The 51,904-nt window shown below is 43.1% G+C and carries 48 protein-coding genes and 1 riboswitch; of the genes, 36 read left to right on the top strand and 12 right to left on the bottom strand.

Annotated features, from left to right (window positions below; all coding sequences use genetic code 11):
- Positions 1–321 precede the first annotated feature (321 nt).
- The gene (locus tag IWT5_RS09695) at positions 322–1,623 is read left to right on the top strand and encodes a cation:dicarboxylate symporter family transporter (protein WP_089109752.1); all 1,302 of its coding nucleotides are present in this window, start codon (positions 322–324) and stop codon (positions 1,621–1,623) included.
- A gap of 719 nt (positions 1,624–2,342) precedes the next feature.
- Positions 2,343–2,508: riboswitch (M-box (ykoK) riboswitch) on the bottom strand.
- Positions 2,509–2,574: 66 nt separating this feature from the next.
- Here the strand turns inward: IWT5_RS09695 and IWT5_RS09690 are convergent.
- Complete coding sequence (locus IWT5_RS09690) at positions 2,575–3,600, bottom strand: threonine aldolase family protein (protein ID WP_089109751.1); 1,026 nt, start codon at positions 3,598–3,600, stop codon at positions 2,575–2,577.
- A gap of 207 nt (positions 3,601–3,807) precedes the next feature.
- On the opposite strand from IWT5_RS09690, the gene IWT5_RS09685 reads away from it, so the two are divergent.
- From IWT5_RS09685 to IWT5_RS09675, 3 genes are all read left to right on the top strand, one after another.
- A complete protein-coding gene (locus IWT5_RS09685) occupies positions 3,808–4,158 on the top strand; it encodes a hypothetical protein (RefSeq protein ID WP_089109750.1) in 351 nt (116 codons plus the stop codon).
- Positions 4,159–4,324: 166 nt separating this feature from the next.
- Positions 4,325–4,966, top strand: coding sequence for an SDR family oxidoreductase (locus IWT5_RS09680; protein ID WP_089109749.1), 642 nt, complete (start codon positions 4,325–4,327; stop codon positions 4,964–4,966).
- Between the two features lie 120 nt (positions 4,967–5,086).
- Positions 5,087–5,623 (top strand): VanZ family protein, encoded by a 537-nt coding sequence (locus tag IWT5_RS09675; protein ID WP_089109748.1) that lies wholly within the window; start codon positions 5,087–5,089, stop codon positions 5,621–5,623.
- A 90-nt stretch (positions 5,624–5,713) separates the two neighbouring features.
- Here the strand turns inward: IWT5_RS09675 and gnd are convergent, their stop codons facing one another.
- Positions 5,714–7,150 (bottom strand): NADP-dependent phosphogluconate dehydrogenase, encoded by a 1,437-nt coding sequence (gene gnd, locus IWT5_RS09670; protein ID WP_089109747.1) that lies wholly within the window; start codon positions 7,148–7,150, stop codon positions 5,714–5,716.
- A gap of 267 nt (positions 7,151–7,417) precedes the next feature.
- On the bottom strand, positions 7,418–8,890 hold the full coding sequence (gene zwf, locus IWT5_RS09665) for a glucose-6-phosphate dehydrogenase (protein ID WP_089109746.1): 1,473 nt from the start codon (positions 8,888–8,890) through the stop codon (positions 7,418–7,420).
- A gap of 504 nt (positions 8,891–9,394) precedes the next feature.
- On the opposite strand from zwf, the gene IWT5_RS09660 reads away from it, so the two are divergent.
- A complete protein-coding gene (locus IWT5_RS09660; protein WP_089109745.1) occupies positions 9,395–9,607 on the top strand; it encodes a helix-turn-helix domain-containing protein in 213 nt (70 codons plus the stop codon).
- 105 nt (positions 9,608–9,712) lie between these two features.
- Here IWT5_RS09660 and IWT5_RS09655 read toward each other — a convergent pair whose 3' ends face one another.
- Positions 9,713–10,216 carry a phosphatidylglycerophosphatase A gene (locus IWT5_RS09655; RefSeq protein WP_089109744.1) on the bottom strand — a complete coding sequence of 168 codons (504 nt, stop codon included), beginning with the start codon at positions 10,214–10,216 and terminating at the stop codon, positions 9,713–9,715.
- Between the two features lie 125 nt (positions 10,217–10,341).
- Here IWT5_RS09655 and folB point away from each other — a divergent pair, with 125 nt between their 5' ends.
- The 15 genes from folB (at position 10,342) to IWT5_RS09580 (ending at position 22,959) form a co-directional block, all read left to right on the top strand.
- Entirely contained in the window at positions 10,342–10,707 is a 366-nt protein-coding gene (gene folB / locus IWT5_RS09650) for a dihydroneopterin aldolase (protein WP_089109743.1), read from the top strand.
- Positions 10,670–11,206, top strand: coding sequence for a 2-amino-4-hydroxy-6-hydroxymethyldihydropteridine diphosphokinase (gene folK / locus IWT5_RS09645; protein WP_089109742.1), 537 nt, complete (start codon positions 10,670–10,672; stop codon positions 11,204–11,206). The genes folB and folK overlap by 38 nt, the downstream gene beginning before the upstream one ends.
- The gene (gene folE / locus IWT5_RS09640; protein WP_089109741.1) at positions 11,196–11,765 is read left to right on the top strand and encodes a GTP cyclohydrolase I FolE; all 570 of its coding nucleotides are present in this window, start codon (positions 11,196–11,198) and stop codon (positions 11,763–11,765) included. The genes folK and folE overlap by 11 nt, the downstream gene beginning before the upstream one ends.
- Before the next feature lie 5 nt (positions 11,766–11,770).
- A complete protein-coding gene (locus IWT5_RS09635) occupies positions 11,771–13,093 on the top strand; it encodes a bifunctional folylpolyglutamate synthase/dihydrofolate synthase (protein WP_089109740.1) in 1,323 nt (440 codons plus the stop codon).
- On the top strand, positions 13,086–13,670 hold the full coding sequence (locus IWT5_RS09630) for a non-canonical purine NTP pyrophosphatase (RefSeq protein WP_089109739.1): 585 nt from the start codon (positions 13,086–13,088) through the stop codon (positions 13,668–13,670). The genes IWT5_RS09635 and IWT5_RS09630 overlap by 8 nt, the downstream gene beginning before the upstream one ends.
- A 3-nt stretch (positions 13,671–13,673) precedes the next feature.
- Positions 13,674–14,819: a dihydropteroate synthase gene (gene folP, locus IWT5_RS09625; protein ID WP_089109738.1), complete on the top strand. Its 1,146-nt coding sequence runs from the start codon at positions 13,674–13,676 to the stop codon at positions 14,817–14,819.
- Between the two features lie 354 nt (positions 14,820–15,173).
- Positions 15,174–15,509 carry a chorismate mutase gene (locus IWT5_RS09620; RefSeq protein ID WP_089109737.1) on the top strand — a complete coding sequence of 112 codons (336 nt, stop codon included), beginning with the start codon at positions 15,174–15,176 and terminating at the stop codon, positions 15,507–15,509.
- A 1-nt stretch (position 15,510) separates the two neighbouring features.
- Positions 15,511–16,677 (top strand): chorismate synthase, encoded by a 1,167-nt coding sequence (aroC, locus tag IWT5_RS09615; RefSeq protein WP_089109736.1) that lies wholly within the window; start codon positions 15,511–15,513, stop codon positions 16,675–16,677.
- A 13-nt stretch (positions 16,678–16,690) separates the two neighbouring features.
- The gene (gene aroA, locus IWT5_RS09610; RefSeq protein WP_089109735.1) at positions 16,691–17,977 is read left to right on the top strand and encodes a 3-phosphoshikimate 1-carboxyvinyltransferase; all 1,287 of its coding nucleotides are present in this window, start codon (positions 16,691–16,693) and stop codon (positions 17,975–17,977) included.
- Positions 17,978–17,990: 13 nt separating this feature from the next.
- Positions 17,991–18,857 carry a prephenate dehydrogenase gene (locus tag IWT5_RS09605; RefSeq protein ID WP_089109734.1) on the top strand — a complete coding sequence of 289 codons (867 nt, stop codon included), beginning with the start codon at positions 17,991–17,993 and terminating at the stop codon, positions 18,855–18,857.
- Positions 18,854–19,381: a shikimate kinase gene (locus tag IWT5_RS09600; RefSeq protein ID WP_089109733.1), complete on the top strand. Its 528-nt coding sequence runs from the start codon at positions 18,854–18,856 to the stop codon at positions 19,379–19,381. The genes IWT5_RS09605 and IWT5_RS09600 overlap by 4 nt, the downstream gene beginning before the upstream one ends.
- Before the next feature lie 11 nt (positions 19,382–19,392).
- Complete coding sequence (locus tag IWT5_RS09595; protein ID WP_089109732.1) at positions 19,393–19,644, top strand: hypothetical protein; 252 nt, start codon at positions 19,393–19,395, stop codon at positions 19,642–19,644.
- Between the two features lie 178 nt (positions 19,645–19,822).
- Positions 19,823–20,614, top strand: coding sequence for an Ig-like domain-containing protein (locus IWT5_RS09590; protein WP_089109731.1), 792 nt, complete (start codon positions 19,823–19,825; stop codon positions 20,612–20,614).
- 153 nt (positions 20,615–20,767) lie between these two features.
- A complete protein-coding gene (locus IWT5_RS09585; protein WP_089109730.1) occupies positions 20,768–21,802 on the top strand; it encodes a zinc-binding alcohol dehydrogenase family protein in 1,035 nt (344 codons plus the stop codon).
- Positions 21,802–22,959: an MDR family MFS transporter gene (locus tag IWT5_RS09580; RefSeq protein WP_089109729.1), complete on the top strand. Its 1,158-nt coding sequence runs from the start codon at positions 21,802–21,804 to the stop codon at positions 22,957–22,959. The genes IWT5_RS09585 and IWT5_RS09580 overlap by 1 nt, the downstream gene beginning before the upstream one ends.
- Before the next feature lie 116 nt (positions 22,960–23,075).
- On the opposite strand, the gene IWT5_RS09575 is transcribed toward IWT5_RS09580, so the two are convergent.
- Positions 23,076–23,825, bottom strand: coding sequence for an NADPH-dependent oxidoreductase (locus tag IWT5_RS09575; protein ID WP_089109728.1), 750 nt, complete (start codon positions 23,823–23,825; stop codon positions 23,076–23,078).
- 12 nt (positions 23,826–23,837) lie between these two features.
- Complete coding sequence (gene nrdI / locus IWT5_RS09570) at positions 23,838–24,305, bottom strand: class Ib ribonucleoside-diphosphate reductase assembly flavoprotein NrdI (RefSeq protein WP_089109727.1); 468 nt, start codon at positions 24,303–24,305, stop codon at positions 23,838–23,840.
- Between the two features lie 200 nt (positions 24,306–24,505).
- On the opposite strand from nrdI, the gene IWT5_RS09565 reads away from it, so the two are divergent.
- Both IWT5_RS09565 and IWT5_RS09560 read left to right on the top strand, forming a co-directional pair.
- Positions 24,506–25,081 carry a TetR/AcrR family transcriptional regulator gene (locus IWT5_RS09565; protein ID WP_159459317.1) on the top strand — a complete coding sequence of 192 codons (576 nt, stop codon included), beginning with the start codon at positions 24,506–24,508 and terminating at the stop codon, positions 25,079–25,081.
- Positions 25,082–25,116: 35 nt separating this feature from the next.
- Positions 25,117–26,010 carry a prenyltransferase gene (locus IWT5_RS09560; protein WP_089109725.1) on the top strand — a complete coding sequence of 298 codons (894 nt, stop codon included), beginning with the start codon at positions 25,117–25,119 and terminating at the stop codon, positions 26,008–26,010.
- Positions 26,011–26,282: 272 nt separating this feature from the next.
- On the opposite strand, the gene IWT5_RS09555 is transcribed toward IWT5_RS09560, so the two are convergent.
- The gene (locus IWT5_RS09555) at positions 26,283–27,671 is read right to left on the bottom strand and encodes a hemolysin family protein (protein WP_191981305.1); all 1,389 of its coding nucleotides are present in this window, start codon (positions 27,669–27,671) and stop codon (positions 26,283–26,285) included.
- A gap of 149 nt (positions 27,672–27,820) precedes the next feature.
- On the bottom strand, positions 27,821–29,722 hold the full coding sequence (locus tag IWT5_RS09550; RefSeq protein ID WP_089109723.1) for a flavocytochrome c: 1,902 nt from the start codon (positions 29,720–29,722) through the stop codon (positions 27,821–27,823).
- Between the two features lie 247 nt (positions 29,723–29,969).
- Here IWT5_RS09550 and IWT5_RS09545 point away from each other — a divergent pair, with 247 nt between their 5' ends.
- From IWT5_RS09545 to IWT5_RS09525, 5 genes are all read left to right on the top strand, one after another.
- On the top strand, positions 29,970–30,353 hold the full coding sequence (locus IWT5_RS09545) for a hypothetical protein (protein ID WP_225360266.1): 384 nt from the start codon (positions 29,970–29,972) through the stop codon (positions 30,351–30,353).
- Positions 30,354–30,659: 306 nt separating this feature from the next.
- Positions 30,660–31,829: an iron-containing alcohol dehydrogenase gene (locus IWT5_RS09540; RefSeq protein WP_089109721.1), complete on the top strand. Its 1,170-nt coding sequence runs from the start codon at positions 30,660–30,662 to the stop codon at positions 31,827–31,829.
- Between the two features lie 506 nt (positions 31,830–32,335).
- Entirely contained in the window at positions 32,336–32,731 is a 396-nt protein-coding gene (gene rbsD, locus IWT5_RS09535) for a D-ribose pyranase (protein WP_089109720.1), read from the top strand.
- Between the two features lie 61 nt (positions 32,732–32,792).
- A complete protein-coding gene (gene fucP / locus IWT5_RS09530; RefSeq protein WP_089109719.1) occupies positions 32,793–34,172 on the top strand; it encodes an L-fucose:H+ symporter permease in 1,380 nt (459 codons plus the stop codon).
- 320 nt (positions 34,173–34,492) lie between these two features.
- Positions 34,493–34,918 carry an Hsp20/alpha crystallin family protein gene (locus tag IWT5_RS09525; RefSeq protein WP_089109718.1) on the top strand — a complete coding sequence of 142 codons (426 nt, stop codon included), beginning with the start codon at positions 34,493–34,495 and terminating at the stop codon, positions 34,916–34,918.
- Between the two features lie 69 nt (positions 34,919–34,987).
- Here IWT5_RS09525 and IWT5_RS09520 read toward each other — a convergent pair whose 3' ends face one another.
- Positions 34,988–35,836 carry an aldo/keto reductase gene (locus tag IWT5_RS09520; RefSeq protein ID WP_225360265.1) on the bottom strand — a complete coding sequence of 283 codons (849 nt, stop codon included), beginning with the start codon at positions 35,834–35,836 and terminating at the stop codon, positions 34,988–34,990.
- Positions 35,837–35,988: 152 nt separating this feature from the next.
- Between IWT5_RS09520 and IWT5_RS09515 the strand changes: the two genes are divergently transcribed.
- The 8 genes from IWT5_RS09515 to IWT5_RS09480 all read left to right on the top strand — a co-directional run bounded on the left by IWT5_RS09515 (position 35,989) and on the right by IWT5_RS09480 (position 47,176).
- A complete protein-coding gene (locus tag IWT5_RS09515; protein ID WP_089109758.1) occupies positions 35,989–38,313 on the top strand; it encodes a cation-translocating P-type ATPase in 2,325 nt (774 codons plus the stop codon).
- A 105-nt stretch (positions 38,314–38,418) separates the two neighbouring features.
- On the top strand, positions 38,419–38,946 hold the full coding sequence (locus IWT5_RS09510; protein ID WP_089109717.1) for a DUF1836 domain-containing protein: 528 nt from the start codon (positions 38,419–38,421) through the stop codon (positions 38,944–38,946).
- A 353-nt stretch (positions 38,947–39,299) separates the two neighbouring features.
- Positions 39,300–41,909, top strand: coding sequence for a bifunctional acetaldehyde-CoA/alcohol dehydrogenase (gene adhE, locus IWT5_RS09505; protein ID WP_439959101.1), 2,610 nt, complete (start codon positions 39,300–39,302; stop codon positions 41,907–41,909).
- 344 nt (positions 41,910–42,253) lie between these two features.
- Positions 42,254–43,360 carry an ABC transporter ATP-binding protein gene (locus tag IWT5_RS09500; protein WP_089109715.1) on the top strand — a complete coding sequence of 369 codons (1,107 nt, stop codon included), beginning with the start codon at positions 42,254–42,256 and terminating at the stop codon, positions 43,358–43,360.
- Positions 43,344–44,282, top strand: a complete 939-nt coding sequence (locus tag IWT5_RS09495; protein WP_439959100.1) for a carbohydrate ABC transporter permease — start codon at positions 43,344–43,346, stop codon at positions 44,280–44,282. Before IWT5_RS09500 ends, IWT5_RS09495 begins: the two co-directional genes overlap by 17 nt.
- A gap of 5 nt (positions 44,283–44,287) precedes the next feature.
- A complete protein-coding gene (locus tag IWT5_RS09490; RefSeq protein WP_089109757.1) occupies positions 44,288–45,139 on the top strand; it encodes a carbohydrate ABC transporter permease in 852 nt (283 codons plus the stop codon).
- Positions 45,139–46,476, top strand: coding sequence for an extracellular solute-binding protein (locus IWT5_RS09485; protein ID WP_089109713.1), 1,338 nt, complete (start codon positions 45,139–45,141; stop codon positions 46,474–46,476). Before IWT5_RS09490 ends, IWT5_RS09485 begins: the two co-directional genes overlap by 1 nt.
- 10 nt (positions 46,477–46,486) lie before the next feature.
- On the top strand, positions 46,487–47,176 hold the full coding sequence (locus tag IWT5_RS09480; protein ID WP_089109712.1) for a glycerophosphodiester phosphodiesterase: 690 nt from the start codon (positions 46,487–46,489) through the stop codon (positions 47,174–47,176).
- A gap of 244 nt (positions 47,177–47,420) precedes the next feature.
- Here the strand turns inward: IWT5_RS09480 and IWT5_RS09475 are convergent, their stop codons facing one another.
- The 3 genes from IWT5_RS09475 to IWT5_RS09465 all read right to left on the bottom strand — a co-directional run bounded on the left by IWT5_RS09475 (position 47,421) and on the right by IWT5_RS09465 (position 50,554).
- On the bottom strand, positions 47,421–47,966 hold the full coding sequence (locus IWT5_RS09475; protein ID WP_089109711.1) for a DUF1097 domain-containing protein: 546 nt from the start codon (positions 47,964–47,966) through the stop codon (positions 47,421–47,423).
- 97 nt (positions 47,967–48,063) lie between these two features.
- On the bottom strand, positions 48,064–49,329 hold the full coding sequence (gene preA / locus IWT5_RS09470; RefSeq protein ID WP_089109710.1) for an NAD-dependent dihydropyrimidine dehydrogenase subunit PreA: 1,266 nt from the start codon (positions 49,327–49,329) through the stop codon (positions 48,064–48,066).
- Complete coding sequence (locus tag IWT5_RS09465) at positions 49,322–50,554, bottom strand: FAD-dependent oxidoreductase (RefSeq protein WP_089109709.1); 1,233 nt, start codon at positions 50,552–50,554, stop codon at positions 49,322–49,324. The genes preA and IWT5_RS09465 overlap by 8 nt, the downstream gene beginning before the upstream one ends.
- A gap of 409 nt (positions 50,555–50,963) precedes the next feature.
- Between IWT5_RS09465 and IWT5_RS09460 the strand changes: the two genes are divergently transcribed.
- Complete coding sequence (locus tag IWT5_RS09460) at positions 50,964–51,848, top strand: helix-turn-helix domain-containing protein (RefSeq protein ID WP_089109708.1); 885 nt, start codon at positions 50,964–50,966, stop codon at positions 51,846–51,848.
- Positions 51,849–51,904: the final 56 nt, after the last annotated feature.

The following is a 51,904-nucleotide window of genomic DNA, read 5'->3' as shown; positions in this document are numbered from 1 at the left end:
TGTGCGGCATCAAGTGCCAAAAAACAGCTCGGCTTTGCTTCGCTATCACTTTAACAAAAAAAGTGGTGTATTCAACTCCGTCGAGCTGAATACACCATTTATATTAGTAAGTTTTGTGTTTTAAGAACTTAAAACTTTGACAGTTAGCTCAAAATAGTGATGTGCACAAAAAAATAAAAATAAATGTTGACTCGTAAACCTTGCTAGATCAACGTTCAAACGACCACAATTTGTGAACTCAAAAATGAGACACTCATCCTTTATGAGATTATGATAGAATAATAAGGAAGTGTAATAATTATAAGATTGAGGGGCTCGAAAATGAAACATTATCGAGGTTATCGCTTAACCTTAGGCTGGCAAATTATGATTGGCTTAGTCTTAGGAATTATTTTGGGGGTTGTGTTTTACCAAAATAAAACTGCGATTACAGCAATGCAAAATATTGGGACTATGTTTATCAGTTTGATTCAAATGATCGTCTTACCCATTGTCGTTTCCTGTTTAACGGTCGGGATTGCCAATATGGGAGATATAAAAAAACTCGGTCGTATTGGTGGTAAAACGCTGATTTATTTCGAACTAATGACGACGGTCGCTATCATTTTAGGGCTAGTAGTTGCCAATGTTTTCCATCCTGGTGACTTTATTAATATTCATCAGCTACATTCTCAAGATATTAGCCAATACGTTTCTACCGCAAAGAGTGCAAAATCGCACAGTGGTGTATGGGAAACGTTAGTCGGCATTATTCCAACGAACTTCTTTAGTTCACTCAGTACCGGCGATATGATGCCGGTAATCTTTTTTAGTGTTTTCTTCGGACTTGGTACTGCAGCAATTGGCGAACAAGGGAAAATTATTATCAATTTCCTGAATGCCGTTTCTGAAGTCATGTTCAAAGTGACTAACTGGGTGATGCATGCTGCACCAGTTGGTGTATGTGCACTGATTGGTGTTACAGTGGCTCAGATGGGACTTTCGGCACTGGCGCCTCTAGGATACTTCATCTTCCTGGCCTACGCGACAATGGCCGTTTTTATCCTTGTAGTGATGGGGCTGGTTGGTAAGTTATTCGGTTTAAACATTTTTACTTTACTCAAAGTTATCCGGGATGAAGTCGTACTGGCCTTCTCAACAGCCAGTTCAGAGGCTGCATTACCACGGATCATCGATAAGATGGATAAGTTTGGTGTCAGTCAGGGGATCGTTTCGTTTGTGATTCCAACCGGCTATACGTTTAATCTGGATGGTTCAGCGATCTATCAGTCATTAGCAGCTTTGTTCCTTGCACAGGCTTATCATATCCACCTGAGTATTGGTCAACAGATTACGTTACTGGTTGTCCTGATGATTACTTCAAAGGGGATGGCTGGGGTACCCGGTGCTTCATTCGTTGTTTTACTCGCGACGATTTCAACCATTGGTGTGCCTATGGCTGGTCTGACCTTTATTGCTGGTATCGACCGGTTGGTAGACATGGGCCGTACGGCAGTTAACGTCGTTGGTAATTCACTGGCTTCGGTAGTGATTGCTAAATCAGAAAATGAGTTTAACGAACAGCAGGCAACGGAATTTGCGGCTAGTTTCGATAAACCCAAAAATGTCTCAACAAGTGACTAAATCATTATTTAAATAGCCTAAATTAAAAAGCTCTCTGGTTAAATGACCAGAGAGCTTTTTCGGTGCCATCTCAATTGGCTGATACCACAAGTGAGGTTGATTCCCATCAAGCTATACTTGCGATGCTCGTTAACAAAATCGACGGCGTTATAGTAAAAGTTTTATGATGATGGTTGACGTTTTTAAAGTGAAATTCTTACGCTTTGTAGCGGTAGTTAGCCGCACTTAAATCTCCCCACACAGTTCCCCGTGTGGTGAAGCACAACTTTAGTTGACCGACATCTCACTGTCACCTGGTCAACTCGGGCACCGAGACTCAGACTGCTAACCCTTGCTTTCCCAATTCAATCGAACAATAAATTGATGACACTAACGATGACGTTCAGGCTCTTCGCTATTAATCAGCTGCAACACTGATTACGAAGAATAAAACAGTGATCAATCAATTTATTAATCATTTTAAAACCGCCAAATATAGGGCAGGGAAAGTAAGCAGCACAGTTCGAAAATCGATGGTTATTAACGATTTCTCCCGTGAAGGTGAGCTATGGCAGCTCGCTTTCCCTGGCACGCGTGATAAGACTGCGATCCAGGATCATATGTTTCTGTTGTCATATTACTCACCTCCAGTTTTGGTTGCCGTGCGTTAGGATCAAAAAACGCTCAGTCAACGATTGACTGAGCGCACTGATTTGCACACTTAAATAACCCATAGCAGGTTGATTCGCCAATCGTTGAGCTTTAGCACTATACGGCGTAGTTATTGGATAACAGCCACATTAGACCGAGCCTTTTTTTAACTCGGACAGCTGACTCATTGGCGTTTTTCGACGTTTCTGAGCAGTAGCGTTTTCCGTATAGGAGCCTCACCTAACGGCTTATTCTATTTCCATACCTAAGTATACATGCTTTTTTTGAAAATGACAAATGATTTGCAAGGTCAGGTCTTCACTATAAAATAGCGATTAATGCGTCTAATTCCTGCTCAGTTGTTGACCAACTTGTGACGAGTCGAATTGCTGTATGTGTGTCGTCAACGACTTCCCAGAAGGACAGGTCAACGTGTTTCTTTAACTCAGCCAACTGATCATTAGTCACAACGACAAACTGCTGATTGGTTGGTGAATCAATCAAAAATTGATAGCCCTTATCTTTAAGAGCCCGCTTTAATTTCATTGCTAAATCAATGGCGTGCTGGCTGAGCTTAAAATAGAGATTATCCGTAAAGAGTGCGTCAAATTGAACACCAATCAAACGGCCCTTGGCTAACATGGCACCTTGTCGTTTGATTTTTGTGGTAAATCGCTTAGGTACGTTATGTTTTGTGAAGACGACTGCTTCCCCAGCGAGTGCACCGACTTTAGTGCCGCCAATATAGAAAATATCACAGTATTTAGCAATATCCGCTAGACTTAGGTCACATTCTGGGCTCATTAAACCGTAGCCTAAGCGCGCGCCGTCCATAAATAGGGGGATTTGGTTTTGCCGGCAGACTTGTGAGAGGTCAGCCAGTTCTTGCTTGCTATATAGCGTACCCAACTCAGTAGAAAACGAGATGTACACTAATCCTGGTGCAACCATTTGACCGTGATTTTCGTCTGCCTGCCAATCATCGAGGTAAGACTGAAGATTTTTCGCCGTGATTTTCCCCCTCTCACCAGGAAGTGTGAGGACTTTATGACCGGTATATTCGATTGAACCGGCTTCGTGGAAATTAATGTGACCAGAATCAGCGGCTACAACACCCTCGTCACCATCTAATAGGTTTGAAATGACAACTTGATTGGTTTGGGTCCCTCCAGAGATGAAAAACACCTCTGCGTCGGGTGCTTCGCAGGCAGCTTGGATTTTTTGAGCTGCTCGTTTCGTGTAGATGTCTTGACCGTAGCCAGGTTGTGCATCCATATTGGTATCAATTAGGGCTTGTAATACTTTAGGGTGTGCACCACGTGAATAATCATTTGCGAAAGGTAACATGATTTTCTCCTTTTAATGCTGTAATTAATGCTAGTTATAGTTTACGCTTTTTTAAGCGTTTTTATGAAACGGATTTAATTAGCAGGTGGATAAACGCTGCTGATCTAGTGAGTTGCTCGTACTCCCTTACAAAAAGCATTTAAAAGAACTATACTTATATTGCGGATTAAAACGTAAATGCTTTTATTAATTTAAGGAGTGATCTTCGTGCTACAACCAGGTGTCGTTTTATTTGATCAATTGAGTGATGAAGCCAAGTCTCGTGCAATTCACGACTTTATTGATTTCTATCTTAGAAAATATTCGAACAAGAGTCTTGAAATTTTGACTGATTATCCGATTCAATACGAAATTGAACAGATTAACCACGATATTCAACTCAATTCCAATTTCCATCCGGATCAACTCCGCGATTACTTATATCAAAATGATGGCGAATTATTTGCCCGTATTATTTCGTCTCTGGACCTGTCATTTATGGAAAATGGTGTCATGACTAATCAATCTTATGATGAATGGTACCAGCAAAAGTACGATGAGATTTCAAAGGGACTTTAATTCCCTTTCATTAATACGCTCTTTATAATCGATGAAGCCAATAAAATGGGCTGCATCGATTTTTTTATTCAAAGGGTAAATGCGAGCCTGGATAATAGCACTAGACCATAATGATAGGTATAATGAGTAACTATACATCTAGTACATACAAGTGGAGGATATTTTTATGAAAGTATTTGTTATTGGCGCTAATGGTAATATTGGCCGACTGATTAGCCAGCAACTGAATGAAAAGGGGGAAGAAGTCGTTGCGGGGATTAGAAAACCTGAGCAAGCGGCCTTCTTTGAGGATCACGATATTAAAACGGCCCACGTTGACTTACTGGGGCGTCCAGAAGAAATGGGTGTGACCCTTGATGGTTTTGACGCAATCATCTTTACGGCCGGATCAGGGGGTAAAACAGGCGATGATATGACGTTATTGGTAGACTTAGATGGTGCGGTTAAAAGCATGCAGGCGGCTGAAATTGCTGGTGTGAAACGATATATCATGGTCAGCGCACTGTGGGCTGAAAACCGTAATCGTTGGAACGATGCCATTCGGCCCTATTATGCCGCTAAATTTTACGCTGATGAGTGGCTGCGGACCCGGACTAACTTGGATTACACCATTGTCGAACCAGGCGCACTGACCTTTGATAAAGGGGTCGGTAAAATTAATATCAGTGGCGTAGAAGGCGGCTCAGTGGCGCGTGAGGATGTGGCCAGAACTGTTGTGGCTCTCTTAGATCAACCCCAGACCATTAAGAGAACTATCCCGGTGATTACGGGTGACACACCAATCAAAGAAGCTTTAAAAAACGTTTAAGCACGCCTGATCTCCCTATCTTTCGAATTGGTTAACGCTTATAGTGGTGAATAGAATCGCTATGAACGGGAATCCGCCAAGGGTATTAAGGACCTTGGCTATTTTAAAGGAGAGTGTGGGATGATCAATTATTCTCAATGGCTGCCCTATCTCGCTTACATCTTCATCATGATGATTGGGATAGGGATTTTAACCGGCCAAAAGAGAACGTTAGGCCAGATGGTCACTATTGTGACGTTTGGTATTTACCTCGCCGTTGTGGGCTATTTAACGTTAACCCCAACAGCCTATGCATTTGGTAACGGGCCCACTATGAAACCTTATTGGGTGGGGTCAGCACCGACTAACCCGATTCCGTTTCGAGGGATTGAGTTAGATTTTTACCTGAATATTTTGATGTTGGTGCCAATGGGCGTTTATTTGAAATTATTGTTTAAAACGAATTTTAAACAAATCGTTGCTATCGGTATTTTAATCGGTCTTGGGATTGAGAGTACACAATTTGTCCTAGACAGTTTTTTGAACATGTCACGGTGGATCGACGTCAACGATATGATGACGAATGCCAGTGGCGTTGTGATTGGCTACGTGATAGTGTGGGTACTACTTCATTCACCATTGAAACGGTTAGTGAGTTTTTTCTCAGTAAAACATTAAATCGAAAAAAAATGCCTATTCTGCAAAATCGCGGAATAGGCATTTTTACGTTAAACTCTGGCAACTACCGAGTTTTGGCGCAGCTTGTTTTTATTGTTCTTCATACCATGGGTAGTGGAACATGCCATCGCGGTCAACACGTTCGTAAGTGTGGGCACCGAAGTAGTCCCGTTGTGCTTGCAGTAAGTTAGCAGGCAAGACTTCTGAACGGTATGAATCGTAGTAAGTAATTGCGGCACTGAATGATGGTACTGGAACGCCCATCTTAACAGCTAAAGCAACGACTTCACGGGTTGATTCTTGGTACTTCGCAGCAATGTCCTTGAAGTAGTCGTCCAACAGCAAGTTAGTCAAATCAGGTTTCTTGTCGTAAGCATCGGTAATGTTTTGCAGGAAGCGGGCACGGATGATGCAACCGGCGCGCCAGATTTGAGCTAATTGACCAAACTGTAAGTCCCAACCATAGGCTTCTGAAGCGAACCGAAGTTGTTCAAACCCTTGAGCATAACTCATGAGTTTGCTGAAGTAGAGGGCTTGACGAATCTTTTCAACCATTTCCTTCTTGTCACCAAGTTGTTCGTTAGCCTTTGGAGCTGGTAACGTCTTAGAAGCAGCGACACGTTCGTCCTTCATCATGGAAATGTAACGGGCGTAAACGGCTTCGGTAATCACGGATTGTGGTACTTGGACGTTCAAGGCGTCCTCTGAACTCCACTTACCAGTCCCTTTGTTGTTACCACGGTCTAAAATCATGTCAACAATAGGTTTGGTTTTGTCGTCGCCAAGGTCATCTTTACGGCTCAAAATGTCAGCAGTGATTTCAATCAAGTAACTGTCAAGTTCACCCTTGTTCCATTCTTTGAAGATGTCAGCCATTTCATCTACGGAAATACCTAACACGTTGCGCATGATGTTGTAGCTTTCGTCGATCAGTTCCTCATCACCGTATTCGATACCGTTGTGAACCATTTTAACGTAATGACCAGCACCGTTAGGGCCGATGTAAGCAACACATGGCTTACCATCTTGGGTAGCTTTAGCAGAGATCTTTTCCAAGATTGGCGCAACCAGATCATAAGCTTCTTTTTGGCCACCAGGCATTAATGATGGGCCTTGAAGAGCACCAAGTTCACCACCAGAAACACCCATGCCGATAAAGTTAATTCCTGACTTATCCAGTTTTGCGTTGCGTGCCATCGTATCATGGAAGTTTGTGTTACCACCATCAATTAAAACATCACCCTTGTCGAGTAATGGAATTAATTCATCGATAACAGCATCAGTTGGCTTACCAGCTTTAACCATCAGAAGGATCCGACGAGGTTTTTCCAATGAATCTACAAAGTCTTCAATTGTATGACTAGGAATCAGTTTCTTGTCGCTGTGATCTTTCATCACTTGATCAGTTTTTGCAGCTGTACGGTTATAAATACCAACAGTGAAGCCGCGGCTTTCAATGTTAAGGGCCAAGTTCTTACCCATAACAGCCATTCCGACAACACCGATATTCGCTAATTTATCTGCCATTACAAACCTTCCTTTTAATGAAATATTAGTTGAATCACAGTCTTAGTTTAACATTTCACAATTAGAATGTGAAGAAACAGCACCCATTTAAGAAATAAAAAAATAAGGTATAAACTTAATGTTCTATTGAAATAAAGTGCTTACAAATAATTGATAATAATCTGAAATTAGTGAAATTTCACAAGCACTATCGACTTAAGGATACACAAAAAAAACTCGCAATTCTAATCTTCAGAATTGCGAGCCTTTTAGTTTAATCTTAATAAATTACTTGTTTAAACGGTATACCCATTGACGGTGATCGCGTTGAATCAATTCGTCAGCTGATGCAGGGCCCATTGAACCTGGGGTGTAGTTAGGGAATTGTGGTTGTTGTAAGTCCCAAACTTTACGGATTTGATCCACAAAGCGCCATGCGTAGGAAACTTCTTGCCAACTTGAGAAGTTGGTACCGTCACCCTTCATAACATCGTGAATCAAACGTTCGTAAGGTTCTGGTGTAGCCTTTGAATCCTTAGCATCAACGAAGTAGTCCAAATTGATTGGTTCAGTTTGGAAACCTTGGCCGTTTGTCTTAGCGTTCAGACGAAGTGAGAAACCAGCATGTGGTTCAATGTACATTGTCAAAACGTTAGCTTCAAGCGGTGCGTTGTGGTTTTGTGGGAATGAGAAGATGTCGATCAATGGTTTCTTGAAGACAACGTCCACACGGGTGAACTTGTCAGCTAACATCTTACCAGTCCGGATGTAGAATGGTGTACCTGACCAACGGTAGTTATCAAATAATAACTTCCCAGCAACGAACGTATCGTTGTTTGAATCGTGAGGCACATTGTCTTCATCACGGTAAGCACGTTGGCTATCGCCAGCGCCATATTGGCCACGAACGAAGTTGGTTGAAGCTTCAGCAACGTTGTAGACACGAAGTGAACGTAAAGCCTTCACTTTTTCAGCCCGGATATCAACGTCGGTGAATGAAACGGGTTGTTCCATAGCAAGTAAGCTGACGATTTGCATGATATGGTTTTGAACCATGTCACGTAAAGCACCGGAGTTGTCATAGTATGAGGCACGTTCTTCAACACCCAGTTTTTCTGATAAAGTAACTTGGATGTTATCAATGTAACGGTTGTTCCAAAGGGATTCAACCAATGTGTTACCAAAACGAACGGCTTCAATGTTTTGAATCATTTCTTTACCTAAGTAGTGGTCGATCCGGAAGATTTGTTCTTCATCGAATGACTTGCTTAAAGCATCGTTTAATTGTTGAGCTGAGTCGAAGTCACGACCAAATGGCTTTTCGATAACGACACGGTCGAAGCCTTTAGTGTCAGTCAAGCCTTCAGTCTTTAAGAAACCGGCAACTGTGCCGAAGAATGATGGTGCAAGTGAAAGGTAGAAGATCCGGTTGCCATTCAACTCGTACTTCTTATCTAATTCTTCTGCACGTGTCTTCAATACTTGGTAGTGTGCTTTGTCAGTAACGTCATGTGCTTCGTAGACAAAGTGTGAAATGAACTTTTCAGCATCTTTATCAGTCTTAGTCGTTCCAAGTGACTTACGAACTTGGTCCCGAAATTGTTCATCGGTTAATTTTTCACGTGAAGTACCAAGAACACCAAAATGTTCTCTTAAAGTACCCTTTTTATATAAGTTATACATGGAAGGATAAAGTTTCCGGTAAGCTAGGTCACCAGTCCCGCCAAAGAAGATAAATAGTGAAGTTCTTTCTGCAGCCAATACAGTCACTCCTTAAATTTTATGAGGTAAAGCAGTCAATGACGAGTGCGCCATGGACAAAGCAATATCGTCTAGACCACTCGTGTCGAAATTATTATATAACAAATTCAAAGTAAATAAAGGGAATTAAGAAAAGTTTCTGTAACAGTTTGACTAAGTAAACTATTTATTGGAAGTAAACACATATGAAAACAGCTTTCACACAAAACAACTATTTTGAAAGAAAATTTTAGAAAATAGAATTTAGCGTCATCATCTAGTCTGAAACGTTTTGAATAGAAAAGACGAGCCAATTGGATAAGCTTCGATTTTGGCGGGAATTTGTTCAGAACTTGTCCGTGTATAAGATAATGGCTGGGATAAATTAATGCAAGCTTTTTTACTATTATTCAGCTTAACAGCTGTTATATCAGTGCCAGAGGCTATTTCTCAGTCTACCCATTGCAATTCTTCGCAGACAGTGTAAAATACCTTTGATAACCATTGAAAGGGTAGGTAAAACTGATGACTTTGACGGAAATTGCAGCTAAGTCGGGCATCACAGCGGATCAGATTGCTGCGTATACGCGTGCGGGGCTGCTACCATGTAAGGATGAGGCCAGTTTGTATTCAGACAGCGATCTTTACTGGCTAGACATGGTGAACTGTTTTGTTGAGAACGGTTCGTCAGTAGAAGAACTTAAAACGTTGATGCCGCTTTGTGAAACCAAAATATAATCTTTGTAATCATGCAATTAATAGAATAGAAGGACTCTGATAAAACTTCCCAGTGGAGGCTTATCAGAGTCCTTTTTGCTGTCGTTAATTTAAGAAAAACTGATTTTAAGCGTACTTATGAGCCAGTTTTGCACCAGCAGCAGCGGCGATAGCTGCAATAATATCGTCTAAGAACGTGTTAACACCCTTGCCTTGAACCGTGTCTAAACGCTTTAAAATACCGTGCTTTTGACGGTCGAGATAGCCAAAATTAGTTGTCGCGATCTTACCGTAGATACCGGAGATACCCCCTTCGGCAAGTAATTCATCCACGCCAAAGACCCCAGCGTCATTTTCAACGATACTTTGAAGCGGTTCGGGCAATTCTTTTTGAGTTGCCAGTCGATCAAGGGCGATGCCCACCATAGCGTTGTTCATGACTTCTCGTTTGTGTAGGACGTCGATTACAGCAGACATGGCTTCTTCTTTCTTAAGGTCTGGCAGAAATTGCAACTGCATATTATATGTAATCGATGCAATGTCATCAAGCTTAATGTTTTTTGAGTCGAAGTAAGCGATGATACTCTCATAGGCAGCAGTATCTGGATACTTAAAGTTTCGATTATTCAACTTCATCATCCTTTCAAGAAGACGTTATATTCAGTGTACCAAAAAACGTGTCTGATAGGTGTCTAAACCTGTAATAGATGGTAAAATAGAAACAATTTAGCTGCATTTAGAGGAGGAACGACACCTTGGGCGTTATTCGAATTAATAATCTTAAGTTTCATACTTTTAATGGTGTATTTCCTGAAGAACGAAAAAACGGTCAACAGCTGGCAATTGATGTTGCCTTGAATTATCCCATCGAAGAAAAAGTTCAGCACGATGATTTGGATGAGACGATTAGTTACGCGGATGTGAACGAAACGATTGACAAGTTCGTGCATACGCATTCTTATAAGCTGATTGAATCGCTAGCAAACGAGTTATTAAAAGTGTTATTAAAAGGTTTTCCAACGGCAACCCAAATTACCATCAAAATCCGTAAGTACAGTGTCCCAATGCCAGGAATCTTTGATAATGTTGAGATTGAAGTGGCGGGTGAGAATCGTGTGTGAGCGAGTTTATTTAAGTATCGGTTCTAATATTGGGGATCGATTGGCTAATTTGACCCAGGCGGTTAAGTTGCTGCAGGAACAGTCAGCTATTCAGATCAAAGCCGTTTCCTCCATCTATGAAACGCAGCCTTGGGGAAACCTTGCTCAGGCCAACTTTTATAACATTGCCGTTGCAATCACGACGACGCTTACGCCAGAAGAATTGCTGACTGTACTGCATAGTATTGAGCAAGCTGGTCACCGGCAGCGCCTAGAGCACTGGGGACCTCGAACCATCGATTTAGATATTGTTTATTGGGGTGACCGGCAGATTCAGTCGGCGGACCTGACTGTGCCGCACCCACGAGCACATGAACGCAACTTTGTGTTACTGCCGGTACAGGAAATTGCTGATGGCGACACTAAGGTAAAAACGCAGGTAGATGCTGCGCTAGAAGAAAAAAGTGATACCAGTTGGATCAACAAAGTAAAAGGAGTTACTTTAACCTATGATCGATGACGCAAATCAGAAAAAAATTGAACAGGCTGTCAAAATGATATTGGAAGCGGTCGGTGAAGATCCGAATCGCGATGGCCTAATTGAAACACCAGCACGCGTGGCACGGATGTATAATGAAGTCTTTTCTTCAGTGAAGGCACCAGCGTTTGATAACTACAAACTTTTTCCAGTCGATGAAACAACTGAAATGGTATTGATTAAAGACATTTCGTTTTATTCAATGTGTGAACACCACCTGCTGCCGTTTTTCGGAACGGTGGACGTGGCCTACATTCCTAACCATCAACGGGTCATGGGCCTCAGTAAAATTCCGCGGCTGATTGACTACTGCGCTAAGCGGCCAAACGTTCAGGAACGGATGACCGTTAACATTGCGAAGGAATTGACGCGAATCCTTGATCCAAAGGGAATTGCGGTATCCGTCACAGCACGGCACATGTGTATGGAAATGCGTGGCGTTGAAAAAACGGGCAGCCAGACAGAAACCAGTTACTACACGGGTGCCTTTAAAGAAGATCGTGAACTCAAGCAGGAATTTTTACAGCGAATTAACGGGTGAGGGTATTGAACCAAAAAATAGTCCATGAAATGTATCAGCAGCTCATCGACCAGTTTAATCAAGCACGCTTGGTGGGCGATAATAATCGGGTGCCGTTATTACGGAAAATTGTGGCGGCACTGAATCATCCTGACCAGCATTATCACGTGATCCACATTGCTGGGACCAATGGTAAGGGCTCTACAGGTGCTATGTTAAGCGCTATTTTAGAAGCGCAGGGCTATCGGGTGGGCCGCTTTAACAGCCCCGCTATTTTGAACGACCGCGAGCAAATTCAGTTTAATCACCAGTGGATTTCAGAAGCTGCTTTTATTGATAGCTATAACGAAATTAAACCAGTGGTAAAGCGACTCGGGTTGTCGACCACCGCCATTTCAATTTTTGAGTGGCAGTTCTTGATCAGTCTGATCTGGTATCGTAATCAGCAAGCCGACTACGTGATTTTGGAGGCCGGCTTAGGTGGGCTGACGGATGCCACCAATGCTATCAGTGCGCCGCAACTGACTGTTTTCACCAAAATTGCCATGGATCATATGCAAATTTTGGGTGACACGCTGGTCAAGATTGCCACTCAGAAGTCTAAGATCATCAAGCCGGGGACTTCGGCGGTGACGATAAATGATCAATCCCCTGAAGCATTTGAAGTGCTCCAAAAAGAGGCTCAAAAGCAAGGCGTTGCACTCACGGCTCCGAAAACGTCAGCTCAGGTTTCAGCGCGAAGTTTAACGGGAATGATGGTTAATCTTCATAGCGCGTTGTTTGACTGGCCTGCACTAGCATTAAACGTCATTGGCGATTTTCAGGTACAGAATCTCACGTTAGTCTTAACCGCAGTAGCAGTACTGAAAACGCAAAATGTTCGGATCACCGACCAAGCGGTCAGGACTGGCCTGCAGCAAATTCAGCTGCCGGATCGGTTAACGGTCGTTTCGCAAAAGCCACTTACCATTGTGGATGTGGCCCATAACCCCGATGGGATGACGGCCTTAACGACTAGCCTAAAAAAGTTAACGCGTCAGTACAAAATAACGTGGATACTAGGCTTTTTGGCTGATAAAGCGGTGACTCCGATGCTAGAATTACTGTTACCATTGGCGGACCGCGTACTGACGGTTACACCGGATAATCCTAAGCGAGCGTTACCGGCTGAAAAATTAGCCAGCGACATCCGGCAATTATCGCCAGCAACTCATACTAAAGCGATGGCTAGTATGCCTGAAGCATTAGCGCTTGCTCGCCAGACCTCATCCCAAAGCAGCCTGATCGTGGTGGCGGGATCCTTTTACGTTGCGCGTGAGTTAGCAGAGATGGGGGTTACTCATGACTGAATGGCTGATTGCTTCAAATAATCAGTACAAAACGCAAGATTTGATTAACTGTTTGGCGTTTTATGGCCTAAAAGCAATTCCCTATACGGATAAGATGCCAAAATTAACGTTTCCAGCGGAGCAGACCGATAGTTATGCTATGAATGCATTACATAAAGCGCAATTTTTGGCTGATAAAACGGGTAAGGGTGTCATTGCTGACGACAGTGGCATTGAGGTACCGGCACTAGGTGAACATTTGGGCGTAACCACAAAACGTGAACTCCATCAAGATGTTGAACATAGCGATAATCAAACCATTCTAAACGCGATGAAATCCCAAATTGATAGGCGGGCAACCATGATCAGTACCTTGGTGGCAATTGCACCAGGAAAAGCGCCAGTGACGGTCGTTGGTCGTGTCAGTGGTATGATAGCAACGCAAACACGAGGCAGTTATTCGACGGGTTTTGACAAGCTTTTTATTTTACCCAATCAGCAGCATACATTAGCGGAACTACCGGACAATAGTCGTTTGCCCCTGACCCATCGCGGTCAAGCAGCTAAGCAGTTAGTGGCAGAATTGAGAGGAGTTTGATCAATGCAAATTCAAGAGATGACTGATCAGTTACAGCAAGCAACTGATTTTCGAAGCCAAGCGCTATATCAACTGGCGCAACAGCAGCGATTAATTGCGTTACAGTTTAAGGCACTTTCAGAGACTGAGCAGACGGAATTGCAGAAACGGCTGCGTCAACTGGACGCCATTAATGGTCAAAATGACACTGGCGTTGATGGGTTGCTCACGATCCCAGCACTGAGGTTATTGGCTCAGCATTGGCTGTCTTGGTTTCCGGCTGGAAACACTGGTGAAGCAATATTAAAGCAGATCTTAGCTGCCCATCATTTGGACTGGCAAGTTGCTGGCAAGCGGTTCAAACTCCGCGATACCTCAATGATTTATGGCATCATGAACATTACGCCGGATTCGTTTTACGATGGTGGCCGTTATACTACTATGGATGCCGTTTTAAACCATGTATCCGAGATGTTAGAAGCAGGAGCGGATGTGATTGAAGTTAACGGTCAAACCACTCGACCGGGCTACACTGAAGTTACTCCTAGTGTAGAGTTTGATCGGACAATTCCGTATATCAAGGCAATCACGAGTCATTTTCCAGAAGCTGTTTTAGCAATCGATACCTACAAGGTTCCCGTTATGAAAGCAGCCATTGAGGCTGGCGTGGCCATTATCAACGACGTGAATGGCTTTACGGATGATCCCGCTAAGTTGCAGCTGATGGCGCACTCTGACGTTGGTCTATTAACCATGCTGAATGGCCGTCATTTTAATTTTAAAATCATGACGGATGAGGCCCACCAGTTCTTTGAGGACAATTTAAATGAACTGATGATGGCAGGAATCGATCGTGACCGGATTGCTATTGACCAAGGATTGGGTTACGCCAATGGGCAGGTTCAAGACGATGATCAGGATTACGTGATTATGAATAACACTGACAAATTCAATGATTTGAACCGGCCGATGATGGTGGCTGTTTCGCGGAAGGGTTACATGGCCAACTTGTTGGGCTTGAAGAAGGATGAACGGCTGCCAATGACCTTGGTCAGTGAAGTTGCCATGATGCAAAAGGGCGGTAAAATTATTCGGGTCCATGATGTGAAGGAAACTCGTCAAATGGTAACGCTGCTGGATCGGATTAATCGGGGATACTGGATCGTTTAAGTTGAGTTTGTATCAAGTTATTTTTCGCTAAGTGAGAATATATTAAAATGTTGACTAAATTTTCTCAATATGTTTTAATGAAAACAATCTAAATGAGAAGGGATCAATGATAATGACGACACAGTTAACTCAAGTTAATGCGTATTGGTACGGTTATTACTTTAGTTAGCGTCCGCAGCTTTAAATGCGGACGCTGAAGAAATCGCGTTCGCGTCTAAAGCAAGCCGTCAATTTGTCGTGCCAGCTAGACGTGAAGATTCTAGCTGGACCATTATTGATTCCGTGAAGGAACAATTTAAGCCAGCTAGGTAGTCTAGCTGGCTTTTTTCGTACCAAAATTAAGGAGTGACTAAAATGATGGAAACAAATGAAAATGAGTCAGGCGCGTGGCAACCCAGTGAATTAACAGCTGCACGGCAGCAGATTAATGATATTGATGGTCAAATCGTCAACTTGTTAGTCCAGCGCTTTGAAGCCGTAACGAAAGTGAATGAAGCTAAAGCAGCAGCTAACTTGCCAATCATGGATCACAGCCGAGAAGACCAGGTCCTTGATCGGGTGGCGGGGAAAGACCCTAATCCCGAAACTAGGGCTTATATGCGCAACATTTTTGCAACCATCATGAGCAACTCTAGAGATTACCAAGATTACTTAACTAAAATTAATACACACACTAAAAGGGGACTATAAGATGAATTATTTAACAGCGGGAGAATCTCACGGACCACAACTAACAGGGATTATTGAAGGCTTACCGGCCGGTTTGTTATTAGATATTGATGCCATTAATGCGCAATTGGCAGCTCGACAAGGCGGTTACGGTCGCGGCAGCCGCCAGCAGATTGAACATGATCAAGTGACCATTGTTGGTGGAGTCCGTCATAAGAAGACCTTGGGATCGCCCATTGCATTAGTCGTCAATAATCGAGATCATGCCCATTGGGGTAAGATCATGGATCCAGTTGCTGATGAAACAGCGGAGAACTCACTGCGAAAGGTCGAGCGTCCGCGTCCCGGTCACGCAGATTTAGTTGGTGGGATGAAGTACAACCACCGCGATTTGAGAAATGTTTTGGAACGCTCAAGTGCTCGTGAGACAGCTATGCGGGTAGCAATTGGTGCCATTTCAAAGCAGTTTTTAAAACAGCTGGGAATTGATATTGTAGGTTACGTTCAGCAAATCGGCCCAGTAGCTGCTGATGATCAGTCGCCATTGGACGTTGACCAAATCAATGATTTAATCAGTCAAAACGATTTACGCATGGTGCAGTCAAATAAAGTTGATGAGATTCATGAGTTGATCGATAAAACCAAAAAAGAAGGCGACACACTAGGTGGTGTTATTCGCGTTGTTGCCACCAACGTGCCAGCTGGTTTAGGCAGTTACATTAGCTGGGACACTAAGTTAGATGGTAAGATCGCCGCTGCAGTGATGGGCGTTAACGCCATGAAGGGTGTCGAAATCGGTGATGGCTTCAAAGCAGCGACCAGTTTCGGTAGTCAAGTGATGGATGAAATCGATTGGCATGAAGGTGAAGGCTTCACACGTGAATCTGACCACTTAGGCGGTTTTGAAGGTGGCATGACGAATGGGATGCCAATTATCGTTAAGGCTGCTATGAAACCAATTCCAACCCTGTACAAGGCACTTCAAAGTGTTGATGTTGAAACCAAAGAAGTTAAAAAGGCGAGTGTTGAACGGTCTGACACCACAGCTATCGTGCCAGCGTCAATCGTTATTGAAAGTGTCGTTGCCATTGAATTGGCCAAAGCCATTACAGATACCTTTGACGGCAGTAATATGGCACGCTTAAAGGCACAGTTAAAGGCCTACCGAGAAGAACTTAAAAATTACTAGAGGAGGGTCAGTCATGAAAACACTAAAGAGTAGACCTAAACAGGGATTGCATGGTGAACTGACCGTCCCTGGTGATAAGAGTATTTCACACCGTGGCATTATGTTAGGGGCTATTAGTGAAGGAACGACCACACTCACGCACTTTCTAACCTCTGCTGACTGTTTGTCAACATTGGCCGCCTTTCAGCAGTTAGGCGTGCCAATCCAACGTGAGGGGACGACGGTGACCGTTCATGGTGTGGGTTTACACGGCTTAAAGGCCAGCACAGCCAAACTGGATATGGGGAACTCTGGCACAACGACTCGCTTGATCATGGGGTTATTGGCGGGTCAGCCGTTTAACACCACTCTAGTTGGCGATGCCTCTCTATCTAAACGGCCCATGAAACGGGTCAGTGAACCACTGGCAACAATGGGTGCTGACATCACGACTACGGCTGGCCATTTGCCCGTAACGGTGAAGGGGCAGAAACTCCACGCGGTCAATTACCAGCTTAAAGTTGCTAGTGCACAAGTGAAAAGCGCAATGATTTTAGCCGCTCTGCAGGCAGATGAACCAACCACCTTAGTTGAAAAATTACCGACCAGAGACCATACGGAGCGGATGCTAACGGCGTTCGGTGGGGAAATTTCAACGGCAGCTGACGGCTTGACCATTACCATTCAGCCGCAGCCGCATTTGAAGGGACAGACGATGACGGTTCCCGGTGATATGTCATCGGCAGCCTTTTTCATGACGGCGGCCAGCTTAGTTGCGGATTCTAATATCACGTTAAAAGACGTTGGCTTGAATAAAACACGGACTGGTCTGCTAGAGATCTTAAAGGCAATGGGCGGTGATATCACGGTGGTCGCTGAACCAACGACTGGTGAGCCAATCGGGGATTTAACGATTAAGTCCGCTGATTTGCAACCCATTAATATTGGTAAAGCACAGATTCCGGCAGTGATCGACGAATTGCCACTGGTTGCTTTATTAGCAGCTAAGGCTAACGGTATTAGTCGGATCATGGGTGCGGAGGAGCTCCGGGTTAAAGAAACGGATCGAATTAGTGCGATTGTGACTGAATTTAAGAAATTAGGGATTGCCATTGAAGAGTTACCAGACGGCTTTGTGATCGATGGCCGCCAGCCTTGGCACGTGGTGGATCCAGTATTAGACGCACACGATGATCACCGAATCGGGATGGTACTGGGAATTGCTGCACTGCTGATTGACCAACCACTACAGTTGAAAGGTGCCGATAGCGTTCGCATTTCCTACCCTGAATTTTTCGATGATTTAGATAAACTATTGTGATGAGGTGATTGGCATGACGACGGTATTGATTAGCGGTTTAGGACTGATTGGCAGTTCGATGGCACGGATTATGAAACAAAGTGACGTTCAGCCAACTATTTTGGGTGACGATCCTAACGATGACACTAGCCAGTTTCTGCTGGACCAGGGAATCATTGATGAACGGGTGACGCTGTTAAATGCTGCTTCACGTGCGGACATCATTGTACTTGCTGGTCCGGTTTCCGTGATTATTGGCCAATTAGGGCAATTAGTGAAAACCAAGTTGAAACCTAATGCGTTAGTGACGGATGTGGGCAGCACTAAAATGCAAGTGATGGCTGCTTCAAAGCCACTTCAGGAGCGAAACATTGCGTTTATGGGTGGCCACCCGATGGCGGGATCGCACAAAACAGGTGCTCGGGCGGGCAAGGAAGATCTTTTGGATAACGCTGTTTACTTTCTAGTCGATGGCTCGCAGACAGCAACGCAAACAGCGCTATTTAAAGCTTGTCTTGAACCGGCTAAGTTGCGGTGGGTCACCATGTCAGCAGAAGCACATGATGGTTTGGTCAGTGAGATCAGCCACGTACCGCACGTGTTAGCTGCCAATTTGGTCAATACGGCCGATCATCAATTAAAACATGATGCCGTGGGCTTAAACGCTGCTGCTGGCGGTTTTAAAAGCACGACTCGGATCGCCGGTGCAGACCCGACAATGTGGACGGCAATTATGCTGAGCAATTCCGAAGTCATCAGCGAACAGCTGACGAGTTATATGAAACAGCTTAAGCAAATTCAAAGCGCCATCGAAACGCACGATGCCGACCAAATCTACCAGTTTTTTGCGCATGCGCAATCAGTTCGAGAACGTTTAGACCGAGAAGGAGAGACACGATGAGAGCAATTTTAGTTGGCTTCATGGGCAGTGGGAAAACCACTGTTGGGGAGCTGTTGGCACAACGATTGGACCTGAAACACCGAGATTTGGATGACATCATCGTGGAACGTGCTGGTAAATCCATTCAGCAGATTTTTGATGATGAGGGTGAACCTGCCTTCCGTCAACTGGAACACGAGGTGTTAGCTGATACCTTGGCTAATGGCAAAGGGATTCTGTCCACGGGTGGCGGGACGCCGATTCAAGCGGCCAATTATGACCTCCTGCGAAAAAGTGACGTGCCGGTTATTTTGCTTAATGTCAAACCGGAAACGGTCTTGTCACGGTTAACGGATGATGGGCAACGGCCGTTAGTCAAAGAACTTGGTGCCGACGGGCTGCTGGGCTTAAAGGAAAAACGCGACGCTAGATACCACGATGTCAGTGACATTGAAATTGATACGGATGATCTGACGCCAATTGAAGTGGTGGATGCAATCTTGGCCAGCGTTAATTTTAAAAACTGCGGTCACGACACGATGTAGGTGGGATTAGAATGGAATTAATTAATATCTCATTGCGCCAATTGGACCAAATGAAACGTCAACGTTACAGCGATGGCACGGGTATCAATTATCTGGTGAATAAAAGCCCCTTCCGGCAGAACCAATACGGTGTTCATCTTGAACTGGTTGATAGCAATGGCAAGGTGTACCAAAAAATTGAAGTCTACTTTAAACCCGACCAGTTGATCTCCGAACCCTTTGAAGCTAATGGCAGAAAATATCGGTTAACACTGATTAAGTAAGTACGAACGGCTGATTCTAAGATGAAGAGCCGTTTTTTTTGATGGTTTAAAATTTAAAAGAGATTAAAAACTCCTAAAACCTGTGAGTAACCACTAGTAACCCGTTAGTGAACAGGTTATACTCATCAATGCTATTAGATTTCGCTTGTTAAGCGAACATACACAAGGAGAGACACACATGAAGAAATTAGTCATTTTATCAGGTAGCTTGATTGCTGCATTCAGTTTACTTGGTGCAGGAGTAGCCACCCAGACACAGGCATCAGCAAAGACCACCGTTGCTGCAGGAAGCCCTAGCCTATCCATTAACAAAATTTACGCCAACGCGACATCAGTATCTGGAAAAGCCAGCAAGGGTGTCAAAATTGTGGTTGAAAACAGCAAGAAGAAGCAAATTGCTAGCTCAACAGCATCAAAAACGACTGGTAAATATACCGTGAAGTTGCCAGCTAAGCAAAAGGCAGCGACTAAACTTTACGTTTATGCCAAAGCTGCCAATGGGCACTATTTCTACCGGATCATGACGGTTCAAGCAACTGCTTCTAAGACAACTGCTAAGAAGTCGTCTTCAACAAAGGCAGCTGCCCATTCTACTTCAGTTAAGACCACACCCAAAACGAGTTCTAAAAAGACAAGTACGTCTTTAAAGACACCAACGGGAACGTGGAAATCAACCAGCTACAAGGGCTGGTCAATGAAATTGACCTTTAGTCAAAAAACGGGCCTGAACGAATACACTTACCAAGGCAAGAAAGCAACCCATGTGTTGGCCAATGCACGGTACAGCGTTGATGCTAAATCAGCTAATTTCTGGAAGATCAATGTCACTGCCAAGGGCGGTGCTAAATCAACCTTCTACATGCGCTTTACAAGCAGTCACAAGTTCATCTTGGTCAACAGTAAGAACCAAGCCATCAAAACGGCATTTGGTAAAGCGCCATCAAGTCTTTACACGTTTAATTTGCAATAAGCGCTGATTTGTCAGCCATATTAAAAAATAGACTTCCACTTATAGGAAGTCTATTTTTTATGCTGTCAGAAAGGGCAGCTTCCCAAATGGTTTGCTTACATAACCCTGTCTGTTACAATTAATTTGGATCATTAGGAAACGGAGGGGAAGCTTATGACAATGATGAACGCAATCGGCGCAACCGCGGACCAGCAATTGATTGATCTGCAATTACCCAAACCTGTTGCCAGTGCGAATCGGGTACTGGTTCAGGTGGAAGCTGTTTCAGTTAACCCGGTAGACACCAAACTTAAAGAGATGGTCAATGACACGACAGCACCTAAAATATTAGGTTATGACGCGGTGGGCCGGGTCGTTGAAACTGGTGATGAAGTCACTAAGTTTAAAGTTGGTGACCGCGTTTTTTATGCCGGTAGTACTCAGGTAGCGGGTTCAAACTCAGAATATCAGTTAGTTGATGAACGACTGGCTAGTTTAGCACCAAGATCGCTGAGCGTTGCCGAAGCTGCGGCCATGCCACTGACAGCTTTAACGGCATATGAGCTGTTATTTGAAAAAATGCCCTTTGTCGGTAAGGCAAATCAGAATCAGAAGCGGACGCTGCTTATCATTAACGGCGCAGGAGGCGTTGGGTCGATCATGTCACAGTTAGCTCACTGGGCAGGAATCACTGTTTTAGCAACTAGCAGTCCTCAAAATTTTGAATGGCTCAAACAAAACGATGTTGACTATCCCCTGGATTACCACGGTGATTTATTGCAGGAGATTCATCATTTGGGTTATGAATCACTAGATGGCATCGCCATTTTGTATAATCCGGAAGATTACTTTGATTTAGCTGCTGAACTCGTTAAGCCGTTCGGCCATATCGGGTCAATTGTCGGTAGTCCAGTAGATTTGCCGTTGTATAAAATTAAAAATAAGGCTGCCAGTTTTGACTGGGAGTATATGTTTGCAAAGAGTGATGCGGACTACAACGTGAACAGTCAGGGGAAGATCCTGCAGCTGGTTGCACGCTTGTTAGATCAAGGCGTACTCACATCGACGCTGACCCAAGTCAAGTCGGATGGTATCAACGCCAAAAGTTTAACGGAGGCCCATCGATTAGTTGAACAGGGCGATGTTCACGGTAAACTTGTATTAACTGGTGAGTTCAATGCACCAGCAGAAAGTCGGAGCGAATTTTAATGATTGCAACCAAAAAAGAAGTCCGCTTACCGTCACTCTTTATTGCTAATTTAATGCTAAATACCGGTGCGGCTTTTATGTGGCCGCTAACCACGGTTTATATGAACAAAACGTTGCACGAATCATTGACCACTGCTGGTGCTGTTTTACTGATTATGTCATTAATGATGATGATCGGTAATTACGTCGGTGGGGTGTTATTTGATCGCTGGTCGGCTTACCTAACCGGCATCCTGGGAGCTGGATTATCATTGATTGCGATGATTTTGCTCATCTTTTTCCACGGCTGGCCGATGTTTGCAATTTTACTGATTATTGTTGGTTTTGGTGATGGTATCAGTCTGACAGTTGGTAATTCATTTGCTGCTACCATTACGAGTACATCAGTCCGCAAGGTGTTTAACCTGATGTATATTGCGTTAAACGTCGGTGTTGTCATTGGGACACTATTAGTTGGTTATTTATTGGAACACGGTGTGACAGTGGTTTTCACAGTCACAACTTTTTGCTACATTCTACTATTTATCCTGATGGTGACAGAGTTTAAAGTTGACGTGAAGAGTGCGCAAAGCAAGCATCAAAATGACGGCCGAGTGCCAAGTGTAAATCTCCATGTTATCTGGTGGATCTGCTTAATGGTCTTTGCGATTTATACCAGTTATTCACTTTGGGAGAGTGTTCTCTCCGTTCACATGACGAATTTAAACATTCCGTTTAAGGATTATAGCCTGCTTTGGACAATGAACGGGTTTTTGATTGTATTCGGCCAACCGCTGATGAACAGATTATTTGTTAACCATCGATTGGTGACTCAAGTTGGGCTGGGCGCGTCTATTTTTGCGCTCTCGTTCTTTGGGTTGATCTTTGCAAGTCAATACTCGGATTTTGTTATTATTATGATCGTACTCACAATCGGTGAAATGATTGGTTTTCCGGGTTTGCCAGCATGGGTTGACGGTTTAGCTAAGAATGGTCGAAAAGGTAAATACCAAGGGATGTACAATGTTGCCATTTCGCTTGGTAGAGCGGTTGGGCCACTATTTGGCGGTCTAATGATTGATTACTTCAGCTACCAGGCACTGTTTTTATGTGTTGGGCTGGCAATGTTACTGTCGCTTGGCGGCGTTTTACTCAGTCATCGGCAATTAAACAATTAAAACGAGCGTGCCACACAACTCGATTAGACAAACAACCGCTATCCCAGGGGTTTACGGGACAGCGGTTGTTTGTGTTGTATTAAATAGCCTCAATTTGAGTTAAGCAATTTTCCAGATTAATTGATGTTGAATCCTTGTTGCTGGATCACCTGAACTAATTCAGCTCTCAGTTTTGGATTCCGTCCCAATTCTTGGACGATGTGCTGGCTAAAGGTCGTCTTTTTCAAATGACTGTTACGGTGCGCATAATAATCTGCTGTTACCGTGTCGTAGGCAGCCATTTGCGAGTCAAAATCGGCTGGCAAAGCGTACTGATTACTAAAGTGCATCAGTGATTGTGGCAACCTTGGTTTTAAATCTGGCTGTTCGGCCGGATGACCAATGGCAAGCCCTAGCAACGGGAAGGTGAGTTCTGGTAAATTCAGCAGTTCAATCACGCGTTGCGTGTGATTTAAGATGCTGCCCATAATGGTGCTGCCTAACCCGATACTTTCGCCAGCGGTGACGATGGCCTCAGCGGCAATGGCAACGTCAAAAGCACTGGCCATGAACTTATCAAAAGAACGGAGAATGGCTGGATCTGCGTTAGCCCGTTCAGCAATTTTAAGGTTTCGATGCTGATCAGCAATCAACATGAAATAGTGGCCACTTTTTTCCAACCAGTGGTGACCAGTGATGTCGCCAAGTGCGCGTTTAATGGCTGGATCAGTAATACTGATAATGCTGTATTGCTGCGCAAAGGTGCTGGTCGCTGCGTGCTGGGCAGCCGCAACTAAGGTAGTCACTTCATCGTTAGTCACGGGTTGATCAGTAAACTGACGGATGCTGCGGTGCTGATTTAACAGTGTCAAAATATCGTTCGTCAAAAAATCGTCTCCTTACAGATTTAGAAATTGAACGCGTTCAACTAATTTCTTATAAACCCGTGCCTCGTCGGCGGGAACGCCCCGGAGTTCATAATCATCAATAAAGGGGGCATCGAATTTTTCGCAATAACGGCGTGCTGTCAGGCAATACTGTTCGTTGAAGTTTTTATTGCCGCTGCCAACGACTCCAATAAGCTGTTTGGCATTGTCGTGGTAATCGATGTACTCACCCATGACGTTTGTCATCAGTTCCTTAACGCCATTATCAATCCCGTTACCGCCGTCTAAATAAGTGGGAACGAAGCAGAAGAAGGGCTTGGTTTCATCAGCAAAGTCGGTTTGTTCGGAAATCTCAGTGGCTTCGATTTCAGGTAAGCTCTTATTTTTAAGGTGCTGTGCCAATGCGTAGTGGGTCAAATGCTCGACAAAATTACGCGTATTGCCTTCAATTGAAATAAATAAAATTCGTATTGAATCCATGGTGTTTTTCCTCCAGATTATAGATATAATGGTAGATGTTGTGTTGACGGCAAACGTGATACATACTGATAGTATTACCACTTAATTGTAGGCTATAAAGACTATTGAAAGCAAGAAGCAGAAATTAGGTTACTTAATTACTGGTCAATCATTATTTATATGATATAACTGTGATAATGAATGACCACAGAGGTGAGAAAATGACGGAAAAACAGGATTTAAGAGTTCGGCGCACGAATGAGCAGATCACCAAAGCGTTTTTTGGTTTGCTTAAGGAAAAGGGATTTAAGACCATGACGGTGCAGGATATTAGTAAACGCGCGCGGATCGGTCGATCAACTTTTTACAGTCATTACTACGACAAGTATGATTTACTTGAAAAATTGGTGACAGAATATACGGAAGTCTTCCGGCGAATCGTGGATCAGCGTTTTAGTGTGCATACCCCTGAGATTGGTTCAAACACGGTTAAAGTTCTGATTATTGCGTTGACGCAGTATCGAGAAATCCTGTTACAGTTGTTTGAGATCCACACAGAAACGGCTGATTTAGAACGTAACTTCAAACAGATTTTACGCTCAACCGCTTATCAATATTTTCAGCACGTGGAATTGCCTAGTGAAATCGATTTACCATTAGATTATTTGAGTGATCTTTATGCCAGTAACGTCATGCTGTTCTTGCTTTGGCAGTTACGTCATGGTAAAAACGATTCTGTGATTCAATTCGGTGATCGGCTTCAAGAATTTGTTCTGAATCCGACGCAGGGAATTTAAGCTCTAAAATTAAGTAGAAAAGGTAGAGGAAAATCGTGTCATTATTTAAAAAGGCCAACGCACTTCTTCAAACTAAAGCGGTTGTAACGTCATTTATGCCCTGTTTATTGGGATTGTTGTTTGCGGGTAATTACTATCATAGCTTTCATCTGTTCAACAGTCTGATGATTGTGGTCAGCGTTGTTGCCTTTCATTTAGCAGTCAACGCACATAATCAATATAAAGATTACGAGCGATTTCGGGGTAAGGATAGCAATAATAATATTCTAAAGAATTTCCAGATTACGCCAGCCCAAGCACGAACAACGATTATTGGGCTTGCTTTATTTTCAATGGTCATTGGCCTCATCCTTGTTTATCGGACGGGATTACCAGTGCTCTGGATGGGCATGCTGAGTTTTGCTGTAGGCTATTTCTATTCTGGTGGGCCGTACCCGATTTCCAAGACACCTTTTGGGGAACTCTTCTCCGGACTAACAATGGGTTACAACATTACTTTTTTAACAACCTATGTGAATATGTACCAGCTGATCGATATTCACGGTCTATGGTTTAAAACGCTGATTGTGGCCATCCCAGCAATCTTTACCATTAGTAACATCATGTTAGCTAATAATATTGCGGACCGACGGGAAGATCCAGCATTAGGGCGAAAAACAATCGTCTATTACTGGGGCAAAAAAGGTGGCCTTTTATTGTGGCAGGTCAGTTTTGTGATTGCTTATGCAGGTATTTTATTAGCGGTTATACTGGGGTATTTACCGGTACTGACACTGCTTTGCTTGTTGACGATTCCAGTTGTTTGGCGTAATACGGTGCGTTTCAGTAAACACCCTAAGAAGGAAACAACCTTTTTATATGCCATCATCAATGCACAGCTGATTCTAGCGGCGACCGTTATTGGTGGCGGGTTGGCGTTAATTTTCTAAAAGCGATATTTTTTAATCAAATCAAAAAGAGAGTGTGGCGTAACTCGGTAGATTCCAGAATTTAAGACAAATAACCCCCGTCCCGATGCTTTTGTCGGGATGGGGGTTATTTGTCTTAAATGGCCTAAATCTGAGTTGTGGCACAGATTTAGGCAATATGAAAGCAGTGAACAAAAATAAGCTGAACTTTCATGTTTCAGTTGAAAGTCAGCTTAAATCCTTGTCAATATAGACTTATATCACAGCCACTTTTTGTCTAGTCACAATCTAAATTATTCATCGTGATTATCATCGCTGTCGTCATCACTATTTGCTGGAGCAGGTTCATTAACCGTGACTTCAAACCAGTTAATAAACGAGTTCTCATAATCAACGACTTTGAAATCGAAGTTATCAATGTGAAGAACAGTCCCTTGCTTGATATCAGGGTGATTATCCAGAATCGAGCCCGCTAGTGTCACGACATCGTTAGTTTCGAATTCTTTAATATCAACGTCAAAGTAGCGTTCAAAGTCATAGGTCGTCATTTTACCGCTAACTTGGTAGGTGCCGTTCGGCTGTTTGAAAATATCTTCGTTGGAAGAATCATCAATTTCGTCACGGACAGTACCAAACAATTCTTCGTAAATATCCTTATCCGTAATAATACCTGAAGTACCACCATATTCATCAACGACCACCACGATGGGGGTCTGTTTTTGAATCATTTGTTGAAGAACCTGGGTGATCGGTGTGGACTCTGGGGTCGTTGAAATGTGCCGTAACAAGCGATCAATATGAATCGTTGGATCAACTTGCTGCTGACGAATTAAATCGTAGTTATAGACATATCCAAGAATCTTATCTTTATCACCATCGGCTACAACGGGTAAACGGGAGAACTTCTCTTGCAGATACATGCGAATGGCTTCTTTAACGCTGGCTGTGATATCAATGACGACTAAAGCAGTTCGGTCAATCATAATATCTTTAGCGACCTTATCGTTTAGTTCAAAGGCTCTGCGCATATAAACGTAGTCGTTCTTTTCTAGTTCACCACCGGCAACGGCGTTTCGCGACAAACTCAAAATTTCAGCTTGCGAGAAAACTTCCTCGCTTTCGTTAGCAACGGGTAAACCAAGCAACCTAACCACACCGTTAGCAGAAACGTTCAGCAACCAAACGAATGGATAGAACAGGATATGGCAATAGTGCAGTGGAGTCGTCACATATCGAAGGACCTTTAAAGGCATATCGATAGAAATATTTTTCGGGACAATTTCAGTGAAGACCACTTCTAAGTAGGTCAGAAACAGGATACCGAATACGGCACCAATTGCATGAGCCGTGGCACCACCCGGATTGGTGTGTGTTAGATTCAACAGGTCGATCAAAATCGCCGAAATGGTCGATTCACCTAACCAACCTAAGATGATCCCTGCAACTGAAACACCCACTTGAGTTGTTGAAAGATACTCATTTAAGTTCGTTACCATTTTTAACGAACGGGTTAATCGTTTTTTAGAGCCCTCTCCATTGTCCAAGGCCTCTTCAATGGCACTCGGTCGAGATTGAACTAAAGCAAATTCACAAGCCACAAAAAAGGCTGCGATGAAGAAAGTGATTAATATGACAATCAAATTGATAATTATCTGACCACTATCCAAGAATTCATTCCTCATTTCATAATAAAATCAACATTTGAAGTTTATTCTCCATTATAACGCTTGTGGGACTCTTTTTTAACCGTTGGCTAGGAATTTATTGAAAACGGCTGACGATAAACGAAGCCCCTCAGTTATAGTGGAAATGTTTCGGAAATTAAGTTGATTTAATGGATGGATGCGGAGGTAACGGTATCAACAATTTCGTTAGTTGCTGATTTAGCTGCGATTGGTCCAAAGGTGAAAATATCGGCCAAGGAGTTACCGCCTAATCGGTTACCCGCGTGAAGGCCGCCGGCAACTTCACCAGCCGCGTAGAGGCCACTGATCTGGTTGCCATCTTTATCTAATACGTGAGCGCCTTTGTCGATGGTCAGGCCGCCCATGGTATGGTGAATGGCAGGCTTTCTTGGTGTTGCGTAAAATGGTGCTTTTTCAACCTTTAAATCAAAAACATTTTTGCCGAAGTCAGGGTCTTTACCTTGATCTACGTATGAGTTATAAGTGGCGACCGTTTTTGTCAGCGTCTCTGGATCCATGCCGATTTGAGTCGCTAAATCAGCCAAGGTATCAGCTTTAAATAGTCGTCCGTCCTTAACTTGCTGTTCTAGCTGTTCCTCGCTTGCATTATAAGCGGTCTTCTTGATTTCATTATCTGCAATCAAGTAGAAAAGACCACCGTTTTCAAAGGCGGCTTTTGCTAATACGTCACGTTCGGCGTATTCGTTTACAAACCGTTTTCCTTGCTGATTGACCATTAAGAAATTGGCTGGTGGGCATTGGATACCTGAGAACAATTCACCCGTCTTAGGGTCTGAAACGGGCATCATTTGAATAAAGCCCATCCCGGTAACCGCGGCGTGTGCCTGCTGACCCAGCTTGATACCGTCACCCGTAATCGTTGGTGCATTAGTCGTGGCAATATCATCATCAATGTTTTCCCAAGAGGTATTGTACTTTTGAACGAGGGCAGTGTTAGCACCGAAACCACCGGATGTAATGATGACCGCTTTTGCTTGAACGGTAAAAGTGTGGTCGCCTGGCTTTTCAACCAGTACGCCGGTGACATGACCCTTTGCGTACAATAAGCGTGTGACAGGACTATCCGTTAAGATAACGCCGCCATTGTGCTTGACGTAGGTACTAAGGGTGGAAATATAAGCACCGCCAGCGTTTTCAACCGGTTTGTGGCCGCGCCGCCAAAGTGCGCCCACGGGCATGGCAACGTCCGTCGTGTCAAACTTAACCCCAATTTTTGCGAGCCATTTTTCGGCTGCTAAGTCATTGTCAGTTAAGGCCTTAACCAGTTGATAGTTGCCGTAAATTCGGTTGCCCTTTAAATCAGTTCGGGTACCGCCCAAATAAGTTTGGATACGGTGGAGTTCAACTGAATCAAAGAGGTAAGACTTTTTATCTTTAATGTCAGCAAAGTAGGCTTTAATTTGTGATTGCAGTGTCTTGAAATCGTCCTGATATTCAGGATCAATGTCATCAACGCTCATATCCAGCAAGTCTTGCAGTGTTTGGTGTTCTCCCGGTAGAGCGTCAAACTGATTTTGCCATTCGGGATCGGCTGCGTTCATTGGACCGCCAGTGCGGATCGTATTACCACCTAATGCTGGCGCCTTTTCCAAAAGAACAACTTTTCGTCCTTGGTCTAAGACAGTGGCTGCGGCAGCCAATCCGGCACCGCCACCACCGATAATAACGACGTCGGTTTGCAAATCGCTATTTTCTGTTACCTTCGGAATAAACTTATCTCGATTCTGCCATTCAGTGGCATCTCCGCCGGCTTTCGTAACGGCTTCGGCAACACCATTTAAAATACCATGGCTAGTTTCTGAAGCGCCCGTAACGGCATCAACGTTTAAGGTTTGACCGTTGACGATAGCATCAGGAATGCGGTCGTAGACCACGTCACTGATACCAGCTGTCTCAGTTTTCTGGTCGATATCGATTGATTCAATTCGGTTTTCTGAAAAGGTGACAGCCATGGGAAATGTCCCGTTATGCCCTTGAGCCGAAACAGTGTACTTACCTGGTTTAAATGTTTGCCTTTCATCTGCCATGCGATAACTTCCTTTTATTGTTCATTTTTGATAATGTTAGCGGATACATTATTAATTCTACCATGAATCGGCGAGGTGTGTTGGGTGATGGTTTAAGCCTTTGATATTCAATCGGTTAGTAGCCGGATAAGACAGTAAGGGCAGACTATTATCCCCGAGCTGTCGGTATTTAAACAGCATTATTACACACCTTTTTGAAAAGAGTGCTAAAATAAAATTGCAACACAAATCAAAGGAGATCTTAGTTATGGCAACAAAAAGTGCAGATAAGGATAAGGAAGCTGAAACAACCAAGCCGGCTTTTGAATATACCGATGAAATGATTCAAAAGGCTGCCGACCTGATTGCCAAACAAGGTTACGTCACCCGTAAAGACATTCCAGAAATGAAAGATTTGGACTGGGCTTACGGTTTGGGAGAAAAAGTCGACAAGTATTTCAACAATAAGAATGCTGGTCGCTATATCTACCATGAAGATTTTGATTTTGCTGGTGGTGACATCGCCGACATTATTTTCGATATGGACCAAGTCAAGACGCGTAATGACGCCCTTAAGAAGTTGGGTGAAGTTTTAGGCGACAAGATCATTAATGGTCACTTGGACGAAATCGAACATGACATTACAAATTAGCCTCTGAAGCCTCGCCCTGCGGTGGGGCTTTTAATATGCGGTTAAAAACTAAAAAAGCCCTATCTAGAAATCAGATTGTGAAATTTATGATTAGAATGCTGTTGTTATCAGTCTAGTTTTAAAGCTGTTCAAATTTGTGAAACTTGTCTACTAAGATATCCAAAATACTTACATATCGGACTTTAAAGAGACTTTTGGCCATGCACTAACTAAAAGTTAAACGTTTACATGATTTTGTATTGGTGGTAACATCAAAAGTGAATTATGTAACATACAAAATTAAGTTTAATAATAGGAGTGTCAATCATGAAGGAAAACTTTGATTTCTTAATGCCAAGTGTCAACTTCTTTGGTAAGGGTGTTATCACTAAGATTGGTGACCGTGCCAAGATGTTAAACATGAAGAAGCCTTTGATCGTTACTGATAAGGTTTTGGAAGGTATGGATAATGGTCCCGTTGCCCAAACGTTAGCTTCTTTGGATGCTGCCGGTGTGGATTATGTTGTTTTTGATGGCGTTGAACCAAACCCTAAGATTCGTAACATCAAAGCATCAAAGAAAATGTATTTAGACAACAATTGTGACAGTATCATCACTGTCGGTGGCGGTTCTTCACATGATTGTGGTAAAGGAACTGGTATTATCTTAACCAACGGTGACGATATCACTAAGTTGGCTGGTATCGAAACACTTGAAAATCCATTACCACCATTGATGGCCGTTAACACCACTGCCGGGACTGCTTCAGAATTAACCCGTCACTGTGTGATCACTAACGAAGAAACTAAGCTGAAGTTCGTTGTTGTTTCATGGCGTAACATTCCATTGGTTTCCTTCAATGACCCAATGCTTGAATTAGACGTACCAAAGGGCTTAACTGCCGCAACTGGTATGGATACTTTCGTTCAAGCTATCGAACCATACGTTTCAACCAACCGTAACGAAATCACTGACGGCCAATGTGTTGAAGCCATTAAGTTAGTTGAAGAAAGCCTTCGTGAAGCTGTTTCAAACGGCCACAACGTCGAAGCTCGTACTAAGATGGTTGAAGCTGAAATGCTTGGTGGTATGGCTTTCAACAACGCTGACTTAGGTTACGTTCACGCCATGGCTCACCAATTGGGTGGTCAATACGATGCCCCTCATGGTGTCTGCTGTGCAATGCTGTTACCAATCGTTGAAAAGTACAACATTCCAGCTTGCCCAGAACGGTTTGCTGAATTAGCTAAGATCATGGGCGAAAACACCGATGGTTTGTCAACTCGTGATGCAGCTGACTTGGCAATCAAAGCAATGCGTCAGATGTGTGACGATGTCAACATCCCACGTTCAATCAAGTCAATTGGTGCAAAGCCAGAAGACTTCGAATTGATGGCTGAAAATGCTTTGAAGGATGGGAATGCTTTCTCTAACCCACGTAAGGGGACTAAGGAAGATATCGTTAAGTTATTCCAAGAAGCTTACGACCAAAAGTAATTAACGTTAAATTAAATTGAAATTTAGCGAAGAGTGTGTGACAAAACTCGGTAGATTCCAGAATTTAACGTAAAATAGGCCTATTCCGACGAACTTTGTCGGGGTAGGCCTATTTTACGTTAAATGGCCGGAATCTGAGTTTTGTCGCATGATTAGGCTATATTGAAGGATCGAACCAAAGGATAATCCTAACGAATTTTAATTAAAAAATTGATTGAAATATTTGTCGATATAGACTTATGGCACAACCTCTTTTTTGACGGAAAATGCCAATGTCAATGAAAGCCTGCTTTCACAGTTAGTGAAAAATTACACGATTTAATTTTCATTTGTTCCTAGCTATTGCAATCGGTTACAGGTTATGATAATCTGTTTTCTTGTGTTGAACTTTAGTTTATATACGGTATTTTTTATAGGGTAAAACGATTTACGATATTTTGCGCTTATCTTACCAGGCGTTACCATTCAAGTATTTAACTGTCGGATTTGTGAAAGGATGTTTTAATTTGAAGAAGACAACGGTCATTAACTCAGAATTATCTACGGTCATTGCCGGTATGGGACACATGGACTGGCTCAGTATTGGTGATGCTGGCATGCCTGTACCCATGGGGACTAAGAAGATTGATTTGGCATTAACCAAGCAGCTACCTAGCTTCATTGATGTTTTGAAGAATATCTTGAGTGAATTAGAAGTTCAGAAAATTTACTTAGCTGATGAAATCAAGACTCAAAACCCCGATCAATTGAAGGCGATTCAAGAGCTTATGCCAGACGTTGAAGTTGCCTTTATGCCTCACTCTGATTTAAAGAAGAATTTGGCCAACACCCATGCTTTTGTTCGAACGGGTGAAATGACACCATTTTCAAACATTATTTTGGAATCAGGCGTTACTTTCTAGTTTTTTAATTATAGTAAAAGGTTTTATCAATTACATTTATTATTCTAAAGGAGTTTAAAACATGGAAACTACTGAAACCCAAGAAACCAGTGTCAAAAAGAGTCATGGCTGGACACAGCTTTCCGATGGCTATTTAAGCAAGACACCGATTTTCCAGTTTATCTTAGTCTCATTGATTTTCCCACTTTGGGGTGCCGCAGCCAGTTTGAATGATATTTTAATCACTCAGTTTAAGACGGTTTTCTTATTGAACGATGCCGCTACTGCATTCGTGCAAAGTGCCTTTTATGGGGGTTACTTCTTAATCGCAATCCCAGCTTCATTAATTATTAAACGAAACAGCTATAAATTCGCGATTATGACCGGTTTGATTTTCTACATCCTTGGTTGCGCAATGTTCTTCCCAGCATCACGGGTGGCAACGTACAGTATGTTCCTGGTTGCCATTTTTGCCATTGCCATTGGCTTGAGTTTCCTTGAAACTGCCAGTGACACCTACAGTTCAATGCTCGGACCGAAGCAGTACGCTATTTTACGATTGAACTTTTCACAGACCCTTGTGCCATTGGGTGATATTACCGGTATCCTGCTTGGAAAATACCTGATCTTTGGTACTGTTGGGAACTTGTCTGAAAAGATGGCCCACATGCACGGTGCAGCCCGGATTGCTTACGGTGAAAAGATGCTGCAATTAACCTTGCGGCCATACAAGTACATCCTGATTGTCTTGATCGTGATGCTGATCATCTTTGCCTTGGTTCCAATGCCACGGGCAAAGGCCACTGCTGAAGCTAAAGTTGAAGGCGGCGTTGCTGAAGAAGAACGGCCAGCTTTAGGCGAAACCATCAAGTACCTTTGGCATAACACTGGTTTTAAAAAGGGTGTCTTCACTCAATTTATTTACGCTGGTCTTCAAACAACGGTTTGGTCCTTCACTATTCGGTTGGCTTTGAACTTAAACCACAGTATTACCGATTCTGCAGCCTCAACGTTCATGATCTTTAGTTACATTGCTTGGTTTGTGGGTAAGCTGGTCGCTAATACCTTTATGAGCCGGTTCTCAATTACCGGGACTTTGACGGTTTACTCATTACTTGGTGTTATCAGTCTTATCTTAACGTTTACCATTCCCAACATGACTGCCGTTTACGCTGCAATCATGACCAGTTTCTTCTTTGGACCTGAATGGCCAACGATTTACACGCATACTTTGGATCAAGTTACGGAAAAGAAGTACACGGCAACTGCCGGGGCAATTATCGTTATGGCATTGATTGGTGGGGCGATTATCCCAGCTATTCAAGGGGTCGTTTCTGATTTATCCGGCTCAATGCAGTTCTCATTCATTGTGCCAGCACTTTGCTTCCTTTACATCACGGTTTACTTCTTCCTTGAATACCGTTTTGAGAAAAAGCATCCCGACGAAATTCAAGAACATTAATAACAATTGAGCTTGAATCTCGCTGAAAAATTTGGTGCATAGTTGATTAATCAAATGATTAAAAAGTTTGACCTTTAAGCGATTAAATAAAAAAGTCTCCAAACAATCATTCAACGATTGCTTGGAGACTTTTTGTAAATACTGATTTATCAGCGTTTGTGTCCCGCTAAAAAAGAAAAATTAGCACTCTCAATATTTGAGTGCTAATTTCTTGCATTCCTGACCAATACTGACTAATATATACAATGTAAGGTTGGTAAGGAGGTAAGAACCCATTACCGACCGACCTTATTTGAAAATTCTGAAAGGGGTTTTGCTCTATGACTAACTACTTAACTAACAGAAACTTTAACGATTTGGATCCAATGAACTTCTTCAGCGACTTAGGTAACTTTGGTCAGAAGTTCTTTAACAATGACGAAATGAAGACTGACATTAAAGAAAATGACAAGAGTTATGAAGTTGCTGCTGAATTACCTGGCTTCAAGAAGGACGGCATCCACATTGATTACCGCGACAACACGTTACGGATCAACGCCGTTCACAACTTGGATAAGGAAGACAAGGATGAAAAGGGCCGTGTCCTTCGTCAAGAACGCAGCTCCAGCAACATTACCCGCAGCTTCTATTTGCCAGGTGTTGATGAGGAAAATGTCAAGGCAACCTATGATGGCGGTATTCTCAAGTTGACGTTACCAAAGATGACGGAAGACAAGCAGGATAGTCACCACATTGACATTGACTAATCAAAGATGAGTAATATTTGATTGCAGCCACGAAAAGGGCGCACCGAAATTTTCGGTGCGCCCTTTTTACTATTCTTTGTAGACTTTATATTGTTTGCCAGTTTCGTAGACGAGTTCGGGATCGTCACCCGTTCGTTGATGACGATTGAGCAAATCGATCATACCGCTTTCGTCTTCGGATAGGTCAAAGTCCAGTTGATAATTTTCAATAATTCGACTAGGGGTCTTTGACTTGGGAATAACAGCGAGTCCGTTTTGCAGATGCCACTTTAAAATGAGTTGGGCAACTGAAACGTGATGGTGGTCAGCCATCTTTTTCAGCATGGTATTATCTAGGGTGACTCCGCGGCCTAATGGGCTCCATGCCTGTGTCACTATATCGTGGTCTTTATCAAATTGGACTAGTGCCCGCTGATTTAAGTAAGGGTGCGCTTCAACTTGATTAATGACGGGCATTTCTTTTGCCTGTGTCTTTAATAGTTCTAGAAGAGCCATACTATAGTTGGAAACGCCGATGGATTTTACCTTACCGTCAGCCTTGAGTTTTTCTAAGGCCCGCCAGGTCTCAAAGAAATGTTGCTGGACCGGCCAGTGAATCAGCAGTAAATCAAGGTAGTTGGTTTTTAACCGCTGCAGGGAATCGTCAACACTTTCGATGGTATTTTCGTAGCCTTGACTGATCTCAGCGACCTTTGAGGTGATGAAAATTTGATTCCGGGGGATTTGTAATTTAGTTAATGTGTCTCCTAAAAGGTCTTCGTTACGATAAAGCTGGGCGGTATCAAATAAGCGGTAGCCAGTGTCAAAGGCGGTTTTGATGGCAGTATCCATCATTTCTTGGGTATTGATCAGGTAAGTGCCAAAACCGACTAGGGGCATTTCGTTTCCGTCGGCTAACTTAATTGTCTTTTCAGTCATTTTCAATACTTCCTTCTCTGATAGTCTTCTTTTCCATTATAGCAAAAGCGCTTACAAATATTGCCATTTCCTTAAAGAAATCACCAGATTGTCCCAAGTAATCCGAAAGTTTTGTACAATATAGGTAAGAGGTACGGAAGGTGGTTTGGGACATGCTGAACTTAACAGGCCTAACAGCAAAACAGGTGCAACAGCGGATTGCTGCAGGACAGCAAAATGAGCCAGCACCATCACTCACGCGATCGATCAAAGATATTTTCCGGGCTAATTTATTGACCTGGTTTAACCTCATTAATTTAGTTTTAGGTGCCTTGGTCCTGATCACCGGCAGCTATAAAAACGAGCTGTTTTTGGGTGTCGCGATTGTGAATACAGCTATCGGTATTTTTCAGGAAATTCGTTCCAAACGCCAAATTGATAAGATGAGCCTACTGTCTGAGTCCACCTACGAAGTTCAAAGAGAAAATGGGATGGTCGAACTGCACCAAGATGCTATTGTGCAAGACGACCTACTCATCATGCACCGGGGAGACCAGTTGCCGGTTGACGGGTTGATTTTGGCCACCCAAGGCATTGAAATTGACGAGTCGCTCATAACCGGGGAAGCAACACCAATCTCAAAGGTAACGGGTGATTCGGTCGTCTCCGGCAGTTTCCTGGTCAGCGGTCAAGCAACCGTGCAAGCCACCCACGTGGGTACAAAAAGTTTCATTAATAGTCTTTCTGGAGAAGTCCAATCTGGTGAGAGCACCAACAGCCAGCTGCTAAATACCATTAATCGGATTATCAAGATTTTAACCATTGTGATCGTGCCGTTGGGCGCAGCGCTGTTTATTTCCCGGCTGTTCAACCATAGTACCATCGACCAGGCCATCCTAGGAACAACGGCAGCCATGATCGGGATGATTCCAGAAGGGCTGGTTTTGCTGACCTCAGTGTCCCTGGCCGTTTCTGCGATGAATCTGGCACGGCGTCGGGTCCTAGTTCGTGAATTACCTGCGATTGAAGGGTTAGCACGGGTTGACGTCTTAGGATTGGATAAAACGGGGACGATTACTAGTGGCAGACTGCAGCTGAATAAACTGGTGCCATTGGATAATCAATCGATAGAACAGTTGAAAGTGATTGTCGGCGGAACCATTAACGCTATCGGTGATGATAACGAGACTGCGCAGGCGTTAAGTAGTGTGTTAGCAGATCCAGGCTGGCAGCCTAATCGGGTTGTTCCGTTTTCGTCCGCTAGAAAATGGAGCGGGGCTAGTACCAGCCAAGGCAACTACGTTATTGGGGCACCAGAATTTATGCTTAAAACGATGCCAGATGAGTTGGCTCAGCAGATTGAAGGGCACGCTGCGGATGGGTTCCGGGTGCTCTGTATTGCTCAAACCACGCAGTTGTCTCCGGATGATCTAGGTGATGTGACGGTACTAGGCCTCATATTAATTGAAGATGAGATTCGCGAAAACGCCGTTGAGACTTTTCGTTATTTCCAAAATCAGGATGTGGCGTTAAAAGTGATTTCGGGTGACAACCCGACAACGGTGGCTAATATTGCTGCGCGAGCGGGTATTAAACATTCAGACCAATTGATTGATATGAGCAGTTTTAGCGACGATATCGATTATGATCAGCTAGTTGCGACCTATACCGTTTTTGGCAGGGTGACGCCAGCCCAAAAGAAGCAGCTGGTAATGGCCTGGCAACGGGTCGGTCACACTGTTGCGATGACAGGTGATGGTGTCAACGATATTTTGGCACTGCGGCAGGCTGACTGTGGTATCGCCATGGCAAGTGGCAGTGAAGCGGCAAAGAGCATTGCTGACTTTGTGCTGGTTGACTCTAATTTTGATGCCATGCTCAATGTCCTGAATGAGGGCCGGCGGGTTGTTAATAACATCGAACGGGTGGCCTCACTTTTTCTGATTAAAACAATGTATTCAGTGGCATTAAGCCTGATCTTTATTTTTATGATTAATGGTTATCCCTTTCAACCGATTCAGCTAACGCCAATTTCAGTTTTAACAGTGGGAATCCCGACATTTTTCTTAGCTTTGGAACCCAATTATCAGCGGATATCTGGGCAGTTTATGAAGCAGGTCATGGTCATTGCCGCACCAGCAGCCGTCTGTGTGGTCACCTATATTTTGGTGGTCGATTTAGTTGGCGGTGTTCAGTTCAACCTGAATTACGCGGAAACCTCAACACTGTCGGTTCTCTTAACTGGGGCGGTTTGCTTAGTTGCGCTATTAATGGTCGCCAGACCGCTTAACCGACTCAAAATTTCACTGGTGCTCTTGATGGCTGGCTGCTTTGCTCTGATTTTTATTTTCTTTGGTAAGCTGTTTTCGTTAGAGAGTATTTTTAACGTGCAGATGGCCTTTTTCTATGTGCCATTACTGGCCAGTGTTTATCCTTTCTTCTATTTAGTTCAGGAGATTCTAGGCAAACGGGTGCTTGCACGGATTAATTGGCGATAAGGATGTTCTATTTTAATTAATTAGCTTATCTGGTCAATACGACTAGATAAACGTGCTATAATAATTATAAGGTCATTTAAAAAACAATCTGAAGGAGTGGCAATCATGGCAGAATTCGATCAGTATAATCGTTGGGAAGTTCAGATCCGGCAGGTTCAATTACCGCATTGGAGTGAGCTACCGAAGTTTGATTTGTATATGGACCAAGTTGTGGCCTTTGTTAACGATGCGATCGGCCAGCTCGGCGTTGAACCAATTACGCCAGCAATGATCAATAATTACGTGAAGCATCAAGTGATCATCGCGCCAGTCAAAAAGAAGTACCAGACGATGCAGTTGGCGGATCTGTTATTGATCGGTTTGCTCAAGCCGCTCTTTTCAACTGAAACTATTCGGCATGGCATTGATCAAGTAACCGCTGGTGATTTTCCAAAGCAGGCTTACGATAACTTCATCGATGTGCTGAACAGCGCACTAAAGAATCTCGGCCAGGGGCAACCTGAAACGCCAGCTAAAACGCTAAACGAGAAGTTAATGCAGGTGGCAGCCGATACGATCGTCAACCGGATTCAATCGGAGCAATTACTGCGGATGATTGAGAAGCCGATTAAACCGATTAAAAAAGTTAAATAATTAACAAAATGGTGCTGGAAATTGCTGGCACCTTTTTATTTTGCCTTAAAATCCCAATTTGACGGGGTTGGAGACATATTTGAAAATAATTTACAGAAATAATTTCGCGAGCATTGATACAAGTATTTTATTTCACAAACATTAATATTAACCGCTTACAATGCTGATTTAATCATGAAAACAGTTATACACATTGCTGTAATGGGAAATTCACTAGGGGGAAATGAGGCATAAATTAAATGTAATTTGCCTATTTACATTTAAAAAATCTATGATAATATAGTCTTTGTGAAAGAGATAACAAAGAGATTAGCCGATATTTTCATGATGGAGGGTTAAGAATGTTAAAAGAAATGAATTCAAAATCAAACAACGAAAAACCTAAAAAGACTGTCAGCGTAAGCGATCACATCGATGCATTAGTTGAAAAAGCTCATGATGCACTTTGTGGTATGGATGAATTTGATCAAAAGAAAGTTGATCACATTGTGCACCAAATGGCAATCGCTGGTTTAGACCAGCATATGCGGTTAGCTAAACTTGCTGTTGAAGAAACTGGCCGTGGTGTTTGGGAAGATAAAGCCATTAAAAACATGTTTGCCACTGAAGAAATTTGGCACACCATTAAGAACGATAAAACCGTTGGTATTATTGAAGACGACAAAGAACGTCAGTTGATCAAGGTAGCTGAACCACTTGGTATTTTGGCTGGTGTTACACCAGTTACTAACCCAACTTCTACTACGATGTTCAAGTCATTGATCGCCGTTAAGACCCGTAACCCAATTATTTTCGGTTTCCACCCACAAGCACAGAAGTGTTCTGTAGAGGCTGCCAAGGTTATGCGTGATGCAGCGATTGCTGCTGGTGCTCCGGAAGGCGTTATCCAGTGGATCGAAGAACCAAGTCTTGAAGCTACTTCAGCTTTGATGAACCACCCACAAGTTGCCTCAGTACTTGCTACTGGTGGCCCTGGCATGGTTAAAGCCGCTTATTCAACCGGTAAGCCAGCCTTAGGTGTTGGTCCTGGTAACGGACCTGCTTACATTGAAAAGACGGCTAACATCAAACGTGCTGTTAACGATATCGTTCTTTCAAAGACCTTTGATAACGGGATGGTATGTGCAACTGAAAACAGTATCATCATTGATACCGACATTTACGATGCCGTTAAGAAGGAAATGAAAGATCGGAAAGTCTTCTTCATTAAGAAGTCAGAACAAAAAGCTTTGGCAGATGCAATGTACGATCCAAAGCGTGGCGGCGTTAAAGGTCCAATCGCTGGTATGTCAGCCGTTAATATCGCTAAATTAGCCGGTATTGAAGTACCAGAAGACACTAAAGTTTTAGCTGCTGAATTAAACACTGTCGGCCCAGACAACTGGCTTTCAGCTGAAAAGCTTTGCCCAGTGATTTCTGTTTACAAGTCTGCTGACCATGCAGATGGCTTCAAGATTGCTAACGACTTACTTCACTTCGGTGGCCTCGGTCATACTGCAGCTATTCACACCTTGGATGAAGACCTCGCTACTGAATACGGGATTAAGATGAAAGCTAGCCGGGTTCTGGTTAACACCCCATCAGCTCTTGGTGGTATTGGTAACCTCTACAACGAAATGATTCCTTCATTAACCCTTGGTACTGGTTCATGGGGTAAGAACTCTGTTTCACATAACGTTTCATCATTTGACCTTTTGAACATTAAAACAATCGCAAAGCGGCGGAATAATATGCAATGGATTAAATTACCTCGAGTATACTTCGAAAAAACATCTGTACGTTACCTCGGCGACATGCCAGGTATCAAGAAAGCCTTCATTGTTGCTGACCCAGCTATGATTTCACTCGGCTACGTTGACAAGGTGCTTGGCGAACTGAAACGTCGTCCAGACGGCTTTGAATATCAACTCTTCTCAGTAATGGAATCAGACCCAACAACTGATACGGTTGAAAAGGGTTATGCGCAAATGAAGAACTTCCAGCCTGATACGATCATCGCTTTAGGTGGTGGTTCACCAATGGATGCTGCGAAGTGCATGTGGTTATTCTACGAGCATCCAGATGCAAGCTTCTTCGGCGCAAAGCAGAAGTTCTTGGACATCCGGAAGCGGACTTACCAATTTGAAAAGGCAACCAAAGCACAATTTGTTGCTATTCCAACCACTTCAGGTACTGGTTCAGAAGTAACGCCATTCGCTGTTATTACTGATGCCAAGACTCACGTTAAGTACCCATTAGCTGACTACGCATTGACCCCAGACGTTGCTATTGTGGATTCACAATTCATCGAAAGCCTGCCAAAACGCACTATTTCATATGCTGGTTTGGATGTTTTGACCCATGCCATTGAATCATTTGTTTCAAACATGGCATCAGATTACACCCGTCCATGGTCACTGCAAGCAATCAAGTTAGTCTTTGAAAACTTAACGGCTTCGTACAACGGTGATTTACAAGCCCGCGAAGAAATGCATAACGCAGCTACCATTGCTGGTATGGCCTTTGCTAACGCCTTCTTAGGTGTTAACCACTCAATCGCCCACAAACTTGGTGGTGAGTTTGGTCTTCCTCATGGCTTGGCAATTGCAATCACTTTGCCACACGTTATTCGTTACAACTTCAAGGAACCTCGTAAGCTGACTACGTGGCCTAAATACGAATACTTCCGTGCGGATGAAGATTACGCTGAAATTGCCAGATACATTGGTTTAACCGGCAAGAATAAAGAAGAACTCAAAGAAGCCTTGGTACAAAAGATTATTGAATTAGCTCACTCAGTGGACGTTACCTTGAGTTTGAAGGCTAACGGCGTTGATAAGAAGCACTTCGATGCATCGGTTGATAAGTTGGCCGAATTAGCATATGAAGACCAATGTACAACTGCTAACCCTAAGGAACCGTTGATCGGTGAACTTCGTCAGATTATGATTGATGAATATGAGGGTAAGGGTGTGGAAAAATAGAGAGCGTAAAAAAAGACGCTTAGCTCCCAGAATATAAGAAGAAGGCCCCATACAGTCTGGTTTTTGGACTGTGTGGAGCCTTCTTCTTATATGGCCGGGCGTTGCCTTTTTTGCGCGTTTCGGCAATGTAAAAGTGGAGTGTCAGTGTGAAAAAAGTAAAATTGGTCGCTTATTTGCCGCCTTCGGCCGCCAGCGGCTAGATTGATGGCTAAGGACAAGTTTGAAACGCTGCTTGACCTTTACATATTCAATACGTAAATCATGCAGAAATGATAAGAATGTTCTTTACACTTAGTGCTGTAGTGTAAAACCACTACCAAACTAATTTGAGCAGGTGAAAAGGATTGACAATTACATTAAATCAACTGTCAAAAACGTATGAAGAAAGTGCTCAACCGGTTCTAAAAGAGGTTTCCGTTCAAATCAACGATGGTGAATTCTTCGTTATTGTTGGTCCATCTGGATGTGGGAAAAGTACTCTGTTACGAATGATCGCTGGGTTAACTTCGATTTCTGACGGGAAGTTAACAATCAATGGCAAACTTGCGAATCAAGTGCCACCAAAAGATCGAGCATTATCAATGGTATTTCAAAGTTACGCCCTATTTCCCTTCATGACTGTCGCAGAGAACGTTGGTTTCGGTCTCAAATCTCGTAAGTTACCATCCAGTGAGATTAATCATCGAGTTGATGATGCATTAGCTATGGTCAATCTATCTGATCTACGGGATCGTAAACCAAAGGAACTTTCAGGTGGTCAACGACAACGAGTTGCTTTAGCTAGGGCAATTGCCAGTGAAGCCAAGATCTGCTTAATGGATGAACCACTATCTAACTTGGATGCACAGCTACGCGCTAAAATGCGGATTGAATTAAAACAACTACAACGGAATCTTGGGTTAACAGTCATTTATGTTACTCACGATCAAGTTGAAGCCATGACGATGGCCGATCGAGTAATGGTGTTAAATGATCAGAGAGTACAGCAAATAGACACGCCGATTAACTTATATCAGCGCCCTAATAATGCTTTCGTTGCCCAATTCTTCGGCACACCACAGATTAATTTATTGAAGGCAAACGTGGCTGAACGTGAGTTGGTAATTGATTCAGCATTACATTTACCAATGACTAAAACGCAGATTAATAATAGTAAAGTTCTTGTCGGTATTCGACCAGCGGATGTGCGTATCCAAATTGGGTCACGAGGGGCCAATGCAAGGGTAGCTACTGTTTCATACTTGGGCAATCAGTCGGTTATCACCGCGGTACTTAACGATTCCCAAACCATTCGTATCGTAGCCGATAGTCAGTTGCAGATTGCTGCTGACGATTTGATTAAAATAATTGGTGTTGAAGATTTCCATATCTTTGATATTAATTCCCAAAAACTAATTGGGAGTCAAAAGGGGGACGTTAGTGATGCTAGAGTCGCTGCCACAGAATTCTAATTTGCAGGATCCAGATGTCCAATCCGCACTAGTTCAGATAACAACGTCTGCTCGATGGCGCAAGGATAGTCTTTACGTAACCTTATTTCTCGGACCATCATTATTGCTTTTATCAGTATTCGTTTTTTGGCCAATGATTAAAACACTGTATCTCAGTTTGTTTCTAACGGATAATTTGGGTCATGCTAGTGTATTTGTTGGTTTAAGTAATTACGTGAATCTGTTTAAAGATCCCGCCTATCTATCCAGTTTAGGTGCAACGTTACTTTACGTCATTGCTGTTTCTGTTTTAACAATTGTACTGGGGATGTTGCTAGCAGTTGCAGCTCAGCAGCATCTGCAGGGGATTAGGTTTTTCCGAACTATTTTTTCTTCGACAATGGGGATTTCGGTTTCGGTTGCAGCCATTTTCTGGCTATTTGCCTTTAACCCATCAGTCGGGGTATTCGCCCAAATTTCACAGGTGTTACATTTACCAGAAATCAACTGGTTGGCTGACCCGCACTTCGCGTTGTTAGCCGTTATTATAACAACGGTCTGGATGAATTTGGGTTTTACTTTCCTGATTTTGTTTGGAGCGTTACAGCAGTTACCATCAAGCTTGTTTGAAGCTGCTAAAATTGCCGGGGTTAACAAAACGACCCAGTTTTTTAAAATATCACTGCCGTTAATCTCGCCAACGCTATTTTTTGTCCTCGTCGTTACCTTAATTGATGCTTTCAAAAGTTTCGGATTAATTGATTTGATGACGGTTGGTGGACCCAATAATGCCACTAATCTGTTAGTATACCGTGTTTACCAAGACGCTTTTCTTAATGGTAACTACGGTCTTGCTAGTACTGAATCAGTTATTTTAACGGTCATCATTGCAATCATTACTTTACTTCAGTTTAAACTTTTAGGAAAGCGGGTGAATTACTGATGGAGATGAGTAGACCGAATGAACCAACGATTAACACTACAAATATCAAAAGCGCAAAACAGCTAAGTCAGTATGCACTGTTGTTGATTTTAACGTTGCTTGTTCTTGGGCCCTTTTTACTAGGGCTTTGGACGAGTTTAATGCCCACCGCAGATATCTCGAAAGGGGCGTTATGGAGTAAAAATATTTCACTGGATAATTACGTGACTGCCATAAAAACGACGCCGATTCTTCGTTACCTGTTAAATAGTTTAGTGATCTCGACAGTCACGATGCTATTCCAAGTGTTACTTTGCTCAATGTCCGCATACGCGTTTGTTTTTCTTAAGTTTAAATATCGTAAACAGCTTTTCATGCTATTCTTGATGACCATGATGCTGCCATTTGAAGCAGAGGTGATTCCTAACTTTTCTACGGTACGAAGTATGGGACTTCTTAACCACTATGCAGCCATGGTGATTCCGTTTTTAACCGCAGCTTTTGGGACGTTTATGTTACGGCAGGCTTTTATGCAGATGCCAACTGAGCTCAAAGAAGCAGCCGATATTGAGGGGCTTTCTCATTGGCAGTTCTACTGGCACCTTGCACTGCCATATACCAAAGTCACTTTAATGACACTCGCAGCGTATAGTTTTCTAAGTAGTTGGAACCAATACCTTTGGCCAATGCTGACAACCTTCAGCGATAATTTTCGACCAGTTCAAGATGGCCTTCGTCAACTGCAGGGACAAGAAAGTTTTAACAACTGGGGTATGATTCAAGCCAGTGCTGCTATAGTCGTCATTCCAACACTGATTATTCTATTTGTCGGCCAACATTACTTTAAGGCTGGACTGAATGAAGGAGCTGTCAAATAATGGTATTCAAACATGAACGCTGCTGGTTTGCACTTACCATGCTGTTGCTGGTATTACCATTGGGAGCTTGTGCTAGATCGGAAGCAGCCAGTCGAACACCAGTTGTTTTCTGGCATGAAATGACGGGACCAGGACAAGAACAACTGAAACAATTTGCAAAAGAGTTTAATGCGAGTCAAACAAAGTATCGTGTTGAACCACAATTTGAGGGTAATTATAACGAGGCGGTGCAGAAAATTTTGCATACCCATGGTACTTCAGCATCGCCTGCAGTATTTCAGTCTATGGATGTTTCGACTAGTCAACTGTACCACGCTAAGATTGGCACACCAATGCAACACTTTATTGATCGGGATCATTATGATATTAACCAGACTTCACCAGTCGCCCGAGCTTTTTATTCGCAAAATGGTAATCAAATTTCAATGCCGTTTAATACCTCTCAACCAGTTCTTTATTACAACGCTTCTTTACTAAAACGATTAGGAATCAAAGCGCCACCAGTTGATCCTTCGTATAGCGATATTACGCGGGTAGCCAAAGCCATATCAGCTAAGTCTCATGGCAAAGTGAAAGGATTAACCGTTGAAGAGTATGGTTGGCTGTTTGAGCAGTTCATGGCTAATGGTAATGAACATTTAGCAAACCATGAAGATGGCCGTACTGGCATTCCGACCAAGGTACAGTTAAATACACCAGGAACCCAGGCTGCTATGAAGTGGGTTCGTGAAAATATTCAAGCTGGAGACTTTATTGATTATGGTGCTGGTAGCCAAGCCGAATCCAATGAGATTGCAGCTTTCTTAGCAGGTAAACTTGGGATTTTTATTCAGTCTTCTGCGTACATCAGTCAACTTTTGGCTGGTACCAAAGATGAACTAGGCATTACTTATTATCCTCACCAGGATGGTAAGCCGAGAAATGGGGTTGCAGTTGGTGGTGCATCACTTTGGATCAGCAACGATAAACCCAAAGATGTTCAGCAAGGTGCTTGGGAATTCGTTAAATACGTTATGACAGCTAAGGCACAGGCGCAGTGGCAGGCAGCGACTGGTTACCTAGCCCTCAACAAAGATTCTCAAAAGCAACCAATTTTACAAAAACTATATAAACAGCACCCATCAGCTCAGATACCCAGTCAGCAACTAGCAACAATTAAGGCTAATACGGCTAACTCCGGTGTCTTTATGGAGGGTGTTATTCAAGAGCGGAATTTAGCACAGACGGCTATGGCACAAATCTATAACGGGAAAGACATCAATAAGGCACTTGCAATCGCCGAAAAGGGATTAAATCGTACAGTTGCAAGTACTAATCAGGCAAACCACTATAAATAGGAGGCACACTATGTCAACTTTGATATTCGGTCACCGGGGTATTCCAGCAAAATTTCCAGAAAATTCTATGCAGGGATTTCGGTACGCTATTGAACATAACGTTGAAGGAATTGAATTTGACGTGCACTTGACTCGTGATCGACTGCCAGTCATTATGCATGATGAAACAATTGATCGAACAACGACTGGTAAGGGTCGAATCTGTGATTACGATTATGATCAATTAAAGACGTTTAAATTAAGAAGTGGCGAATCGATCCCTACGCTATATGAATTTTTGGAACTGGTAAAGAATGTTGATGTGATATTAAACTTGGAGTTTAAAACCGATAAAATTCATTATGAGGGAATTGAAAAAATCGTTTTAAAACAAGTTAGTCAAGCCCATTTACGACATCCTGTCATTTATTCATCGTTTAATTTAGAGAGCTTGAAAATTTGTCAGGAACTAGATGATAGTCAGAACTACTGTTTTTTGACTGACCATACGGTTCATGATCCGCTTCAATTCATGAAAGCAGAACATTTAAACGGATTGCATTTACATCATGCGCAAGCTAATGAAGGTCTAATTGAACGGATTTGGACAGTTAATAACGAAAAACAGATGATCAAGCTTTTTTCACAAGATGTGGATGGTATTTTCACGGATGATTTTGAAAAGGCAATGAGAACGCGAGATCAACTACTGGTCGTTTAAATCTAAGTGAAGAAGCTGATTGATTTGAGTGGACAATTCCTGTCTTTACTTTAGATTTCTTAGTGGCCTGTTGATATTCTGTGGTTCGAAAAAGGGTGCCAAACACTATAAAAGAAATAAGTCGTTTGGCTATTGAAGTAAATAGTCAGACGACTTATTCCCTTTTGATAGTTACGTTTAATCTCTAAGATAGACAGGCTTGACTAAATTAACAGAGAAAATCAATAATGTGTGACTATTCCAGCTACGAAACCCGTTTTCTTTCTTGTGCAGACGTCTCTTCAGATTTCTTATTCGGAAACAGCTTATACATCCACTTAGAAAAGTAATTAGAGCCAATAATTATCAGGTAAACGCCGAGATACATGGAAACAACGAGTTGAATTAAGAAGACTGGCCAGCTCTGGATCGTGATGTTGGTAATGATCAGCATTGTCGTCCCCCAAGCTAGTAACCAGGCGGGGACTTCAGCAAACTTCAGGACCGTTCCCTGCAGGAACAGCACTAGGAAAGTTAAAAAGCCAAAGATAAGCGAACTTGGGATAACGTCTCCCAAGTGAGGGAAACTGATGATCCAGAGGCAGAAACAGCCTAAGGCAATCCCAAATAAGAAACTAACTGAGATATTTAAAACCTTATCCATTGGTGCACCGGCACCGAAAAAGTAAGAGGCTGCAATGAAGGCTGCACCGCTCATCCAAAGGTGAAACGAGCCAGAAATCAGGCAGAAGATGAGGGTTGTCAAACCAACACCGATTGATGAAATCCAAACGTCTTTACTAATTTTCATGATGTCCACTCCTTTACGAAAAGCCAGCCACCTGAACGCAATGTCGTTTCAGTGACTGGCTTTGTTAGCTTACTATATTAGCACGCAATGGTAAAGCTTAATTAAGTCGTTGTGAGACAACATCGACTTTCGATGGATCGCCTTTACGGCCTTCCTTCATAACGATCTTACCGGGGTGAATCGCATGAACTGGGCAAACTAGGGCGCAGAGGTGACAGCCCACACATTTACTTGTGTCAATGGATGGCCGACGAGTCTTCTCGTCCCAAGAAATGGCTTGGTGAGCACCGTCATAACAGCTAATGAAGCAGCGACCGCAGCCAATACATTTATCCCAATCGATTTCTGGATAAACTTTGTAGTTCCGGTCCAGATCTTCAGCTGGCACGATGTTCTTGTTGGCTAAACCAACTAATTCCGAGAGGTGTTCAACACCTTGTTCTTCCATATAGTGCATTAAACCGTTCTTCATGTCTTCGACGATCCGGTAACCATACTGCATAACAGCGGTGGTAACTTGAAGGGTCGTTGAGCCCATGAGGATAAATTCAACGGCGTCTTCCCAGGTTTCGATACCGCCGATACCAGAGATTGGCAGCTGCTCCAAACCGGAAGCAACCCGCAATTGCTGAATGAACCGCAGAGCGATTGGCTTAACCGCTTTACCTGAAAGACCAGAAACAGAACCTTGGCCGTTAACGATCGGTAAAGCTGTCTTCTTTTCGAGATCGACGTTTGAAATGGATTTAACGGTGTTGATCGTGGCAATCCCGTCAGCACCACCAGCCATGGCAGCCTTTGCAGCTGGGACCATGTCGGTGATGTTTGGCGTCATCTTTGCCATCATTGGTAAATCAGACCCGCGCTTAACAGCTTCACAGTACTTTTTGACTAATGGTGGGTTTGAACCAACATCAGAACCCATGGCGTGAGAAGTCATTTGCGGGCAAGACAGGTTCATTTCAATCATGTCGGCACCGGCGTCAGTCACCAACCGTGCCAATTCTTCCCAGTCCTTTTCAGTTGGGCCCATGATGGAAGCAATGACGACTTTATCTGGATAGTTTTCCTTTAATTTCTTTAAATCAGCTAAGTTCTGCTTTAAAGGGTGTTCTGCAATTTGCTCCATGTTCTTGAAGGCAACGAAGGGGGTGCCTTCCTTAGTTAGTTCGTCAAATCGTGGTGAAACTTCATCAACTTCGAAGTCTTCGGGACCAATGGTCTTGAAGACGATACCGCCCCAGCCCTCATCAAAGGCTTTGGCACACATTTCGTAACAGTTGCCTACAGGTGAAGATGATAAGCAGAAGGGGTTTTCAAAGTGAACGCCCAAAAAATCAATTGATAAGTCTTTATTAATCATGACTTTTGCCTCCTAAAATACTGTCGATTTCATCGGCGACTTCTTTTCCTTTTTGAACGGCATAGACAACGGTTTTATCACCTTTAGCGATATCGCCTGTGATGAAGATCTTTGGATCGTGTGTCCTGTAGCCGGCTGATGGGGCTTCGCCGTGTTCAAGACGGATGCCAAGATTTTTGGCGTTGGTTTCTTGCCCAATGGCCAGAATAATTGCATCAGCTTCAACCGTCATTTTACTGTTGATGTGACGATGCTTAAGGGTGACGGTGTGGCCATCAACACTTTCAGGGATGTAACCGTCGATGATCGTAACGCCCTCGCGTTCAGCACCAGCTAATTCTTTCTTAGAAGCACGGAACTCGTCAAATTCTTCGTAAGCTGCGTCTGTGACGTGCTTAACACCTAGTTTCTTAAGCGTTGTGACAACGTCCATGGCAACGTCACCACCACCGATGACCAACGCATCTTTTGGTAATTCGATATTGCCTTTAGCTTCTTTAGTTCTAGCTAAGAAGGAAACAGCGGTTTCAACGGCGTCATTGTTTTCAAACATTGGCAAAACTTTAGCTTCACTAGCACCGATAGCAACGATCACGGCATCGTTTTGGGCTTTTAATTCGTCCATGGTGATGTCTTCGCCGATAACGGTATTGAAATGAATATTGGCACCCATATCAGTGATCCGCTTGATTTCGTAATCAACAATGTTGCTTGGCAGACGGTATTCTGGGATTCCGTACGTCAGGTAGCCACCTGCTTTGGCATTCTTTTCGTAAATGTCGACGCTGTAGCCTTTTTCCAATAGGGTAGTTGCTGATTGTAACCCGGCAGGGCCACTACCAACAATGGCGATGTGCATGCCATTGCTGTCACCCTTATGGAGGATGTGCATATCGGCTGCTTGTTCGAAATCGGTGACGTAACGTTGAATGCCACCAATATCGATTGGGACATCGATGCCGCTACGTGAGCAAGCGAGTTCACAGTACTTTTCGGTAGGGCAGACCCGGGCGCAAATGGCACCTAACGCGTTGTTTTCACGGATGGTTTCGGCAGCGCCTTTCACGTTACGAAAACGAACACTACGAATAAATTTTGCGGGATCAGTGTGTGCTGGGCAAGCAGCAGAACACGGTGCATCGTGACATAGCAGGCAACGGGCTGCTTCTTCCATTACCGTTGTCATGGTATAACCAGGAGCTTCTGTTTCGTACTTTTTAGTCATGGTAATCGGCCTCACTTTGTTGAGAATTAGTAGTGAATTACAATTGTGCTCTTTTTCACATATCTGATGGTTGTAGAATAGCACGCTGTGATTACCGATGGCAAAAGCGCTTACAATTTTGTGCCAGGATACGTCGTTGTAACGCTTATTTCAGTTATATTTTGTGTGAAAATTTGATATAAAATATTATATAAACTCGCTTATTTTCGAGTATAAAAGCTGATTTAACAGGATTTAACTGTTTGACTTAACGTGAGTTGAAGGGCACACAAAAGTTGCCATATCATTTTTGAATAATATATTCTGGAATAGGAATTTTGGGTGGTTAGGGTGATTCCTAATAGTGGTAAATGCGGGATGACCTTATAATAGAAGTATTCAAAAAGGTAAGGAACAGGGGTGAGAATAGATGAACGTGACTTGTTTTATTAAACGCAGGAAAGCACTCAAAATGTCTCAATGTAAGCTTTGTGATGGTATCTGTACTCAAGCAACACTTAGTAAGTTTGAAAGCAATACTCATGTGCCATCACTCACAATCCTGACGCAGCTGTGTGCCCGACTGGGAATGACGGTAGAAGAACTTTACCAAGCTGAAGAATCTACGGTCACACAATTAAGCGGGGCACTAGATGATATTGAAAAGCGGTTGATGATGGAAGACTACTGTCAGGCGTTTCAAGAACTGGCAGTCATTGATCCTGATCAGATCCAGTCAGTGGTGGCTCAAATGCAGTTTTACTACTTGAGGGGATTAATGACCGCTTTGACGAATGGCCATGTAATCGATGTGAGCTATGATTTATCGCTCATCTTTAACGTTCTTGACCCCAAGCAAAAAACTATTTTTACGTCTTTAGGCTTTCTTGGAATGGCGGAGATGTATTCGCGGAATCATCAACCCAAGCGGGCACAGGCATACTTCAATAAAGTCAAACAATTTTTGAGCCAGTTACCTGATGAACAGCAAAACGAGCAGTATTACTTACGGGTACTGATGATGGTGTATTACACCGCTGAATTTGAAATGACCCAGCAGCATTACGCAGACAGTGAACGGTTGATTAATATTGGGGTGGGACTATGCTCTGAACAGCATGTCACCTTTTATTTGCCGGACTTAAAGTTCCTAGCAACCCAGTGTGCTATCGCATTGCATCGGCCAACTTTGACCGTACAAGGCTTAATGAGTGAGACGTTAGCCTTTGCTAAAATTAATCAAAATGAAGTTGTGGAAGTTAAACTGGCAGCCTTAAAGCGGCAATTGGAAAAAGGCCAGTTGCGTGAAGCTTAGTGATATTTAAAAAAGACTCGTTCCAGTGACACCTCTTATTGAGGAGGTATGACTGG

Source organism: Secundilactobacillus mixtipabuli (assembly GCF_002217925.1).
Lineage (GTDB): Bacteria > Bacillota > Bacilli > Lactobacillales > Lactobacillaceae > Secundilactobacillus > Secundilactobacillus mixtipabuli.
The sequence above is the reverse complement of the archived record's forward strand: the minus strand, read 5'-3'. Positions and strand labels throughout refer to the sequence as shown.

Excerpts from the sequence above, each read along its gene's own strand:
- adhE (WP_439959101.1), top strand. The coding sequence starts at position 39,300 with ATGAATTCAAAATCAAACAACGAAAAACCTAAAAAGACTGTCAGCGTA.
- folE (WP_089109741.1), top strand. The coding sequence starts at position 11,196 with ATGATCGATGACGCAAATCAGAAAAAAATTGAACAGGCTGTCAAAATG.
- IWT5_RS09695 (WP_089109752.1), top strand. The coding sequence starts at position 322 with ATGAAACATTATCGAGGTTATCGCTTAACCTTAGGCTGGCAAATTATG.
- IWT5_RS09630 (WP_089109739.1), top strand. The coding sequence starts at position 13,086 with ATGACTGAATGGCTGATTGCTTCAAATAATCAGTACAAAACGCAAGAT.
- preA (WP_089109710.1), bottom strand. The coding sequence starts at position 49,329 with ATGATTAATAAAGACTTATCAATTGATTTTTTGGGCGTTCACTTTGAA.
- IWT5_RS09525 (WP_089109718.1), top strand. The coding sequence starts at position 34,493 with ATGACTAACTACTTAACTAACAGAAACTTTAACGATTTGGATCCAATG.
- IWT5_RS09580 (WP_089109729.1), top strand. The coding sequence starts at position 21,802 with ATGATTGCAACCAAAAAAGAAGTCCGCTTACCGTCACTCTTTATTGCT.
- IWT5_RS09690 (WP_089109751.1), bottom strand. The coding sequence starts at position 3,600 with ATGTTACCTTTCGCAAATGATTATTCACGTGGTGCACACCCTAAAGTA.
- IWT5_RS09680 (WP_089109749.1), top strand. The coding sequence starts at position 4,325 with ATGAAAGTATTTGTTATTGGCGCTAATGGTAATATTGGCCGACTGATT.
- IWT5_RS09585 (WP_089109730.1), top strand. The coding sequence starts at position 20,768 with ATGACAATGATGAACGCAATCGGCGCAACCGCGGACCAGCAATTGATT.
- IWT5_RS09490 (WP_089109757.1), top strand. The coding sequence starts at position 44,288 with ATGAGTAGACCGAATGAACCAACGATTAACACTACAAATATCAAAAGC.
- IWT5_RS09600 (WP_089109733.1), top strand. The coding sequence starts at position 18,854 with ATGAGAGCAATTTTAGTTGGCTTCATGGGCAGTGGGAAAACCACTGTT.
- IWT5_RS09480 (WP_089109712.1), top strand. The coding sequence starts at position 46,487 with ATGTCAACTTTGATATTCGGTCACCGGGGTATTCCAGCAAAATTTCCA.
- IWT5_RS09605 (WP_089109734.1), top strand. The coding sequence starts at position 17,991 with ATGACGACGGTATTGATTAGCGGTTTAGGACTGATTGGCAGTTCGATG.
- IWT5_RS09515 (WP_089109758.1), top strand. The coding sequence starts at position 35,989 with ATGCTGAACTTAACAGGCCTAACAGCAAAACAGGTGCAACAGCGGATT.
- IWT5_RS09540 (WP_089109721.1), top strand. The coding sequence starts at position 30,660 with ATGAAGGAAAACTTTGATTTCTTAATGCCAAGTGTCAACTTCTTTGGT.
- aroC (WP_089109736.1), top strand. The coding sequence starts at position 15,511 with ATGAATTATTTAACAGCGGGAGAATCTCACGGACCACAACTAACAGGG.
- IWT5_RS09565 (WP_159459317.1), top strand. The coding sequence starts at position 24,506 with ATGACGGAAAAACAGGATTTAAGAGTTCGGCGCACGAATGAGCAGATC.
- IWT5_RS09675 (WP_089109748.1), top strand. The coding sequence starts at position 5,087 with ATGATCAATTATTCTCAATGGCTGCCCTATCTCGCTTACATCTTCATC.
- IWT5_RS09545 (WP_225360266.1), top strand. The coding sequence starts at position 29,970 with ATGGCAACAAAAAGTGCAGATAAGGATAAGGAAGCTGAAACAACCAAG.
- IWT5_RS09460 (WP_089109708.1), top strand. The coding sequence starts at position 50,964 with ATGAACGTGACTTGTTTTATTAAACGCAGGAAAGCACTCAAAATGTCT.
- IWT5_RS09555 (WP_191981305.1), bottom strand. The coding sequence starts at position 27,671 with ATGAGGAATGAATTCTTGGATAGTGGTCAGATAATTATCAATTTGATT.
- IWT5_RS09485 (WP_089109713.1), top strand. The coding sequence starts at position 45,139 with ATGGTATTCAAACATGAACGCTGCTGGTTTGCACTTACCATGCTGTTG.
- gnd (WP_089109747.1), bottom strand. The coding sequence starts at position 7,150 with ATGGCAGATAAATTAGCGAATATCGGTGTTGTCGGAATGGCTGTTATG.
- IWT5_RS09550 (WP_089109723.1), bottom strand. The coding sequence starts at position 29,722 with ATGGCAGATGAAAGGCAAACATTTAAACCAGGTAAGTACACTGTTTCG.
- IWT5_RS09595 (WP_089109732.1), top strand. The coding sequence starts at position 19,393 with ATGGAATTAATTAATATCTCATTGCGCCAATTGGACCAAATGAAACGT.
- folK (WP_089109742.1), top strand. The coding sequence starts at position 10,670 with ATGTTGAGATTGAAGTGGCGGGTGAGAATCGTGTGTGAGCGAGTTTAT.
- IWT5_RS09465 (WP_089109709.1), bottom strand. The coding sequence starts at position 50,554 with ATGACTAAAAAGTACGAAACAGAAGCTCCTGGTTATACCATGACAACG.
- fucP (WP_089109719.1), top strand. The coding sequence starts at position 32,793 with ATGGAAACTACTGAAACCCAAGAAACCAGTGTCAAAAAGAGTCATGGC.
- IWT5_RS09590 (WP_089109731.1), top strand. The coding sequence starts at position 19,823 with ATGAAGAAATTAGTCATTTTATCAGGTAGCTTGATTGCTGCATTCAGT.
- aroA (WP_089109735.1), top strand. The coding sequence starts at position 16,691 with ATGAAAACACTAAAGAGTAGACCTAAACAGGGATTGCATGGTGAACTG.
- IWT5_RS09520 (WP_225360265.1), bottom strand. The coding sequence starts at position 35,836 with ATGACTGAAAAGACAATTAAGTTAGCCGACGGAAACGAAATGCCCCTA.
- folP (WP_089109738.1), top strand. The coding sequence starts at position 13,674 with ATGCAAATTCAAGAGATGACTGATCAGTTACAGCAAGCAACTGATTTT.
- IWT5_RS09660 (WP_089109745.1), top strand. The coding sequence starts at position 9,395 with ATGACTTTGACGGAAATTGCAGCTAAGTCGGGCATCACAGCGGATCAG.
- IWT5_RS09620 (WP_089109737.1), top strand. The coding sequence starts at position 15,174 with ATGATGGAAACAAATGAAAATGAGTCAGGCGCGTGGCAACCCAGTGAA.
- nrdI (WP_089109727.1), bottom strand. The coding sequence starts at position 24,305 with ATGGATTCAATACGAATTTTATTTATTTCAATTGAAGGCAATACGCGT.
- IWT5_RS09510 (WP_089109717.1), top strand. The coding sequence starts at position 38,419 with ATGGCAGAATTCGATCAGTATAATCGTTGGGAAGTTCAGATCCGGCAG.
- IWT5_RS09475 (WP_089109711.1), bottom strand. The coding sequence starts at position 47,966 with ATGAAAATTAGTAAAGACGTTTGGATTTCATCAATCGGTGTTGGTTTG.